The organism is Capnocytophaga sp. CM59 (assembly GCF_000293175.1).
Classification (GTDB): Bacteria; Bacteroidota; Bacteroidia; order Flavobacteriales; family Flavobacteriaceae; genus Capnocytophaga; species Capnocytophaga granulosa.
In genome coordinates this window covers 1-57671 of sequence record NZ_ALNN01000028.1, presented here as the reverse complement: position 1 = coordinate 57671, position 57671 = coordinate 1, and the positions used below count along the sequence as shown (strand labels likewise).

Here is a 57671-nt window from a genome sequence, read left to right as displayed (position 1 = left end):
CCTCGCTGGGGGCGTGAGGACTTGATTCCTATGTGGGTGGCCGATATGGACTTTAGAACCCCGCCTTTCATTGTAGAGGTCATAAAGAAACGTATAGAATGTGAGATCTTTGGCTATACTGAAAAGCCCCATGCTTGGTATCAGTCCATTATAGATTGGCAACAAAGGCGTCACCAGTGGGCAATTACCAAAGAGATGATTTCTTTCGTCCCTGGGGTGGTGCCTGCCATCGTAATGGCTGTGGAGGCTTTCACCCAAGTAGGTGACCCTGTACTTATCCAACCACCTGTATATTACCCTTTTGCAGCTGCAATCCGTAATACAGGGCGCAAGGTAGTTACCAATCCCCTACTGCTCAAGGACGAACAATATCAGATTGATTTTGAGGATTTTGAAGAAAAAGCAAAGACCTGCAAACTCTTTATCCTCTGCAATCCTCACAACCCTGGAGGGCGCGTATGGACTAAGGACGAGTTAGAGCGATTGGCCTCTATTTGCCTCAAGCATAAAGTCTTGATGATTTCCGATGAGATTCATGCCGACCTGACTCTTCCCCCCTACCAACATACACCTTTGGCAACCCTTTCCAAGGAAGTAGCCGAAAGTTGTGTTACCTTCTCTTCGGCCAGCAAAACTTTCAATATGGCGGGATTGGCCAGCGCTTATGCTGTTATCCCAAATGCTGAAGTAAGAAAGAAATTCTTGGACAAAACAGTAGGCTACATGCTCACTGACGGGAATGTATTTGCTTTCCAAACCACAGTAGCTGCCTATGAGCAAGGCGAAGAATGGCTCAGCCAACTCTTGAGCTACATACAAGGAAATATCAACTACCTTACCCAATATATTGACCAGCACCTGCCTAAGGTAAAATATATAGTCCCTCAAGCCTCTTACTTGGTGTTCTTGGATTTCAGAGAGTTAGGGCTTTCTCAAAAAGAATTGGTCTCCCTCTGTACCAATCAGGCACACTTGGCCTTGGTAGATGGTAGTGTATTCGGCAAGGAAGGTACTGGCTTTATGCGTATCAACTTGGCCTCCCCTCGCTCTGTGATTGAAAAAGCAGCACAGCAGTTGTTAGCGGTTAGTGGTCAGTAGTTAGTGGTTAGTGGTCAGTAGTTAGTAGTTAGTGGTTAGTGATTAGTCACTTGTCATTAGTCATTAACCTCTTGTCTAACCACTTCCTATAGGCTTGGCGGTTCTTGTTGTGTTCTTGTAGGGTGCGGGCAAACTTGTGGTAGCCAATACGTGCCGTATCGGCTACAAAAAAAAGATACTCATGCTCCTTGGGGGATAGTACCGCCTCTATAGAAGAAATATCAGGCATAGCAATAGGTGCAGGCGGCAAGCCCTGAATCTGATAAGTGTTGTAGGGCGAGGCTATCTGTGTGTCCTTGATATACACCCGCTTGATGATGGTATCATAGTTGCCTGTAGTCTCCTTGATCGCATAAACCACGGTAGGGTCGGCCTGTAGGGGCATTCGCTCCTTTAGCCGATTGAGATACACCCCTGCTATGGTAGGCCTTTCATCAGTCATATAGGTTTCTTTCTGAACGATAGAGGCCAATATCATCACCTGCTCAGGGGTTAGCCCTTGAGCAGTTGCTTTTTCACGTCTTTTTTCATTCCAAAAGGCTTTGTATTCCTTCTGCATTCGCTCAGCAAACGCCTTGGCCGAGGTATCCCAATAGAACTCATAGGTATTGGGTATAAAGTGTCCCAATATATTAAGAGAGTCTGTCCCACTTTCGGCAAGGAAAGAAGGATTGAGGAAAGCATTCATTAGGGAAGTGCTATCGGCCTCAATCTCCTTAGAGATACGTTGTGCTAAGAGAGGTAGGCGGTCTTGGTTATTGAAAGAAACTTTCACAGGCTGGCTCAGATTCCTAAGCATACGTACCAGCTGTAGGTTATTCATTCCCTTGCGAATCACATAGCGACCTGCACGTACATGCTCGGTGTATTTCATAGCGCGAGCTACACAATAAAAGGTCGTCGGGTTGGAAAGTCCTGTATAGAGTTTCTCGGAGATATAGGAATAATCACTCCCTGAGGGGATATAGAATACCCTTTGCTGCTCCTGAAAGGAAGTATTGGGGTAAAATAATATGTAATAACCCACTCCTGCAATGGCCAATATGCCTATAAGGAAAGTAATGGCTATTATTTTAAAGATTTTTTTTATCATTTCTTATCAGTTGTTATCTTATATGTCGGGTAATTGTAAATTGTGTGGTAGGAGCAAGCAAGGCAAAAGATTGTGCATTAGGTGCATAGACCATTTTGTTATTAAATATTCCTGTAAGGGCAAACGACCAATCCTCACGATTGTAATTCAGGGTAAGCCTACCGATACTCGCAGGATAAGCCCTTAGGTTATGCCAGGCTAAAACTTCCGAATTGTTACCAAAATTCACCCCTGCTGATACCATACCCGCGAGCAACCAGCGGGGAGAGACCACCCACGAATAGGCATAGCCTATATTAGCTCCCATTTGGTAGTTATCAAAAGCCTTAGGAAGGCTCTGCTGCTGAGAAGCATCTGGCACAATCTTATGCTAATAGAATCCACTACCTAAGAGTAGACTCCCAGCCGACTTGATCTGCCTTTCACTCTGCTCGAAGGCAGCACGTAAGGAAAATCGTTTGTTACACAACACATAAGTCCCATCAAGCCCCCACCTTTTTACAGTAAGGTTTGGGAAAAGGGTATATACTTTCTTTCCATCTTGTTTCCTCTGGGTAAAAAAGCCTCGGTAATCTTGGTAATAGCCGTCTAAGAGTAGCTTCTTGCCGTATTTGTGCATTTGGAAATCAGTAATGGAGGAAGACAAATCTGTATCCGTTTTTAAAGGGAATACACTGAAAGATACCAATAGATTCATACCTATAATCTTACGCAAGCCCACCCCTACTCCTATGTTCTGAGGATAAGTGGGATTATAGATTTTTTTGTCATGTAAGATCGTAAGCATCTTATTAGGAATAAAAGCCTTTACCCACCACTTATGAGGATATTCTTGTACGTATAGCGTATCCTTATCTTGTGCTATTGCAAAAGTTATATTTAATATTACAAAAAAGAATGTGGTTATCTGTATTATTGTATACCTCATTCTATTTTTAAGTAACCATCTGTCCATTTATTGTAAAAATAGGATTAGAGTAAAACGCTTTTAGTGTTCTATGAGAGTACTGTTCTTAGTGTCAAATATATAATTAGGAATCATTACATAAGGATCAAAGTTGTCCTCTGTAATAAAAAATTCTTCTATATGATTGAGATAACGATCCCCAAAACTACTAAAATTAGCATCAAGAGAGATTGTTTTAAGTACTTTTCCGTTAATCATATAATCCATTACAATCTTTTTATCCTTTACTTTGTAGTAATATTCTATACTTTCGTCCCATCTGTTTTTTAGCTTGATACTTCCCTGTTGCAATATTTTATTTTTTATACTTCCTTTATTTATTTCTTTACCATTTTCATACTGTTTGAAATCTATAACAGTATTTTCATCATCTGAATTGGCATTTTCAGTTCTTGTAATGGTATATATATAAGATTTTTCGCCTTTTTCATTATATATTTCGGCTTTCATTTGACCATCTTTTTGTTTTTCCTTATAATACCTAAGTATATTATTCTCGTCTATCTGTTTAAGAGCTACAAATTCTCCAGCTTTGTAGAGTACATAACTATCATTTTCCTCCAAATCATTGTAGAGATAGCCACTATAGCAAGCCCCCTCTTTGAAAAGCAATTCTCCCTTGGTTGTTTTATCCTTATTATAATAAGTAATCTTATCTATGTCATGATGGATACTATAGTCGGTTTGCTGTTTGATATTTCCATTTTTGTAGTAAACAATACTTTGTTCTATATGCCCCAACTTATACACAATTTTCTCTTCCAATAGTCCCTCTTCGTCCAAGCTATAGGCTGTACCTTGGTAAGGTTCGCCATATTTGTAAGTAAGTTCGCTCATTTTTTTTCCTTTTGCATCATAGAAAGTAATTGTTGTATTCTTTTTGTCCTCTTTTCTACGTGAAAATAGCTTTCCTGAGCGATAATATACCTTATCCTCCACAATATTTCCTACTGCATCCCATTGGGTAATTGCTTTTACTTGTGCAGGTGTATGATAGTACTCTACTTCTATGCCTGCTTGAGCTTCATTTCCTTTTATATAACGAGAGCCTATGAGTTTTCCCCTTTCATCATAGTATTTTAGTAATACATTGTCCTCTCCCTCATAGAAACTCTCTATTCTTGCCTTTTTTAAATCCTCTTCAAACTGTATTCTTTTCTTTACCTTCGCATTTTCCTGATAATACACTACATTAAATTCTTTTTTCCCCTTCACATAAGCATTATCAGCATAATTATAGGTCTCTATATAAGTATCCTCTCCTGTTTTGTTATAGAATGTATTTATACGTCCCTTGGGATCATACACTTTGTAAGAGAGATTTCCATTTTCCTCCTCTCCTTGTATTTCTATCTTACCATCTTCAAAATAAAAAGAAAACTTGCCTATAAGCTCCTCTATACTTCTAAAGTCCTTTTTAGTAGCATAAGCGTCCATTTGGAGTTTTCCGTCCAAGAAAAAATCCTTTACATGATAGCGTCCGTCCTTTTCAGAGATGACCCGATAAAGTTTGGCCTTGTCCTTAGTTGTAGTATTGCCCTCACTATCTATATACATCTTTTCCTGTGTCCAAGAACAAAGCGGTAAAAGATATAAAAATAAAAGCCATAGCTTCTTCATTTGGTTACAATTATCCTATTGAAAGGGCAAATGTACAAAAAAGTTTTGAGTGCTGTGTTTGGAAAACTGAGTTTTTTTGTCCCTAAAAATAAATCCTTTACTCCCCTTGCAAAATAGCCTATTATTCCTTAATTTTGCTGCTGTTTGTAAAAGAACTTAAAGCAATGGGACAACATGCCAACTCTTTTGAAGATTTTATCAATGTCATCTTCAACCATAAAAAAGTAGAAATCTCCCCTGAAACCGAAAAAATCGTAAGTGATAGCTATCACTTCCTAAAGGAATTCTCCAAGAATAAGGTTATATATGGAGTAAATACAGGCTTTGGCCCCATGGCACAGTACCGAATAGAGGATAAAGACCAATTGGCCTTACAATATAACATCATCCGTAGCCATTCTTCAGGCATGGGTGCTTATTTCTCTCCCGAAATCGTAAAATCGGCCATTCTATGTAGGCTTCATACGCTTTCATTAGGAAAATCAGGCGTACACCCTTCCCTCATTCACCTAATGAAAGAGCTTATCAATAGGGACATCACCCCCTTAATCTTCCAGCATGGGAGCGTAGGTGCCAGTGGAGACTTGGTACAGTTAGCCCATTTGGCCTTAGTGCTAATCGGTGAAGGAGAAGTCTTCTACAAAGGGAAAAGACGCCCTACCCAAGAGGTTTTTGCCGAAGAAGGACTCTCACCCTTGAAGATTCACCTGCGTGAGGGAATCGCTCTGATGAATGGTACCTCGGTAATGACTGGTATTGCAGCGGTTAATATCCATTATGCACAGCTGCTACTGGACTGGTCTGTGAAGCTCTCTGTGGCCATCAACGAATTAGTACAGACCTATGACGACCATTTTTCCCAAGAGCTTAATGCTGCTAAAAAGCACCGTGGGCAACAGCTTATCGCCCAGAGAATGCGTAACTACTTAGTGGACAGTCAGCTAACCAAAAAGCGCAGTGAACACCTATATAAGGGCGAACATAAGGAAACTGTCTTCAAGGAAAAGGTACAAGAATACTATTCTCTCAGATGTCTTCCCCAAATCCTAGGGCCTATATATGACACTATTGATTATGCAAAGGAAGTAGTAACCCATGAGTTCAACTCGGCAAGTGATAATCCTATTACCGACCTCAAATCCCAACAAGTATATCATGGAGGAAATTTCCACGGGGATTATATCTCCCTAGAGATGGACAAACTCAAGATAGCTATTACCCGACTGTGTATGCTCTGTGAGCGACAGCTGAACTATCTGCTTAACCCAAAAATCAATGAAATCCTACCCGCCTTTGTCAATGCTGGAAAATTAGGATTCAACTTCGGTATGCAGGGAATACAATTCACCGCTACCTCTACCACTGCTGAAAACCAAACACTTTCTTTCCCTATGTACGTGCATAGTATCCCCAATAACAATGATAATCAAGATATTGTAAGCATGGGTACCAATGCCGCAACTATTACTCACAAGGTCATAGAAAACACCTTTGAAGTGATGACCATAGAAGCCATCACAATAGCACAAGCTATTGATATTCTGGGATATAAAGACAAACTCTCTACCACTACCAAGCTATGGTATGAGCAGCTACGCTCTCTTATCCCCTTCTTCAGGGAGGACATCACGCCCTACCCCTATTTGGAAAAGGTAAAAACATTCCTAAAGTCTCATTCTTAAAAAAGATATTTTTCTCAACTGACATGAAGCATCTCCTTTTAGCCCTTCTTTCAGGCATCTTATTAGCCATCGCTTGGCCTACTTATGGTATTTCCTTGTTTGTTTTTGTCGCTTGGGTACCCTTACTGTTAGTAGAATACCAGTTACGCAGCAGGGGAAAAGCGTCCAAGGGAAAGGTGTTCCTCCTCTCGTATCTTAGCTTTCTTCTGTGGAATACTCTCACCACTTGGTGGATATGGAACTCCACAGTGGTGGGGGCGCTCTTTGCCCTTTTGGTCAATAGCCTGCTGATGAGTCTGGTTTTCCTTATTTATCACTTGGTAGCAAAGCGAAATACGGCAAAAGTAAGTAGTATCTTCCTCATTACCATATGGATAGCCTTTGAGAAATTCCATCACCATTGGGATTTTTCTTGGCCTTGGCTCTCTTTAGGAAATGTCTTTTCTGAAAATATCACTTGGATACAATGGTACGAATATACGGGAATTTTCGGCGGAAGCCTTTGGGTGCTACTGGTCAATATACTACTATTTCACACGTTACGCCTCCTCTTAGAGACAAAGGATAAAAGATTGTTTTACAAGCGTATAGCCAAAATAAGTCTGCTAGTATTACTGCCTATAGCGCTCTCTTGGGGCATATATATTAGCTATAAGGAAAGAGGCACCCCTATAGAGGTGGTTGCTCTGCAACCCAATATAGACCCCTATGAGGAGAAATACAGCCTTTCCAATGAGGAAACTATAGCACTATTGCTTACCCTTGCCAAGGAAGGCGTTACTGAAAACACCCACTTTGTGCTCACTCCTGAGACGGTCATCTCGCAAGGCGTCTACCGATTAGAGGATATATCACAAAGCAAGGAGTTACCCCCCTTACATACATTCTTAGAAGCACATCCACAGCTCAATTGGATAATGGGAGCTGCTATCTACGAGGTAGTTACAGACAAAAGTAAGATAGCCCCACAAACCAACTATAACCCTGTACAGAACTATTGGTTCAATGACTATAATAGTGCCTTTCTGCTCAACTCCTTTGGGATTATGGGCTTTCACCACAAGTCAAAATTAGTTGTTGGGGTAGAGAATATGCCCCTGCAATCTCTCTTAAAACCTATCTTAGGAGATATCATGATAGACCTAGGGGGAACAGTTGCGGTAAAGACTACCCAAAAGACCCCCAGTGTGCTAAGCTCCTTAGCCGAGCAGAAGGTAGCTCCTGTGATTTGTTACGAATCTATCTATGGAGAATATGTAGGCAAATATGTAAAGCAAGGCGCTCAATTCTTAGGCGTCCTAACCAATGATGCTTGGTGGGGGGATACCCAAGGATACAAACAACTGCTAAGCTATACGCGCCTAAGAGCCATAGAGACCCGCAAGAGTATAGCCCGAAGTGCTAATACAGGTATTTCCGCCTTTATCTCCCAACGTGGGGAAATCATCAGCTCCTTGGATTATGGAAAAAAAGGTGCGCTAAGGGGTACTGTTTTGGCCAATAATGAGCTGACCACTTATGTACGTTATGGAGATTACATAGCACGCCTTAGTATCTTTGTCAGTGTAGGGATTTTGCTGATTTCCTTTCTAAAGAAGCGCAGTGAAGTATAGTTATAGGTATCTTACCCTACCACTACCTTTGGTTTGCACATCTATCTTTTTAGGATTTCCTTTGACAGTAATATCCCCTGAGCCTCGGATATCTGCTGAAAGCTGTTCGGTAACAAAGAGATCCACATCGCCAGAGCCTCTAATAGAAGCGGTTGCTTGCTTGGCCTGAAGTGCATCACCATCAAAGTCGCCACTGCCTGCTATGTCTACACTAAGATCTTGGGTGGTTCCTTTGATTTTGATATCACCACTACCTTTAACAGAAAAAGATAGAGACTCAGCCTGTAAAGAGAGCAGCATATCACCACTGCCCAAAACCTTGCAAGAGAGGTTCTTAACCTGCAATTGTTCATGAGAACTGATATCACCTGAACCATGTACAGCAATTTCTATTAGCGAGTCATCTACAGGAATACAAATCTCCAACTTTTTTGTAAATTGGTACGCGAAATCGGGCGACATTTTCACTGTAAGCACTCCGCTAGACACCTCTGTTATCACATAAGGCGCCATATTCTGAGAGGCCTTAATAGTAATATTCCCTACTTGGCCATGTGTAAGTACTAGATCTGCCCCACATTCCAGCCTGATTTGAGTGTAAGCGGGGAGTTTTCTTTCCTCTGAAATAACTAGGCTATCTCCCTTAACCACTGGCAGAGAGCGACCACAGCCTGCTAGTAGTAACAAGCAGGCACATAGAAAAGCGATTTTTTTCATCATTAGATTTTTGATTTTTGGGTTGTTATTTTCTTCTTAGTTTTTGGTTTTCTTCTTGTAAGACCCTTATCCGCTCCAAAAGGCGATGGATAATCTGGATACTAGGGACATTGATCTCAAGGTCATAGTGCCAATTGACAAAGCGCTCAAGTGCTGGTAGCTGGTCATAATGTACATAGGTTACCCTATCAATAACCTCTGTCTTTATCAATCCATTATCCACTAAGGCATTGAAGAAAGACGATTTGATCTTATAGAGCCTAATGACTTTAGTCTTTGATATTTTAAGCGGTTGTTCCATTTGCTTGTAATTTACGCATTTGTTCGAGAAGTTCTTTTTGCTTATCAGTCAACCCCTTAGGGAGTTCTACATTGTAAGTGACGAACAAGTCACCGAAGGTACCTCCTTTGTATACAGGGAAGCCCTTACCCTTGAGCCTTACGGTAGTGCCTGGTTGGGTTTCGGGTTTTACCTTTAGCTTCACTTTTCCCGAAAGGGTAGAGACTTGCACCTCTCCTCCGAGAATGGCTGTATACATATCAATAGTAACTTTCGTTTTCAGATCGTTGCCTATTCGCTCAAAGGTAGGGTCTGGCAATATCTGGAAGGTGATATACAAATCACCATTAGGCCCCCCATTGACTCCTTCACCTCCATAGCCTTTGAGTTTTATCTGCTGGTTATTTTGAATACCCGCAGGCAGGGTAATACGAATGGTCTTTCCATTAACTGTAAGGGTTCTGGGCTGGGTAGTTGCGGCATCTCTGAGGGAAAGGGTCAGTTCCGTCTGTAGGTCTTGCCCCTTGAACTTTCCGTAAGCCGAGCCATAATTTCCTCTTCCAAAACCAGCCTCTTGGCCAAATATCTCCTTGAAGAAGTCTGAAAAATCACTAGCATTGGTATAAGTAGCGCTTTCAAAACCATTACCGAAAGGGTTTCTGCCCTGTCTTTGAGCATTTTCAAAAGCTTCACTCTGTTGCCAATCCTTACCGTACTTATCGTATTTAGCCCTATTCTTGGAATTACCTAAGACCTCATACGCCTCATTGATCTGCTTGAATCGCTCTTCGGCTGTCTTATCATTAGGATTCATATCAGGGTGGTAGAGGCGGGCAAGTTGCCTATAAGCCTTCTTAATATCTTTAGAAGAAGCGGATTTATCTACGCCTAAAACCTTATAATAATCAATATATGCCATCGGGTTGTAGTGTATTAAACATTCTTTTTACAATGATACAAATGTAATGCAAATTAATGAATTAACCTAAATCAACGTAAAAAAATTAAAAAAGTCTTTTATATGATACATTTACAAAAAAAACAAATTGAAACACATAGTCTTTCTAAAATAAAAAACTAAGAAAAACCGTTTTCACTCTATTCTCCTAACTTGAAACGAATAGAGAGAAAACCTATCTGCGTTTGGGGAGCTTTCTCATCGGCATTGAAGCGATAGGTCATAGCCGATTTTCTAGCAGCATCGAGCAGGCAAGGAGCCTTGTTAGTTGTACCTTTTTCTCCTGCTTTGGCACGAACGACCTTACCTGAGCGATCCACTTCAATCTGGACAACGACCATGCCTGATTCGTTACAATCTTGGTAGACTTTCTCCCCACTTATGTACTTACGACCATTAAGTCCCCAGCCCTTACCGCTGCCTTGCCCTGAACCCTCGCTACTATCTCCGTAAAAACTGCTAGCATAGGGATTCCCTTTGGGATCACCCTTGTAGCCTGGTGTGTTATCATCGCCCTGAGAGCCATTACCAGTACCTGACTGAGGCTGCTTGGTAGAAGCATTTAAAACACTTGAAAGCGCATCGGTGGTAGAAGCAGCTAGCTTCTGCGGTTTCTTAGGGTTAGGCTTGGTCTCCTTAGGTATTTCCTTCTTTTTTTTCACCTCTTCCTTAGGTAGCACCACGGTTTCCTCCTCTGTATTGTCCTGAGCAAGTACAGGCTCCTGAGTGGGGGTTTCCTGTGTTTTTGTAGCCTCTTCTACAGGCTGTTCTGCTGCTACGGCCGTCTGGGTAGGCTTAGGAGGATTAATTTCCCCCATCCCCATCTTATCTGTTCCAAAAGTGATGGAAATTCCCTCCTGCTCTTCAGGGATAATAATAGCATTGGTAAGTTTCGCTACAAGTAACACTAAGACAATTAAAATCATAATTACCAGCGTAATAGCGAAAGACTTCTGCTTATGCACTGTGTTTAATATCATAAAATATTACTTAGGTCGTACGGCTAAGATAAGTTTGTACTGATTCTGATTGGCTATATCCATAATAGATACTGCATTTTCTATAGGCACACTCTCCTCGACTCTTAGGATAATGGTAGGGTTTTCCACTCCAGAGAGGGCTGCCTTGAGCTCTGTCTCCATCTGAGAGGGTTCCACTTGTTTGTTATTGACAAAATATTGCAAATCCTTATTGATACTTACCGATACATTTTGAAAGCTTGAGGATTTGCCATGTGCTTTAGGCAGTAGCATATCCAATACCTTAGGATTGTTAGAGGCGGTAAGCATAAAGAAAATAAGCAATAGAAAGACAATGTCCGTCATAGAGGACATGCTAAATTCGGGAGTTACTTTATTGCTTGACTTGATACTCATTATTACTAAATTGGTTCGTTCAACATGTCCAAGAAATCAACCGTAGTGGCTTCCAGCTTTTGAGTAACATTGTTAATACGCATTACCAAGTGGTTATAAGCCAAATAAGCTATAATTCCCACAATAAGCCCTGCTACGGTGGTGGTCATCGCTGTATAGATCCCGCCCGCCAAGATACTCATATCGGCCTGTCCCCCACTGGTAGCCATAGCATGGAAGGACATGACCATCCCTACTACTGTACCCAAAAAACCTATCATAGGCCCGACCCCAGCAAGGGTGGCTAGCAAAGAAACATTCTTCTCCAACTTATATACCTCCAAAGAACCTGTGTTCTCTATAGCCTTGTGAATATCATCAATAGGCTTTCCAATACGAGAGATTCCCTTGCTCACAAGACGTGCCACTGGACTATTGTACTGAAGGCAAAGATTCTTGGCGGCTTCTATACGCCCAGAGGAGATGTTGTCACGAATAGCATTCATAAAATTAGCATCTATTCGCTTGGCCGAGCTAATGGCAAAAGTTCTTTCAAAATAGATATAAAGAGCAGTGGCCAACATCAGAAATAAAATCCCTATGATAATCGTATTGGCCAATCCCCCATTGAAAATCAGATCCATAATAGAGAGACTTTTCTCTTGTAGCTCTGAGGTTGTCTGCGCTGTAGTTCCTGTATTTGCTTGTAAAAATAACATATTTCTTTTAAATTGGTTTTAGGGACAAAAGTACATCTTTTCTTTATAAGAAAATTGCTTTTTAATATTTTTATCACTTTACCTTTTCAAAATATAATACCCTTAACAAATTTACCCCCTTGAAAAAACCTCAAAATATAGCCTCTAATTTCTTGATTTAATTTTTAACATATATTTATATTTGCATCTGCTTGCTATTTCAAAAAATATGCGTAACTTTGCACACGGAATAAGGAAGTAAGTTTCTCATTAGAAACAGCCTTACAAAAGAGACCTAGAGAAAGAGAATTACAAAAAGAGTAATTCGCTTATTAAAGATAATCTTATAATTGTTTAGTTTTTTCACGAAAGTCCGAGCTACGAAAGTACTCGGATTTTTTCTTTATTCTATTTCTCTAATTTGTAAAGTACCATTTTTATCTTACCTCCTGCAAGACTATTTAGCGTATATTTTTTAGAATCTTCTGTATAAAATAGACCTATTCCTCCAAGAGCTGTATTAGGACAAAGAAACTCTTGTTGTGCCTCATTTTTTTCTATCTTCCAACTATTCTCTCCAAAAGAAGTAGTTTCTTTCAGCAAAGCAAACTGTACTTCATTAGGTAAATCTGCCGTTCTAAAACAAATATTTACTCTTCTGAAAGGTAAACTAAAAGAAGAATAACCAGCTCCTATGGTATAAGAAACATCGACTAAGGTTGTTGCAATAGTTTTACCTTCATATTGAAATTCCACAATATAAGCAAGAATATTTTCCAACTTATATTTCTTAATCTCATTGTAGTTAAACTCTCCAAATCCTTGGCTTGTTTTCGTTGCTAATACATTTACTTCTTCATCAGTTAGCTTTGTTTGTTTTAGCTGCCCATAACTAAAGGCACTAAAGAATAATACCAAAAAAAATAGGATCTTTCTCATTTGCTTTTAGAATTTTAGTTTTGTTCTATATGTAACTCTTTAATAGGCAAATATACCACTTCTATCGAGAAACACCAAACAAAAATAGGAGTTTAACAAATATAAAAATCCATTGCAAATCCTTAGTACTAAACGACTTATATTTTTATAAATAAAAATGTTAGATATAATTTTGTATATATCAAAAAAAGTTGTACTTTTGCACCCGAAAACACAAACGGCGAGGTAGCTCAGGTGGTTAGAGCGTTGGATTCATAACCCAAAGGTCACGGGTTCAAATCCCGTCTTCGCTACAAAGTAACAGACCCCGATAAGCGAAAACTTATCGGGGATTTTTTTATTCCCAATCCACTGTACAAAGTGAGTATATCGGTAGGTACCTATAAGAAAGAATCTTCTTGCCACACTTAGTAGCAAGAAGATTGAAAAATATGAATATATCAGAGACAAGTGTCAGTAGCCTAATATCTTAAGCATTTCTTCTGCTTTTTGCTGCTCCATGAAAAGGCGAGAGGTAATCTCCCCGTCCTTATTCTTATCAATAAGAATAATCTTAGGCTGGGGAATTAAGCAGTGCTGCAACCCTCCTACACCTCCTATTGAGTCCTGATAAGCACCAGTATTAAAGAATCCAATATACAAGGGTTTATTCTTGTTATACTTAGGTAGATAAATAGCATTCATATTCTGTTCGCTATTGTAATAATCATCTCCATCACAAGTAAGCCCTCCTAAGAGTACACGCTCATACTCATCATTCCAACGATTGATAGGCAAGAGCACAAAGCGCTTATTAATCGCCCAAGTATCGGGAAGGGTCGTGATGAAGGAAGAATTGATCATATTCCATTTTTCACGATCATTCTGCTGTTTTTGGTACATAATCTCATAGATAGCTCCTCCTGCCTCGCCTACAGTAAAACTTCCAAATTCAGTAAATATATTAGGCACAGGCACCTTTTCCTGTTCGCAAGCTATTTTTATCTGGCGAATGATTTCATCTACCATATAAGCGTAATCATACTCAAAAGCGAGGGAAGTCTTTATCGGGAAACCTCCCCCTATGTTGAGACTATCAAGCTCAGGGGCTACTTTCTTAAGCTGAATATACACCTTTAGACACTTAAGAAGCTCATTCCAATAGTAAGCATTATCTTTTATCCCCGTATTAATAAAGAAGTGCAACATCTTGAGTGTCACCTTTTTATTATCCTTTATCTCTCTATTATAGAAAGGAACGATATTCTTGTAACCAATTCCCAATCTACTGGTATAGAATTCTGAACGAGGATCTTCCTCTGAGGCTATACGTATTCCTATATTATAGTTCCCCTTTATCTTTTGATCAAAAAGATTAATCTCTTCATAATTATCAATAATAGGCATACACCTATCATATCCTCTATTGACCAAATCGGCTATTCCATCTATATAACCATCACGCTTAAATCCATTGCAGAGGATATAATTCTCTTTGGTAATCAGCCCTTCATTAATCAGATTATTGATGATATTAATATCAAAAGCCGAAGAGGTTTCCATATGGATATCATTCTTGAGAGCTTCGACCATCACATGCTTAAAATGGGAACTCTTGGTGCAATAGCAATAATTATAAGCACCTTTGTATTTGTGCTTTTTGATGGCTTTCTCAAACCATTTTTTAGCTTTTTGGATATTCTCTGAAATCTTAGGTAGATACATGAATTTCAGTGGCGCCCCATAACGGCGTACCAATTCCATGAGGTCTATATCATGGAAACGAAGTTCATCTCCCTCAAGGGTAAATTCGTCCTGAGGGAAATAGTAAGTTTGGTCTATTAAGTCAATATATTTATTTTTCATTTTATTTTCGTATTTATCTTAGTTGTTGAAATGAAGTAGTAAGGAAATAAATAGAAAATAAAACTCAAATTCTCAAAGGAACATACTTCTTCTCCGTCTTCTGTAATATCATTTTAGTAGATAAAGTAGAGAAAAAAGAAAGCACCTTAGCTTTTAGTATAAGCAAAGGGATGATCAGTACATCATACACTGAGGGAGGCTCAATAGGTTTATTCATTGATTATCAAACAATTATACACTCAATTAACAAACTTAAATTTTGTTCAATACAATGGGGCAAATATACTACTTTTCTGAGAATATGAAAAAATTTTTTTACAAAAAAAGCCACCCCATGGGGTGGCTTTAAAAATATTTTTTTAATTATTTTTTTCGAAAGTTAGTTATTTTATTTCGAAAGTTACACGACGTGCAAGTTGACGAGCGTTAGCAGAGTTTGCATTAACGGTCTTATCTTCACCTCTTCCTTCGAAAGAAAGTTGAGAAGCGTTGATACCTCTATCAACCAAGAGTTTCTTGATTACTTCAGCACGTCTGTTAGACAATTTTTGGTTGTAGTCTGCACTGCCTTTTTCGTCAGCATAACCAATTGCTTTCACGCTAGCACCTGAATTTTGTTTCAAGTAGTTAGCTACGAAATCAACAGCCCACAAAGAAGATTTCTGAGGTTCTGAAGAGTTGAAATCAAAGTATACATTGATGTAACCTTTTTCGATAAGCTCACGAGCAGATTCTCCAGTGTAGTTAGTTGGAGCAGATGAACCAGAAGATTGGTTAGCTAAGCTACCATATTTTTCATTGATGTAGTTTTCAACTTCATCAGGTACACGGTTACCGTTGGTGTCAACCATCTTATCTTCTTTGTTGTCAAGTCTCTTAGCAAGTTCAGCTACGCTGTTTTCAGCTTTAGCTACACGCTCAGCAAGTTGGCCATCAGCAGCTGCTTGGCTGTACCAGTCTGCATGAACGAGGTTCTTTCCTAAGGCTACTTGCAAACCAACAGTACCTGTAAAGTTTAATGTCTGGAAACCACGTCTGTTTGTTGCAGAAAGACCATCAAATGTTCTGTTTTGTCTTGCATAGAAGTATACAGATCCATCTACTAGCAAAGATACGCGGTTGCTAAGACGTATTTGTGGAGTAAGACCTGCAGTAACAAAACCTATATTGTCAGCCTTAGGAATATAGTCTCCCTTAAGTTGTCCTATACCCACACCTGCATGTGCTAGCAAGCCAAGATCACGAGTCCAGTCTTCAAATGAAAGTACGCGGCCTAAGTTAGCCACTCCTTGTAAGTTAACATTCCAAATATTGGAATTAAATTCAGGAGATTTTTTTCCTTCTACGAACTTGTCATAGCCACCTCCTAATCTCAAACCAAATTTGTTATTGAACATATAACGAACGCCTCCATTAAGTGTCCAAAAACTTGGTGTCTTTGTCGAATATCCTGATGTAAATCCTACAGTTGGTTTGTTAACACCAAAATTTACATCTACCGACCATTTGTTGTATTCTTGAGCATTTGCACCCAAGGCTACAAGAGCTGTCAAAGCTAGAATTTGCTTTCTCATAAATGTGATTTTTAATTCTAATTAAATTTCATTAACGTGGGAGCAAAGGTAAAACATTTTTTGATTTCCACAAAGAAAAAATGAACCTTTTTACTAATTCATTTGTTATTTATGATTTTATTAATTATTTTCTAATAAATTTCACTTATTTGTAGATCTTCATAACGAAGTATATACACGGCTCGGTTTTCATACCCTCCTCCTTTGGACGGATTCTTTATGTACTGAAACTTATTCTCTTGGTAAGAGGTTTCTCCTATATTGGCCTCTTTTAAGAAATTCCCACTGAGACTGGTTCTTAGTACTGCATCCATGGTAAGATCAAACCCTCGAAAGGCATACTTACTAGGGGATATTTTATAAGTTTTGAAATATTTGCTTATAAAGGTATTCGTCTCCCCTGCATACCTATTGGCCGCAGGATAGGTGAATTTCAAAGCGGAAAGTTGGCTATTGGAAATACTATTATGGTCATAGGCATCCCCCTTATCCAAGGTTGCCATGATGATGTTGTAGTTCTTATTCTTGGCCGACATGCCTGCCGTATTGTATAGAATACGGATCACATCGGAAAGGAAAACGACATCATCGGAGGAGACAAACACGATATTGGTAGCTCCCTTGACCAAGGCACTTTGTATACCTTGTATATTATCTACACTCTTGGCTTGCAGGAAGGATGATTGCAATTTCTCATTCATGTCCTTACTCTTGGCATCTGAAAGTAATATGATATTGGCATCAGGGTATTTCTGATATATGAAACTAATCATGCTGTTCTGTTGTACTTCTATAGTGGGTACTGTTTGGAACACATTGGGGCGCAACTCTATATTCTTATTGGAGAGCGGTGCCAATATAGCGGTATTATCGTCGGTGATTACCTCTGAAAGGGCATTGAAAGCCGAAGGGGCAAAAGGCCCTATGATCACTTGTGAGTTCTTCAGTGCTTCACTGGAGGAAATCGCCTTCACGCCTTGTACACTTCCGTTGCTATCATATACATTGACAGTAAGAGAAAAACCCATTTTCTGCAAAGAATCCAAAGCTATCAAAGCTCCTGAATAAAAGTCGGCAGCCACAGCAGTCATCCTTTCTTTTTGTAGTTTTCCCTTGATATCAGCTATGTTACCTGCTTGGATACTATTAACTCTAAAGGGCAATACGAAGGACACTCTTTTGGTATTGGCTGGCTGCATACCTGCTTTTACTTTGGGATTAGCATCGGTATTGTTGGCCATACCTATTTGTGAAAGTCCTGCAGTGGCTACATAATCTAAGAAATTACTCTTAGGAATCCAGATTTGTGCTTCGAGCTTGATCCCATCCTTAAGTTCTGGGTTGAGTTTCTCTAATTCTTTTTGAGAAAGGCCGAACTTGCGTTCCAAGCTCATGAAGCCCTCTCCTTTCTCTACTTGGTAGAGAACCAAGGCCTTATCGGTAGTTACCTGTGGCACTCCCGTTACCCCTGCTGGCACCCATATCTCCATACCTTCTTTTAGCGGATTGGGCAGATTAGGGTTGAGCTTCTCCAAAGCCTCCTGAGTGATTCCATAGTTCTGGGCAATGCGCCATATCCCCTCCCCTGGTTTTACCACATACTTAGTAAGACCTTCTTTGCCCTTGGTAATCTCCTTGGCAACTTCTTTATAGACTGGTATGGTCAACTCCTGTCCTTTGCGTAATTCTTTCTTATATAGCACTATATTATAGCGTCGCAAATCGTCCTGAGTAACGCCATACTTCTGTGCCAGTCCGTAGAGGGTTTCTTTGTCTTTCACCTCATGAGTCTGAAATCCTGAGGGTTGCTTTTTATTAAAATAGCTCACTTCTTCCCCTGGCAAAAGCAGAATCATTCCCTTTTGTAGTCCTTTTTCTGCTAAGGCAGGATTTAGTGACTTTATATCATTGGGCGAAAGGCGATAGACTTTCGCTATATTCTCCAAGGTATCTCCTTCTTTGACCGTATAGCTAATGTGCTGCTTGGTCTGTGCCAAAAGAGGTATACCTATAAGAATTGATAACAATAGTAATATTTTTCTCATCTTATTGCTTTTTACAAATAACCTAATTTTTCTCTGACTCTTCTGAGTGTCTGCTCAGCTACCTTTGTAGCTTTTTCTGCGCCTTGCTTTAGGATCTCATCTACCTTAGAGAGGTGCTCCATATAGTAGGCGAATTTTTGACGTGGCTCAGCAAATTTTTCTAAGATAAGCTCATAGAGTGCTGTTTTGGCATGTCCGAATCCATAATTCCCTGCTCTATAATTCTCAGCCATCTGTGCAACTTGCGCTTGAGAAGCCAAAAGCCTATAAAGACTAAAGACGTTACAATGTTCTGGATCTTTAGGTGCCTCCAAGGGGGTACTATCAGTCTGTATAGACATGATTTGCTTTTTGAGTTCCTTCTCTGGCAGGAAGATATTGATATAGTTGCGGCGGGATTTGCTCATTTTCTCTCCATCGGTACCTGGAATAATCATGATATCTTCTCGGATGCTCTCCTTCGGTAGGACAAAAGTCTCACCCATTTGGTAATTAAATCGAGAGGCTACATCGCGGGTAAACTCCAAGTGCTGTAATTGATCTTTGCCTACAGGTACGACCTCTGCATCATAGAGCAGTATATCGGCAGCCATAAGCATAGGATAGGTGAACAGCCCTGTATTGACATCCTCCAAGCGATCGGCCTTGTCCTTGAACGAATGGGCTAAGGTCAGGCGCTGGTAGGGAAAGAAACAAGACAAGTACCAAGCCAGCTCAGTGGTATGGGGCACATCGCTCTGTCTGTAGAAGGTTACACGCTCATAGTCTAAGCCAAAGGCAAGCCAAGTGGCAGCCACTTCATAGGTGTTTTGTCTTAGCTGCTTTCCGTCCTTTATCTGAGTGAGTGAATGCAAGTCGGCTATAAACAAAAAAGACTCATTACGAGTGTCTTGTGCCATTTGCAAGGCGGGTAATATTGCCCCTAATAAATTCCCTAAGTGTGGGGTGCCTGTGCTTTGAATACCAGTAAGTACACGTGCCATAGATCTATTTCCTAAAAGAATAACATTTTTTTAATGGTGCAAAAATACAACTTTTAATTCACATAGAAGCGTTTTTACATAAAAATAACGTATCTTTGCCCCTCTATTTAGGAGGGTGTTTTATTATGCTCTCCCTATTGCTTTAACTATGCAAAACAACGTCAATATACAGAACAAACGCGCGCGTTTCGAATACGAAATCTTAGACAAATATATAGCGGGTATCGTCCTAAGAGGTACCGAGATTAAGTCCATACGCTTGGGAAAGGCTTCCATTGCGGAGAGCTTCTGCGAATTCAACGAAAAAAGCGAACTCTTTGTCATCAATATGACCATAGAGGAATACGCTTGGGGTACTTATTATAACCATAAGCCTAAAAGTGAGCGCAAACTACTACTGAAGAAGAAGGAACTCCGCAAACTACACAAGGAAGTGAAGAATACAGGGCTTACTATAGTCCCCTTACGCGTCTTTTTAAGTGAAAAGGGATTTGCTAAGATGGAAATTGCTTTGGTTCGTGGTAAAAAACTACACGACAAACGCGAAACGATCAAGGACAGGGATAACAAGCGCCAAATGGATCGCATCAAGAAGGCTTACCAATAGTATATCACCTTGAGTATCTTCCGCTTCAAACAGTTTTCAGTATCGCAGGAGCACTCCCCTATGAAAGTGGGTACCGATAGTGTGCTCTTAGGAGCTTGGACACCTGCCAAGACGCCCTCTCGTATATTGGATATAGGAGCAGGTAATGGGGTCTTATCCCTGATGATGGCGCAGCGATTCCCTGAGGCTCAGATATGGGCAATAGAGTGCCATAAGCAGGCCGCTCAAGAGTGCCAAGAGAATGTTTCGCTCTCTCCTTGGCCGCATATCAGGGTCGTTACAGCGGATATACGCCACTGGGAAGCTCCTGAAAAGTACGACCTTATCATCAGTAATCCGCCTTTTTTCTCTGAAAAAACGCTCTCTCCCAATAGCGAGCGTGCTCGTGCTCGCTCCAGTGAACACCTGCCTTTCTCTGACCTACTTTATTGTGTGGCAAGGCTGCTCTCCCCCACTGGAGTGTTTTCTGTGGTTATTCCTTATAAGGAAGCAACTGCTTTTATACAAATCGCCGCGCCTATGGGACTATATCCCATGCGTATACTACAGGTACAAGGTACCCCTGAGGCGCCTCTGAAGCGTAGTTTACTGCTTTTCTCTTTCCAAAAAACAGCCAATCCTCTTATAGAAACCCTTGTTATAGAAAAAGAGCGACACCAATATACACAAGAGTATCAAGAACTTACCAAAAATTTTTACTTAAAGTTCTAAACAGATTGTTAAACCATATCTTCTATTCAAAAACAATTCGTAATTTTGTGCTCGTCTCAAGGGGTGCTGTAAAAAGCTGAGATTATACCCATAGAACTTAGGCTGGTAATGCAGTCAAAGGAAAGAAAAATAAACTATCTGATTACTATATAATTTAAGTGGCTTATTTTTGCACCTGGGTAGCAAAAATAAGCCTTTTTTTAATCTGACAAATGATGCCCCTTCGTTTGTAAAAATATTCTTTACAATGAAAAAAGAATGGTTGTGTGGGGCGTTACTTCTCTCTCTTCACACATGGGCTCAAGAAGTCCCCACTGAGGTGGAAACTGACAAGCAACCTATTGCCTTGGATGAGGTGGTTGTACAAGCTGTACGTGCTAAAAAGTCAACTCCTGTGGCCTTCTCCAACGTTTCCAAAAAGGAAATCCAACAAAAAAATGCAGGCCAACAGCTGCCTTTGCTCTTAGACCATCTGCCCAATGTGGTCTCTGTCTCTGAAGACGGAAGTGGCTACGGGGCTACTGCCTTGTTCATCCGTGGTAATGATGCTTATCGTACCAATGTAACCATCAATGGAATTCCTTACAATGATGCGGAATCTCAAGGGGTTTTCTTCTACAACTTATCGGACTTTGCCGCCTCTGCCGAAAATATCCAACTTCAGCGGGGGGTGGGTACCTCTACCAATGGGGCGGGAGCTTTCGGAGCGAGCCTCAATGTGCTTACCGATGCCGTTTCCCAAAAGCCTTATGCCGAGATTGCTAACTATTTGGGTTCCTATACCACTCATAAGCATTCGGTAAAGCTATCCACTGGCAAACTCAATGATCGTTTTGAGGTTATGGGGCGTTTCTCCAAGATTAATTCTGATGGGTATATAGATCGTGCTACCTCTGACCTCAAGTCATATTTCCTACAAGGGGCTTATGCCGACGAACATACCTTAATCAAGGGACTCATCTTCGGCGGCAAGGAAAAAACTTATCTTACCTACAAGGGGATTTCCGCCGAGCAATTGGAAAAGGATAGGCGCTACAACCCTGCGGGAAAATATTCGGACAATGGGCAAACACGCTTCTACGACAATGAGACCGATAACTACCAGCAAGACCATGCCCAACTCCACTGGAGCGAAAAATGGAATCCTTATTGGCACAGCACACTTTCCTTTCACTATACCAAAGGGCGCGGCTACTGGGAACAAATGGACAATTGGGGTGATGCCAGAGGAAATTTTGTGATTCGTTATCAGTTGGACAACGATTTCTATGGAAGTGTGTTCTCTGTCAATTATCGCAAGGATGCCATTGACTTTATCGTAGGAGGGTCTGCCAATGTATATGAGGGTAATCACTATAACGAAACCCTTTGGGCGCAAAATGCAGGCACAGCTTATAAGGAAAGTACTACCCCTGTCTATGGTAACAAAAAAGAGGCGGCTGCCTTTGCTAAACTCACTTGGCAGGTAGCGCCTAAGCTAAGCCTCTTTGCCGACATGCAGTATAGGTATGTGCAATTTAAGTCTTATCTTAAAAAAGTGGATATCAACGAAGGACTCCCTATGCTAAATCCTAAGGCGGGAATCAGTTACCTCTTAGCCCCTGACCATACCCTCTATCTTTCTTTTGCTCATGCTACCAAAGAGCCTAACCGAAATGATTATAAGGAGTATGCTGAGAACAAGAAGAAAGGTGCCGAACTGCCTAAAGCGGAGAAAGTCAATGACTTCGAATTGGGCTGGCGATATAGTACAGATAAGGTAAAACTCAATGCCAATTTGTATTATATGCAGTACAAAGACCAACTGGTACTCACTGGAGATATTAATAAAACAGGCTATTCTCTTCGTCGCAATAGTGGAGAAAGCTATCGTGCTGGTATAGAGGTTGATGCAAATGTACTCCTTAGCCCTCAATGGCAATGGGCACCCAATGTCTCTTATAGTCAAAACAAGAATATTGAGTACAAAACCAAAGACCCTAACCAGCCAAATCAGTTTGTGAACTTGGGTACAACCCATATATCCTTCTCTCCGGACTGGGTAGTAGGCAATACCATTACTTTCATTCCTTTTGAGAACTTCCAGATGAGCCTCATCTCCAAATATATAGGCGAACGCTACCTTACCAATGAGAATGAGGACAACGCCAAGCTGGACGACTTCCTCGTGCATTCGCTCCATCTCTCTTATGAGCTTTTGCCTGAGAAGATCTGTAAGTCTGTGCTCTTCTCAGTGACAGCTAATAACATTCTCAATAAGAAGTATGTAGCCCATGGGCGATATAGTGGAGGCAAACCGCTTTACTTTCCTGCTGCTGAAATCAATGCCATGGCAGGGGTAACCCTCTCTTTCTAGGCTGTTCATAGCTTCTCATAAATGAATTTTAAAACACAAATCTTCTAACTATCTAAAACGCAACAAATTGCGTCTCTACATTAGCACTAGCTTAATTAGCATAGTCATCCGTAGAGACGCAATTTATTGTGTCTTAACAAATTAGGGACTCTATTCTTTACCCCCTAATCCATATTTATACAGTACTTCTTTTGTGGAGATTATTCTTTGTGAGAGATTTCTCCTCGCTCTATCTGCGATTGAAATTCTTCCATAGCAGGCTTTATGGTACTCTCCGGCAGGTCATCTATACGAATGTACATAAGGCCGTCTATGGCATTGTTAAACAAGGGATCTACATTGAAGGCAATGACCTTGGCATTTTGCTTGATGTACTTCTTAATCAGCACAGGCAAACGCAAGTTCCCTGGTTCCAACTCATCTATGATTTTGTCAAACTTGTTCAGGTCGGACTGGGTTTCGTCAAGGATAAAGTCCTTATCGGCATCTTTGAGCCTTACCTTGTATTCTTTCTTTGGCTTTACATACTGAGCAATGTAGGGGTCATAGAAGTTGGACTTCATGAACTCTATCATCAATGATTTGGAGAAATCCGAAAACTGATTGGAGATACTCACCCCCCCGAGCAGGTACTTATGTTCTGGGAAGTGTAAGGTGGTCAGCGCAATCCCTTTCCATAATAGGAATAAGGGCATAGGCTTCTGCTGGTACTCACTCACGACAAAGGCGCGCCCCATTTCTATCGTTTGTCGCAGCATGGTATTAAGTTCTGGGTCAAACCTAAAAAGGCTGTGGGTATAGAACCCATTGACACCATATAGGTCAAAGAAATCACTCCCCAAGCCCATACGATAGGCTCCTATGATGCGCTTGGTATCACTTTCCCAAAGGAAAAGATGGCGATAATAGGCATCATATTCGTCTAAGTCTATTGAGAGATTGGTGCCCTCGCCTACCTCGCGGAAGGTAAGTTCTCTAAGTCTCCCAATCTCTTGGAGTATATGGGGAATATCTTCAGCCTTGGCTAAAAAGATTTCATATTCCCTATGTTGTAATAAGCGAGTGCCATGCTGAGTGCGCAAGGTAGCTATTTCTCTCTCCAATACCTCTGGCTCCTGTGCTGGGACTATCTCCTGTGGGTCTTTGTTATCTCTGACCCTTATCATGGAAGCAAAGCTCTTAAATAGTTTCTTCTGATCGTAAGTATTTGATAATAAGTAGGTCTTCTTTCTCAAGAAGTTTGAGAACTCATAGAGATCTTCCATCTCTTCCTGTGTCTTGGGGGATATAGGTCGTCCTATACGTATGCCTATAGTCTTGTTCTTTTGGGAGAGCAACTCCGAAGGGAGCTTAGCGGTACGCAGCGTATCACTCTGCTTGGCCAATTGGTAGAACAGCGGACTGTTCTTGGCATGAAAGTAGATCGGCACTATAGGAACATTGGCTTTTTTGATGAGCTTCATGGCCGACTTGTCCCAGGTCTTATCCACATATATATTCCCACTAGGTTGAGTGGAGACTTCCCCCGCTGGGAATATCCCCAAAGGGAACCCTTCCTTAAGATGTGCCAACGCTTGCTTGAAGCCCATGAGGCTGGAAGAAACCTCTTTGTGATTCTCAAAGGGATTTACTTGAATGATGTAAGGGGCTAATGGTGCTATACGTGTCAATAGAAAATTAGCCATTATCTTATAGTCTGGGCGCTGTTCCAAAAGGATTTTAAGCAATAATATCCCATCCAAGCCGCCTAAGGGGTGGTTGGAAATAGTGATAAAAGGGCCTTCCTTGGGGATCTTTCGCAAGTCCTCTTCCCCTACCTCATAATGCACCTTGAACTCCTTGAGTAAAGCATCTAAGAATGCCACTCCTTCTAAGTGCTTGTTCCTATCATATATCCTATTGAGAGGAGCCAAACGCAACAGATGCAATAGCCCCCAGCCTGCAAAGGTGCCCACAAATCCAAATCGGTCTAACTTAGCTGCTTTTGCTAATTCCTTTGCCGTAATCAGTCCCATAAGTTATTGTAAATCATTATTTTAATTACTCAAACCCCATCTCTGAGGCCTGATGATTTCATCTATTTTTTCAAAATGCAAATATAAGAATTTTTTTGGAAAAAACATGCTTATTCTTTATCTTTCTCCTGATAAGAAAAAAACTTTGCCAAAGAGACTCTGGCAAAGTTTGTCAATAAACTATGATGACAGTTCTTACAAATAGGCTTTCACCTTATCGGCTACCTCTTGAAATTCTTCAGGGGTAAGCGCTACTTTTTCTTGGAAGGTCATCTCGCTCATCTGGCTGATTGGGATCAGGTGTATATGAGCATGATGTACCTCTAGCCCTACCACAGCCATACCTACACGCTCGCAGGGGATGGCCTTCTCTAGGGCGATGGCTATCTTGCGGGCAAACTCCAATAGTTCATGGTAACGCTCCTTGGGTAGGTCAAAGAGCTTATCCACTTCCTGTTTAGGAATACAAAGGGTATGCCCTATAGCATTGGGATTTATGTCCAAAAAGGCAAAACAGTGCTCGTCCTCTGCTATCTTATAGCAAGGGATTTCACCTTGGATAATTTTGGTAAAGATGGATGCCATATCTTAGTTTTTATCGGGTTATTTCTATAATTTCCATCTGTAGAGTGCCATTAGGTACCTTTATTTCGGCTATATCTCCTACGGATTTGCCTAGCAGGCCTCGTCCTATAGGGGAACTTACCGAGATCTTACCACTCTTAAGGTCAGCCTCACTCTCGGCCACTAGTGTATAGGTCATCACGGCATTGTTGGCCTTGTTCTTGAGCTTTACAGTGGAGAGGATTAGCACCTTGGAGGTATCCAATTGGGACTCATCTATCACACGGGCACTGGCTACCAGCTCTTCCAATTTTGCTATCTTCAGTTCCAAGAGACCTTGTGCTTCCTTGGCTGCATCATATTCTGCATTCTCTGAAAGGTCTCCCTTATCTCTGGCTTCAGCAATCGCTTGGGACGCACGAGGACGCTCTACATCGCGGAGTTGATCCAGTTCTGCCTTCAGTGCACGTAACCCTTCTTCGGTGTAATAAGCTACTTTCATGTTCTTTTTATGCTTTTTAGGTTGATTGATTAATAAAAAAATAACACCCCAGCAAAGTTCAATTAAGCTCACACTAATTTTCTCTCAACTGGAATGACGTGACTATTGATAATCAGCCGTATAACACTAAGCTATACAAACTGCTTACATAGGGGCAAAGATACAAACTTAATTCTATATCACAAGCAAAATCCCAAAAAAATTTTGTTTCGCTATTTCCCTTCTGATTAACTTTTATTCTTATTCTTTAACTTATGTCCCCGTGAATATCTTTTTTTAGAAACTACCCCTTTGAGTGTATATCGTTTTTATTTTTTTACTACTTTTGCACATTATTTTATTAATGACCAATATATTTCATATGAAAAGAAATATCTTATGTGTCCTTCTCTTCTTCTTTACGCTACTCTGCTCCGCTCAGGAATTTGATGTAGGGGTCAAGGGAGGGCTTAGCTATGTGAATCTCAGGGGTACCACTTCCGATGTCTCTACCTTCAAGGGCAAATGGGGTGTCTATGTAGGAGCCTACGGGGAACTCTTCTTAGGACGTATCTTCTCTCTACAGCTCGAAGTACTCTTTTCCCGACAGGGCGCCCGCTGGGAACGAGAAGGACTCCTGCCCAATGGTGAACTATATAAGGCGTCTCTGAATACTGATTATGTGAATGTACCTATACTGAGTGGAATCAAGCTCCATGAGAAGTTCTCCCTACAGGTAGGGGCACAGTTCGGTTTTCTAGCTGTAAAACCTGAAATAGGCTCAGAGGAACCTATTTTCTACAATGGAGCAAACTTCCTTGACAAGGGAATCTACCGTACTTTTGACTTTGCTGTCATTGTGGGCTGTAAGGTGCACATCACAGAGGACTTGGCCGCTGAACTACGCTATGTCAATTCCTTAACCAACTTATTTGACAAAGAGCACCCTGCCCTGAATACTACTGAGTTCGGCAATACCAATGTCTTCAGACACTCCTACCTCTCCATAGGAGTAGAATACCGATTAAAACAACTAACAATATTCTAATGTATCAAGGAGACAATTGTCTCATTAGCCAATTGACTCGTTGACGAATTAAACTATTTTAGCATGAAAAAACACTTACTTTTTTTACTAACTGTTTTATCTTTAACCACTTATGTCTCTTGTAGTGATGATGTAGATGACCGAATTCCCAAACGACGCCCTACCCCTCCTACCCCTTCCACTGAAAAGGAAATTCGCATTACACCCCTAACCGACTCTGCCGCTGACCCCCAAGGGGGGCGACAAAGAGGAGAAGACGCCAGCGACCTTCTCAGCAGCTATTCCTTTAACCAACAAGTACTAATTACCTTCTCAGAGGGCAATGTACAGGTAGAAGGTGCGGCCGATATCACCATAAGTAAGCAACAAGCACACCTGAGTATAATCTCCGCTGCTGAGCACATAGAGTATGTACTTTCTGGGACTGCCCACAATGGGAGCTTTAGCCTCTCCAGCACTCACCCCTACAAACTCACCTTACAAAACCTCTCACTGACCAATGATAATACGGTAATCAAACTTACTAGTAATAGCAAGGCTTTCCTGAATATTCCTTCAGGAACGACAAATACCCTTACCAATACCATCACCCCCAACGAGGGTGACGATGCTACTGTGCTCTATAACTTAGGCGCAGTTGTTCTCACCGGAGAAGGCAGTCTTTCCCTAAAGGGAGAAAAGAGTTCTGGCATCGTTTGCCAAAGTAGCTTGCGTACAGCACTTGTTGCCCAAGGTAAGCTCTCTATTGAAGCTAGAAAGGATGGTATCCGCAGCAAAACGGCCTACATAGGTGATGGAGGTACTATAATGGTAGATACCCAAGACAATGATGGACTGGGCAATGCTATTGTAGTTACCAACGGTCATGTGATTATCAATGACGGAGACTATACGCTCAAGGCTAAGAACAATGCGCTCATGGCTTCCCTCACCCAAAGAGAGACTGACCCTTTTATCACGATCAACGGGGGGACACTCTCCATTAGCGCTTGGGCAAAAGGAATCGTCTCTGCCAGCATAGTTACTTTGTCCAATGCCTACATCAACCTGAACTCTATAGAGACAGGCGTACAAGGTAGCAAGGGTATCTATATCAACAAAGGTCGCTACCTCTTGGAATCTACCTCTGGCAATACCTTAGAGAGTGAGCAATCATTTACCCTAACCGCAGGCCGTACCTTCCTTAGAAGTAGAGGCTCACAAACCCCTATCAATGTGCCTGCAACAGGTACCTTTGAAATCACTGGAGGAACACTCATTGCCACAGGAGGAAAACCCCTACAGAAGGCCCCTCTCAAGGAAGGCTCCCAGCCCTCCTTTGTTTTCTTTAAGAACTTTACTGCTCAAACGCTCCTACACCTGAGAGAGGGCGAACGTGAAGTCTTTACCTATCGTACTCCTATATCCATTGCTTACCTACTCTTTACCAGTGAAAAGCTCCAGGCCAACAAGAAATACCATTTCTACAAAGGAGGTATCATAAGAGAAGGGCAAGAGGAAAACAACCTCTACCACAATGGCTGGTATTCCAAACCTGATTCTTTGGTTACTTATTTCACAGCTAATAAAACGGTTAATCCTTAAAATCACATACCGTCAATTGTTATTAACGCTTTATCAAACCGAGTGTGTGTTAAATAAATAATAAATCTGAAGAAATTTTTATTTTTGGAACAATATTAGCTGTCACTAAGTGTTCAAACACTTCTTATGAAAAAATGTATCTTTGCGATTCTTATCTGTAGTCTCTTGTGGAGCTGCAAACAACAGAAAAAACAGTACTTGCCCGATTCGGTAGGGAGTATCAACTCCCTTACCATCGTCATGGATCCCCAGCTCTGGAATGGTATTGTAGGGGATAGCCTACGCAACTATTTTGCCTCTCCTGTGGAGGAGATTGCAGGGGCGAGAGAACCTATCTTTGATATCCAGCAAATCCCCGAAGATGTCTTTCAGGGCATGACCCGTGCAGGGAGAAATATCTTAGTGGTCTCCACTGATCACAAAAATCGTTTCCATATCAAGGATTCACTCTATGCCAAAGGCCAAAAAGTAGCCTTTCTCACAGGACAAACTACCGATGACCTCATCAGTGAAATACAACAATATGCACCCGTAATTATCCTCTCCTTCAAGGAGAATGAGATGCGTGAGGTAGAAAATCGTTTTAAGCAAACACTCAACAAAACCAAAGCTATAGAAGAGCGCTTAGGTATACAATTGACCTTCCCTTCTCTCTATCATATCGTAAAACAAGAAGGAGATTTCTTTTGGTTAGAAAGAAAAGTAAAAAATGGTACCGCCGATATTCTTATTTATGAGATGCCCAAAGGAAAAATTTGTTCCTCCGATAAGGATTGTACAAGTGCTATTATCCAGATGAGAGACTCCATTGGTAAGCGCTATATCCCTGGTCCTGAGGAGGGTATGTATATGATTACCAGCCCTGCCTTTGCCCCTACTTATAAGAGAATTCAAATAGGCCACTACCCAGCTATAGAAAGCAAAGGCTTATGGGAAGTGAAGGACTTCTTACTCGGCGGCCCTTTTAGCAACTACATTATAGAAGATCCCAAGCGAGACCGCTGCATTGTGATAGAGGGCTTTATCGCCGCCCCTGGCACCTCCAAGCGTGACCTCCTTTTTGAATTAGAGACTATTATCAAGTCTGTAAAGTTTTTAAACTAAGGCGTTGTAGAAGCAACTTGTAAAAGTTTCCCATTAAAATACGGATATTGGTGCAGTGCAAAATCCTTAATGTACTGCGCCATTTCTTTTGCCGTAACAGGAGCTTTATAATCAGCAAAGGCCTCCGAGAGCATCTCCGTCTGTACAGCTCCCAAAGCCAAACAATTGAAGTGCCATTGGGTTTCTTTGTATTCTTCAGCTAATAATTCTGTCAGGGCTATAAGGGCAGCCTTAGAAGAAGTGTAGGCGGAAAGTCCAGCAAACTTCATAGCGCCCTGTACCCCGCCCATACTGCTAATGGTAACTATATGTGCCTGGGCTTGGAGCAAAGGAAGCAAACACTGTATAAGCCTAAAGACGCCCAAGACATTCACCTCATACACCGCTTGTAGGTTTTTGGCAGAAATGGCCGCAAAAGGGGCATTGATGAGCTTGCCTGCATTGCTCACCACTATATCAAGACGTATGTTTTCCCTCTGCAAATAGGCTACCAGTTGTTGTAGGTCTGCCTCTTGGGTAATATCAAAGGGGATATAGGTAGTCCTCCCCTCTTTATACATTTTAGGATAGCTGCGAGAGAGGGCAAGCACGTTATGGCCTTCTGCTTCAAAGGCTTTGACAAGGGCTGCCCCTATCCCTCTGCTGGTTCCTGTAATCAAAACGGTCTTCATAGCTTTATTCTCTAACAGCTGTAACGTCAGCTTCTTTTACTTTGCGAATTACAGGATAGTTGGTAGTGGTGTATTGCTTATATTCCGCCCCCTTGAGGATACAATCCATGATACGGTGCATATATTCATCTATAGAAGGGTTGGTAGTGTTGAACAGAAATGCAAAAACTACTTCCTCCTTTGGATAGACATAGAACCATGCATATCCGCCTATACCATTACCTATATGGCCGTAGTAGGTACGTCCTTGCCAATCGGGTGCCGACTGCCAACCTATACCATAGCCTGTATAATCTCCATTATTAAGCCTTTGAGAGGTAAGCATCTGCTCTTGGTATTCGGGCTTTAGAAAGGCCTTACCTAGTACCGCCTGCCCTATCAGATTCACATCATAGGCTGTGGAGAGAAACCCTCCCCCTCCGAGCTTGAAGAAGTTATTGACCTCGCTGGTTCTTTTGAATTGCTTCTTCTTATCTGTCATATAGGGAATAGTCTGGTTGGGAGAAAGCCCTCCCATATCCGGAAAGGTATGATACATACCCAAGGGTTCCAATACATTGTGGGTTACATACCACTCAAAGGGCTCCTTTTTAGCCTCTTGCATAGCCAAAGAAATCAAGTTAAAATCATAACTATTGTAGAAATACTTCGTACCTGGCTCAAAGAGCAAGGGATCTTGGTCAAATACACTGATGCCTTCCTTGATACTCATAAAGCGGTTGAGCAATACCTCTTTGCCCTTGTAGGCACGTATGCCTGCCAAGTGGCCGGCCAACTGCTTCACGGTGAAGTCATAGGCTTTCTTAGGGAAATAAGGCACATAGTCATAGAGTGAGCAATCCCAGTCTATCCAGCCTTGCTCCTGCATCTTGGTAAGAGAAAGCCCTGTGAGTGTCTTGGAGACACTGGCAATCCTATAGAGGGTCTCTCTGGTATTGACAGGTGTTTTTTGCTCTATATCGGCATAGCCATAACCACGCTCCCATATAGGAAAACCACGCTTGGTCACACAGACAGCGATACTAGGGCTATAGTGCTCCTGAAGTAAGTAGTTGATCACCAATTCGGATTGCTGTATAGCTTTCTCTAGTGAGGTGATTTTGGATACATCTTCTGCAAAAATCTGTTTTTTGGTAATAGGTTGGGCAAATAGTTGCTGAAAAAATGTAAAAATAGACATCATTAAGGCGATTTTTATTTTCATAGCGCTTTTTTCCTCAAAAAAACGCTCCAAAGAGAACTCTTTAAAGCGTTAAATTAAAATCTAAATATTTAAAATTATGTTTACTTCACCAAATCGTTAAGTACTGATACTGCTTCCTCTACATACACGTCCTTTTGAAGGCTTTCATGCCAACGATCACGACGAATTTTTACATCTTCATTGGTTTTGGCTTTCTCTTCTTCGGCAGGGAGAGAGGCAAATTGTAAAGCTGATTTGTACTCAGTTAGCTCCTTAAACTTCTTAATCATGGCCTCACTCTCATCTACTTGTTTCTTATAGGCGTTGTATTCGAGCGAATAGGTATTTTCATCTTTTTGCTTTTGTACCCAGCGGGCATTCTCGTCTATGAGCTTGAATAGCGGGCTAACCTCTATACGCTTTTTGCTATTAGCTATAGCGGTAGCAAAGTTTTGGTTTTGCTTCCATGGCGTGAAAGCTACCTTGTGTATCTCGTCCCATGGCAGTGGGTTTTCTAGTTCTCGTTCCCCTACCTTGATATATTGATAACGGTCAGGAATCACTATATCACTATTTACCCCCTTAAGCTGGGTAGAACCACCATTGATACGGTAGAACTTCTGTCGGGTGAGCTTCACCGCTCCCATATCACCCAAAAGGTTATTGCGCACCTCACGGTTTAGGTCTATAAGCTCCTGTACAGTTCCTTTGCCAAAAGACTGCTTGCTACCAAGGATAATTGCTCGACCATAGTCCTGCATAGCAGCGGCTAAAATCTCAGAGGCTGAAGCCGATAGTTCATTGATAAGTATAATAAGAGGCTTGTCCCATTGTACAATCCCATCACTATCTTCCAATACTTGCATACTGTTGTTGGCACTGCGCACCTGTACGATAGGCCCTTCCTTGATAAAGAGACCACCTATCTCTACTACTTTGGAGAGTGACCCCCCACCGTTGTTACGCAAATCCAAGATGATACCTTCTGCATTGGCCTTCTTGAGCTTTTCTATCTCCAAGGCCATATCGGAAGCCGAGTTGCGCTCACGAGAGTTATTGAAATTGATATAGAACGAAGGCAAGTTAATCACTCCATAAGTATGTTGGCCGTCCTTAACAAGAGCTGATTTAGCAAAGGTTTCTTCTATCTCTACTACATCGCGCTTGATAGGTACCACCTGTATGCTACCATCCATACGCTTTACAGTAAGGCGTACCTCTGTTCCTTTCTTTCCCTTGATGAGCTTTACAGCATCCTCCAATCGCATCCCGATGACATCCACAGGATCATCACTTCCTTGTCCTACCTTAAGGATCAAATCACCTACTTCCAAGAGCTTGCCTTTCCATACAGGCCCTCCCATGATAATATCGGAGATACGTATCCCATCGGATTTCTTTTGAAGTACAGCACCGATCCCCTCGAATTTGCCTGAGATATCGCGGTCAAAACGTTCCTTTATGTCTGGGGCCATATAGCTCGAATGTGGGTCGGTAGCCTCCATATAGCTATTGAGGTAGATACCAAACCAATCGTCCTGAGTAAGGTCTTTATAAGAAAGAAACATCTCCTCAAAGGACTTCTGGGTTGCCTCCAATGCTTCCTTTTTAAGGGTTTCACTATCCTTGACTACATATTTGGCATCCTTTTCTTTTTTATCCTGCTCTTCTTTCTCTTTGATAAGTATATTGGAGAGTATAGAATACTTAATCAGTTTGCGCCAACGTTCTCTAAGGGCTTTTTTATCCTTGGTATAGGGAATTTTCTCATAGTCTAAGTCTATCGTCTCATCCTTGGAAAACTCATAAGGCTGTTTAAGAAGTTCTTCAGCGAGCTTATTGGCCTCCTCTATCCTTTCCTTCAGGCGGGTATAGGTAAGGGTAAAGAAAGAGATGTCCTTATTCTTAAGGTCATCGTCTAGTTTTGTTTCACTTTTCTTAAACTCATTGATATCCGATTGAACAAAATAGCGCTTCTGTGGGTCTAAGTACTGCAAATACGCCTTATAGACACGCTTAGAATAAGCATCGTCCAAGGTTCTTTGGCTAAAGTGTCCTCTTGAGATGAGGTATTCAATCACATCCATTAGGTAACGTTCTCTATCTCCCTCACCTGTAAGTTCCACTTTTTTACCTGTAAAACTACAAGAAGCAAAGGAGATGAGTCCTAAGAAGAAAAGAATAAAAATATTTTTTTTCATTGGTTGATTTAATAATCGGCAAAGGTACTACTTTATTGTGAGAATAAAATGTTTTTTATATTCTTTAACGATTCAATCTTCAGTCTTCAGTGGTTAGTGGTTAGTGGTTAGAAATTAGTAATGCGAATCAATAGTTAAAAATATCTGTATAATCTAATTCGTTAAGACGCAATAAATTGCGTCTCTACGGATAACTACGCTCATCAGGAGTTGTCTTAGCCAGCGTTAGGGTAGAGACGCAATTTATTGCGTCTTAGAAAGTTAGCAAATAATATTTTAACTATTGATTCGAATTAGTAGTTAGAGAACTGACAACTGACTGCTGACTGCTGACTACCGAATCTTACAAACGGGTATCGGCTGCATTTTATGTTGGTTAGCCTTATTCAGTCGCTTAAAGATGGAGAGCACTTGTGCTTGGCGAGGGGTGAGACCTTCCTCCTTGTGGCCTTCCTCTACAAAGGTCATTGCCCATTCCAGTTCGGGATAAGAAGCCCCCAGCTGGTCTTCATCGGTACGATCGTCACCAAAAAGGCCGTCGGTAGGGGGCGCCTGACGTATCTCAGGGATAATCTCCAAGTAGTCGGCCAGCTCATACACCTCACTCTTCATAAGGTCAGCTATGGGGCTGACATCTACCCCACCATCACCATATTTGGTAAAGAAGCCTACTCCAAAATCCTCTATCTTGTTGCCCGTACCCACTACCATATAACCATATAAGCCCGCAAAGTAGTAGAGCGTGGTCATTCTAAGGCGAGAACGTGTATTGGCCAATGCCAAAGTGTTATCCGTCTGAGCTGGAGGGATTTGCCCTACAAAGGTATCAAACACAGGGGTGAGATCCACCTCTAAGCTGCTTACATTGGGATAGCGCTCTTTAAGAAAATCTATATGAGCGCGTCCTCGGCTCACTTGGTTCGGGGCTTGGTGTATAGGCATTTCCAAGCACAATACAGGCTTACCCGTTTGGGCACATAGAGTGGAGACCACAGCGGAGTCTATCCCCCCAGAGATTCCTATAACCATGCCCTTGATACCTGTTTGCTGGAGGTAGTCCTGTAGCCACTCCACTATATGCTGTGTTACAGCTTGTGTATTCATAACAATAGAATTAAAGCACAAAAATAAGAATTATTATCAAATCTTACAAGCAAATAATCTTATTTTCGAGTGATAACGACCGCTTGTGTAGGCGTTACCCCATTGATCTTATCCCCTATTCCATAGAAAGTATAAGCAAATGGCTGTGCTCCTACGCATTCTTTGATAAAAGACTGAAATTCTTTGTCCGTCCATTCAAAATGGTGATCCTCATGTCGTCTGCTTTCCTCCCCTTCTTCAAAGTAATAGGAGTTAAAACGGCTATCAGGCGTGGTGATGACAAGCTTATGGAAGTTCAGCGATAAGCACTTCTTAACCAAAGCAGCTGCTTGGGCAGGGGTATTGTGTTCTATAACCTCTGTGAGTATGATATTTACAGGCTCTTTGTACTGAAAATCGTCCCATGAGGTAAAGAAATAGAGGTTATCGGCTTCCATACGTTCCTTGAGAATGGTCACATGAGCTGCTACTTCTGGATCGGTATCTGTAGCAAAATAAGGGTATTGATAGTTGTAGTTCCTTCGCATAAAACGACGGTAGTACTTCAGCTCTCCACAACCGATGTCCAAGATAGGGTAATCCATACCCAGCTCATTGACAATAAAGTTCATACGGCTTCCGTGGGTATCGGCAAACTGGAAATCTATATCCATACCACGCTGCTTGAAATAGGCTTCAAATAGGGGCTTGATCTCGGCAAATTGGCGTTCGCTCTTTATCGCCCTTTTGATAAAGAGATAGAACACAAAATAAGGCACCTGTTCTATATTGGTTAGAATACGTGCATATTTCTGGGCAAAATGGTCATCTATATAGGTATATTCCCCATAGGTATTGGTAATATGAGTAGCCACCGCTACAAAACTCAAAAGGTTCATAGCCTCAAATACGTTCTTGCCTTCTATTGTTAGCGAAAGGTTGTTCCCTATTAGGGGTGTTGCATGTATATTCTTGAAATAACGCTCCAATAGAAAATGCCCTTGAGCATACCAATTAGAGTTGGCATATAGGTTCTTAACCTCTATCCTACAAGGGTAGGTGTCCACTTCACCGCGGGACTTACCTAACCACTTGATTTCCTGCTGCAAGTAGGTTTGCCGCTCTTGTAGGAGTTCTTTGAAAAACTCATTACAGATATGTAGCACCACCAAGGGGGTGCTATAGCTTTGAAAATCAATCTGGTTACTTTCCTCTGGCAAATAGCTATAGCGGGTATCTTGGAAAAGCACATCGTACTGATGAGCGGAAACGGCATTACCCACAAGCTGCCCATTGCGCAGAGCCTTGGCATAGATCCCAAAGTCGGTATGTGGGTTCTTATTGAGCAAGTCTAAAAGCTGGGGATTTTCAGAGTGTATTTGTAAAATCATAGGACAATTATTTCTGTTTTGCTTTGCAAAGGTACTTATTAATTGCGCAATGTTTTTGCGTGATGAAAAATTTTATCGTTTTTTTCACAATAGCGCTTGTGGGTACAAAAAATTGTTGTATCTTTGCCCCCGTAAACGAAAGGAGGTGTTATTACTATGCTTATTATACCAGTAAAAGAAGGAGAAAATATAGACAGAGCCCTTAAGCGCTACAAAAGAAAATTTGACCGCGTAGGGATTGTAAAGGAGCTTCGTGCACGTCAGCACTTCAGTAAGCCCTCTGTGCTTCGCCGTAATGTAATCCAAAGAGCGGAGTTCATCCAACGTCTAAGAGATGCAGAAGAAATATAATATTCTTCCTCTAAAAGAAAAGTCCCTGTTTTGCAGGGATTTTTTCGTATAATTTGAACTGATATGAAAAATATTTTATACTTATTGTTAGTGCTCTTCCTTGCAGGCTGCGAGAACGACGACATCTGTGCCGATGAGGTGCTCACCCCACGCCTTATCATTCGGGTGCATGACAAGACTACCCCACGCCGTACCAAAACCGTCAATAATCTTCTGGTCATGGGCAAAGACCGCCACCAAATCATTCAGCCCATCGCCACTACTGATTCCCTTGTATTGCCCCTGAAACTAACCTCTGGTGAGACTTCCTTCCTCTTGGCCAAGGACGCGGTCATTGATAGCACGGGCGTCTTAGTCAGTGGAAGCGTAAGCGAACTGAAGATCACAGCTACTCCCTCTCAAGAGTTCCTCAGTAAGGGGTGTGGCTATAGGGTTACCTATAATGACCTCTCCGCTACTTTCTCCTCCGTAGATGGCTATACCTCTTGGGTGGAGCGTGTACATGTACTTTTTAGAAAATTAGACAATGAAAAGAAAGCCAGTATTCATATTTTTTATTAGCCTGCTGCTCTCTATCTGTGGCTTTGCGCAAGAGCAAAAGCCTCAAGAGAAAGCCGCCCCAACTCCTACTCAAGCCAGCCAAAAACACTACCAGCACTATGGCTTGCGTATAGGGGCTGATATCTCCAAACTCGTACGTACCTTTACCGATAAGAACTATGAAGGACTGGAACTAGTGGGTGACTACCGCTTGAATGATCGCTATTATATAGCTGGAGAAATAGGCAAGGAATACAAGAATAGCACCACCAACTACTTTGATTTTGCTACCCGTGGCGAATATATCAAATTGGGATTTGATTATAATTCCTATACCAACTGGTATGGAATGGAGAATATGATCTACTTCGGGGCACGCTATGGCTTTTCTTCTTTTAGTCAAGAGGTATCCCGCTATAACCTGCATACCCTATACAATATCTATTGGAATGAATCGCTCAGTGGCAGCCAAAGCGACCTGCTGACTACCTACCACGGACGTACTGCCCACTGGTTAGAGGGTATTTTAGGAATCAAAGTAGAACTCTTCAAACACTTCTATGCAGGGGCTTCTGTGCGCTTTAGCCTACTGCTCTACAACAAGAAAAGCGACCAATTCCCCAACTTCTGGATTCCAGGGATACAACGTGTATGGGAAGGTAGCTCCTTTGGTATCAACTACAACTACACCCTAACCTATATGATTCCACTCTTTAAAAAGTGACTAACGACTAGTGACTAGTGACAAATAGTTCATTAGTCACTTGTCACTTGTTACTTGTTACTTGTCACTTGTCACTTGTCATTGATCTATTTCCTTCATGGAAAAGCAAGTCCAATATGCTAAGATTGGGGATAAAACCATGTTTATCTGAGAATATCTGATAATAAGGCGCTTGATTTACCTCATAGGACGCTTTGGCATTGGTCAAATAGCGATAGTCTGTCACCCCTTCGTAAGTAGGCTGATAAGTGGTAGTTTGCTCCCAACTCACCTCTATATGGAGGCAATCCAGTACCGCCTCTATAGTACGGAGGTTTAAGTCCAAAAGGAATGTGTGCTTTTGGGTAAATATAGGGAGGATCTTATCTTCATAGTACTCAAAGTAAGGAGAGGTGCGATAAGCCGTCTGTAGGGTCTTCCAGTGGAGTTTCTGCCAAGCCACTTGGTTATCCACCCGCACGTCCTTATAGAGCTGACGACCTGTCTCGCCACCTGTATGTAGGATAGGCACCGTGAGTATCTGCTTGCCATTAGCCCCATAGATATAGGTGCGATTGCGGTAGGTCTGCTTCTGGTAGTTGTCCGATACCTCCAAGAGGCAAGGCTCCTTTACCAAAAGCGAAAAAGAGGCAATCGTCGGGAAATAAGTAGGGTGTAATAATGCCTTCATTATGATTTCTTTACCTTTGCTTTTCCTTTATATTTCTTCTTATAGACCTCGTAACCAATATAGCCAAGTACTCCTAAGCCCAATACCCAATAGAAGTAAGAAACAGGCTCTCCTTCCCCATTGACGGTAGTAAAGAGACGGCTCCAGCGAATCTTGTCAAGCCCTGATGCATTGCTATCCCAGCTCATCCATACCAATACAGGTTTGCCCACCACATGGTCAAAAGGCACAAAGCCCCAGTAGCGGCTGTCCTCGGAGTTATGGCGGTTATCCCCCATCATCCAATAGTAATCTTGACGGAAAGTATAGGAAGTGGCTTTTTGTCCATTGATAAGGATATCATTACCTTGTGTTTGTAGCGTATTCCCTTCGTATTCAGCTATGATACGTTGGTATAGAGGAAGGTTTTCTTGGGTAAGCTGTACAGTTTTGCCTTCCGCTGGGATTTCCACTGGACCAAAATTATCCTCACTCCATGCAAAACGCTCGTTATGTGGGAAAATAGCCTTGTTATACTGCTTCAGTGCTACTATTTTGGTTACTTTCTCTATATGTGGGAGTTGTCCTATCTTCTGAGCTACCTCCTCCGTTGCTGATTGTACCACAAATTGGTTATCCGCACTAAACCCAGAGGCATCGGTAATGGCAAAGTTCTGGAATAAGAAGACGGGCAATAGCTGTTCAGGGGTGTATTGGCTACCATAAAGGCTTACCAAATAGCTCCTAAACTCAGCATCGGTATCTACTGTATAGGAGGTTTGCAACTTAGCTCTTACGGGATAAACCTCCTTCTTGCCATTGATATAGACATCTCCATCGCGTATCTCAAAGGTATCACCTGCCACAGCCACGGCTCTTTTCACATAGTGGGATTTCTTATCCACTGGCTTATAAGCATGGATTCCTGAAGGATCACGGAAGAAACGTACTGTATCGGTAGGCCAGTTGAAGACCACTATATCATTGCGCTTGATCTTCTGCAAGGCGGGCAAGCGCAAATAAGGCAACTGAAGCTTAGAGCAGTAAGACTTCACCCCTGCCAAAGGAATGGTATCATGCACCATAGGAGCTGCCATAGGCGTCATAGGCAAGCGTGCCCCATAGTGGAACTTGCTTACAAAAAGGAAATCCCCTACCAAAAGGGTCTTTTCGAGCGAAGAGGTCGGTATGGTATAAGGTTGAATAAAATACGCATGTATGGTAGAGGCCGCCACCACTGCATAGATGATTCCACTAAGCCAAGAGGGCACATTGTCAGCTATGACCGCCTCACTCTTACCTATATATTGGGTTTTAGGCTGATACATCACATAGGCTATGAAAAGTCCTAAAGTAACTACTGCCAGAAGGGTATAGCGTTTTTGGCGATAGCCAAATACATGTAGCCATTCATAGGCCAAGACAATGGCCATAATATTGCCTATCACTGGTAGGTAAACCAAGAAAATCCACCACCAAGGACGCTCAATAATCTTCAGTAGAATCAGCATATTCCATACAGGAACAAAGGCTTGCCACCCTTTGTAGCCTGCCTTCTGATAACCCTTCCATAAAAAAAGTCCTTGCAGGAGTTGAACTCCTAAAAACACTATAAGATAAGTCAACATACAATATTTGTTTTTAGCGCACAAAGATAGTATTATTTATGCTCTTACGCAAAAAAACTACTTAGAAATTTTCCAAGTAGTTTTTTGCTTAAATTAAATTGCTATGAGTTATTAAGCGGTTTTCTCTCTCAATTTCTTCTCTAAAGCAATAGCTTTAGGGAATAACACATTGTTTTCCAAGTGGATATGACGATGTAAGTCATTCTCAAACTCTTCTAGCATAGCCAAAGTAACTCTGTAGGTGTTGCATGCATCGGCAGGAGGGGTATAGCCGTCGGTAAGGGCAGCAATCTTAGCAAAGCGGTCTCCCTCTATGGTGTGGTCATGCTTCATCATCTCAATAGGGTTCTCCACGGTACCGAAGTGAGTGGGTTCAAGTGGTTCGCCTGTTTGTGAAGCCTTTACGAGCTTTTCTATAAAGGGGAACAATACGCGTTCTTCTTTTTGGAAATGCTCTGCTAAGTCATGAGCGCTTTCGTTAAAGAGTTGGTTTACTTCAAAGAGTTCAGGGTGTCTGTCACCATGTACCTTGCATAGCTTATCCAAAAACTGGATCAAAGTAGGGGTTTTCTCCCTTACATATTCGTGATGTATTTTCACAATATAGTTAGCCAATAAGTCCAAAGGCCAGCTACTTACATCTACCGCATCACCTTTGCCTGAAGGAAGGGAAGAAAGCTCTTCAATAAGTTCTTTCTTAGTTACATCCTTCTTTTCGCAGGCTTCATCTATAGTTCTACCTCCGCGGCAGCAGAAGTCTATTCCGTGTTTTTTAAAGATAGCAGCAGTACGAAAGTCATCTGCTACAATCTCTCCAATTGTTTTATTAGTAAAATCCATTATTTAATTTTTTTCTGAGTGCAAAGATATAAATTATTTTCGAACAATCATGCTAAAAAATATTTAAAAGTCTTTTTTTAACTTTTCTCACACTTTTATAAAATATAATCAGCTAAAAAACAATAATATATAAATAGTATACTATTACAAATTAACTAATAATAACACATTTATCTCCTCTTTGAAATAAAATAAACACGAACAAGAGCAGAAGTCAGTGGACAGGGGGGAGAAAGTAAAAAGTAAAAAATAAAAAGTAAAAGGTCTGAGTAGTACTCTTACCTTTTACTTTTTACTTTATCAAGTACCATTATTAGTCACTTGTCACTATTGACTTGTCATTTGTCACTTATTAAAGACTTTGTCAATAGCCTCTTGGTGACGAGCTTTATGGCGCTTAGGACTACCTGGGGCTGGAGCGGAGTAGGCATTCATAGCCGCCAATCTCCATGGCACTAAGTCAAAGTTCATAAGCATATAGCCATAAGCACCCATGTTCTTAGGATCTTCTTGTGCCCATACATAGTCAGTTACTTTAGGATAACGAGCTATTACTTCTTTGAGTTGTTCTACAGGAAGCGGGAAGAGCTGCTCGATACGTACTAGAGCTACATCTTTTCTATCTAATTTCTCACGTTCTGCAAGCAAATCGTAATAGAAACGTCCTGAACAGAATACAAGGGTAGTTACCTCTTCTGGATTTACATGAGTGTCATCCAAAACTTCTTGGAAATGACCACTAACCAATTCATCCACAGAAGAAATCACCAAGGGGTGACGAAGCAAGCTCTTAGGAGAAAGGGCAATCAGTGGCTTTCTAAAAGGTGCCTTGAGCTGGCGACGTAGCAAGTGGTATATGTTGGCTGGTGTAGTACAGTTGGTTACATACATATTCTGGGTAGCACATAGCTGTAAGTAGCGTTCCAAGCGAGCAGAGGAGTGCTCGGCTCCTTGTCCTTCATATCCGTGAGGCAAGAGCATCACCAATCCACTCTGGTTCTTCCACTTATCTTCGCCACAACAGATATATTGATCCATCATGATCTGCCCTCCATTGGCAAAATCACCAAATTGTGCTTCCCAAATGGTCAAGGTATTAGGTGCTGTAAGAGAATAGCCGTACTCAAATCCCAATACACCATATTCGGAAAGTAAGGAGTTATATACATGGAGCTTGCCTCCTCCCTGTGCAGTAATATAAGTAAGTGGTAGGATTTCCTCTTCGGTCTCTTCTGCCTTTACTACCGCATGACGATGAGAGAAAGTACCACGACCTACATCTTCCCCAGAGAGGCGTACATTATACCCCTCGGAAAGGAGAGTAGCAAAAGCCAAGTGCTCGGCCAATCCCCAATCTACTTTCTGTTGTTCAAAATAGATGCTTTGGCGATCCTTGATAATCTTAGAAATCTTATTGATAAACTTCTTATCCTCTGGTAGTGCAGTAATTAGCGCTGCTAATTCGTCCAATTTGTTTTTATCAAAAGAGGTATCTACCCTTTGAAGCATCTCTTGAGCAGAGGCAATATGGTCAAAGCCTTGCCACTCGTTCTGCATAATTGGCTGAATAATAGTCAGTTCCTTCTTACGTGATGCTTCCAATTCTCCGTCCAAGTAGTTGCGGTATTGTTCTTCGTAGGCCTCTATTTCCTTGGCAGTAACAACCCCTTCTTGGACGAGCTTCTCGGTATAGATAACTGTAGGGTTGTGGTGACTTCCTATAAGTTTGTACAATACAGGTTGGGTAAAGCGTGGTTCGTCCCCCTCATTATGACCATATTTGCGGTAACCTACCAAATCCAAGAATACATCATGACCGAAAGCCATACGATATTCTAAGGCTAAAAGTACTGCATGTACCACTGCCTCAGTATCATCGGAATTAACATGTATAATAGGTGCTTGGAAGCCTTTGGCTATATCAGTACAATAAGTAGTAGAACGAGAGTCAAAAGGATTGGTAGTAAAACCTATTTGGTTGTTAATCACTATATGAATAGTTCCTGCTGTCCTATAACCACGTAGGCGCTCCATTTGCATCACCTCATATACAATACCTTGTCCTGCCACGGCTGCATCCCCATGCATTACAATAGGCAATACTTGAGATGGATTTTGGGCATAGTGGTTATCCTGCTTAGCGCGAGTAATTCCTTGTAAAACAGCACTCACGGTTTCCAAGTGAGAAGGGTTAGGCGCCAAGTTAAGCAATACTTCCTGCCCTTTGGCTGTTTTGCGCAAGGTAGTAAGTCCCAAGTGATACTTCACATCTCCGTCAAACTCAGGATTAGGGTAATCCTTACCGTCAAACTCGGAGAAAACATCCTGAAGGTTCTTACCCAAGATATTCACCAGTACATTAAGACGACCACGGTGTGCCATACCTATTACGACCTCCTTGACGCCTTTGCGGTCTGCCGCTGTTTCTATCAGGGCATCCAAAGCAGGGATTAAGGCCTCATTCCCCTCCAAGGAGAAACGTTTTTGGCCTACATATTTATTATGGAAAAAGTTCTCTAAAGCAGTAGATTCTGCTAATTTCTGTAAGATACGTACTTTTTCTTCCTTAGAGAAAGTAGCCGTATAGTCGCCCGTATATATTTTTTCTTGGAACCATTTTTTAGCCTCTGCATTGTCTAGATGCTCAAACTCTATACCTACATTCTTGGTAAAGGTATCCTCTAATTTTTTAAGAATAACAGAAAGTGGAGAAGCTGGTAAGTACAACTCCTTGGCTGCCTCAAAGACTGTAGAAAGGTCTGACTGAGAAAGACCAAATTTCTCTAAAGGGAAAGCCACCTGAGCATTGCGTACCCTAAGGGGATCTATCTGAGCCAAGAGGTGTCCTTGTTGTTGGTAGGCCTTAATAAGGTTCAACACTCTCAATTCTTTCTCTACCTTATCCGATACAGGCACAGAAACCACTTGGGGGGTAGCCACCTGAGGAGCTGGCTCAGAAGAGAGGGTTACTTCCTCAAAGAAATCCTCCCCATAGCTCTCACGAGCAAAATCAAATCCTTGGAAAAACGCACGCCAACTGGCCTCTACCGAGTCGGGATTCTCCAAATACTGGTCATACAAATCTGCAAAAAACTGAGTGTTTGCAGCATTAAGAAAAGAATATTTATCCATAAAGAATATCAATTTTATGATGAAAATTTCTATCGTTGATATTATGGACAAAGATACAAAAAAATAATGAGAAAACCAGTATTTTTCATTAGTTTTTTTTCTCTGGCAAGTAGCGAGTGACGAGTGACTAACGACTAGTGATTAGTGATTAGTGATTAGTAGTTAGTGGTTAGTGGTTAGCATATGCTGGCGCGAGCTTGCAGCTCGTGTCATCCGAAGATTGTATAGTCCGATTTGTTAAAACGCAATAAATTTCATCTCTATGGAAGACTACGCTCATCCTTCACTTTTCACTTTTCACTTTTCACTTTTAACTCTTCACTTTTCACTCTTCACTTTTCACTTTTCACTTTTCACTTTTCACTCTTCACTTTTCACTCTTCACTTTTCACTCTTCACTCTTCACTTTTCACTTTTCACTCTTCACTTTTCACTTTTCACTTTTCACTTTTCACTTCCTTTGCGTGCTTGAATCGATTATGTGTCCATAGGTAATACTCTGGAGCACGGCGTATCTGGGCTTCAAGTAGTTGGGTAAAAGTATCGGTGATTTCATGAGCTATAGTATCGGCAGGGGCTTCGGTGATAGGAACGAAAGTTGCTACATAATACCCTCTGCGCTTTTTCTGTATATCACAGAATACCACGGGGATATTGAACTGCTTGGCAATACGCTCAGCTCCTGTAAATACAGGTACTTCCACTCCCATAAAGGTACGCCAATAAGCCTTGGTTGGCGAGGGTGACTGGTCACTAGCTAGACCATAAGCACAGCGTACTCCCTCATGCTGTAAGCGGCGAATTTCCTCTATAGCTTTGTAGCGGGAGATAAGATAGCTGTGGAACTTCTCCCTAAGCCTACGTACAAAACGATCAAAATACTTATTGGTAATAGGTGTATAGAGCGCATAGGAAGTATGAGGAATCTGAGCGGCCAAGGAAAGCAGCCATTCATAGCTGTTGTAGTGTCCACACATGATGATGACACTCTGTCCCTTATGGTAATAGTCCTCCAACAGCTCCTTGTTGGTATAGGTCATACGCTCTTGCATTTGCGCCTGAGAGAGTCCCATGGTTCTTACCATTTCCAAGAAAATATCACAGAAATGATGATAGAAAGCCGCCTCTATCTGCTTGATTTCAGCAAGAGGTTTTTCAGGGAAGGCCAAGCAAAGGTTACGCCTTACCACCTTTTTGCGATAGCCTATCAGTCTATAAATAAGAAAGCATATCCCATCCGATAGCCCATAGAGCAACCTATCGGGTAGGTGTGCTATAAGCCATAGGAAGGGATAAGCTACATAAAATACAAGGCCTTGCATGGGCTATATTTCTCGGTTGACATCCCACTGTTCGAGGTACTTGGCTACTCGCTGTACAAACATGCCTCCGAGTGCTCCATTGACCACTCTATGGTCAAAACTGTGGGAGAGCATAAGCTTATAACGAATCGCAATCACATCACCTTCGGGTGTTTCTACCACCGCAGGCACCTTCTGTATGGCACCGATGGCCAAGATACCCACTTGAGGTTGGTTGAGAATAGGCGTACCAAAGAGATTGCCAAAAGCCCCTATATTGGTTACTGTGTAAGTACCCTCTTTTACCTCATCAGGTTTAAGCTTATTCTCACGAGCACGCTTGGCCAAGTCATTCACATTCTTGGCTAGGCCTACCAAACTAAGTTGATCTGCGTTCTTAATCACAGGGACAATAAGGTCTCCGTTAGGCAAAGCGGTAGCCATACCTATATTGATTTGTTTCTTCTTGAAGATACGTTCACCGTCGGTAGAGATGTTCATCAGAGGGAAATCACGCAAGGCTTTAGCCACTGCCTCAATAAAGATAGGGGTAAAGGTGAGTTTCTCTCCTTCACGAGATTCGAAAGCCTTTTTGTGCTTATTACGCCAGTTCCAAATACGGGTAACATCTACCTCTATGAAGCTGGTAGCATGGGCAGATACGCGCTTGCTCTCTATCATATAGTTAGCGATGAGCTTGCCCATACGGGTCATCTCAATCACCTCTACATTCTTATCCACTGGCGAAGGAGTATAGGTAGTGCTTGCCACCACTGGTTTTTCCTCTGGCTTGTCCTGAGGCACTTCCAAGGTGATGGGTGTAGGTTCTATAGTAATAGGTTGCGGTTGTTTTTCAGGTGTTTCTTCAGTCACTGGTTTTTCAGCCACAGGAGTTTCTTTAGGGTGTGTTGCCTCAAAGTTTTTGATAAAGTCAGAGATATCAGGATATTTCACTTCCTGTACTTCTGTCTTTTCTTGCTGTGCTGCTGGCGCAGGGGCTTCTTCTTGCGCTACTACTGGCGCAGGAACTTCTTCTTGCGCTACTACTGGCGCAGGAACTTCTTCTTGCGCTACTACTGGCGCAGGAACTTCTTCTTGTGCTACTACTGGCGCAGGCGCTTCTTCTTGTGCTACTACTGGCGCAGGTGCTTCTTGCTGTGCTACTACTGGCGTAGGGGCTTCTTCTTGCGCTACTACTGGTGCAGGAGTTGGCTCTTGGGAGTCTTTTTTAGCTGCTTCTTTCTGTTGCATAAGGAGTTCTATGGCAGAAAGTCCATCAGCAGGCTGTGATTCAACCGCTACTGGAGCTGGCTGAGATTCAACCACTGGAGCAGACTGTGACTCGGCTACTGGAGCAGGCTGAGATTCAGCTACAGCAGCCACTGAGAAAGGAGATCCTCCGAGTTTGTTATCTATAAGTGCTACATCGGTAATCTGAGTAGTTAGCTCGGTTGTCGTAGGCAAGGCCAAAGAGGTTGCTTCTGTTGTAGCAACGGTTGGCTCAGATACAGGTGTAGGTGCAGATGCTGTTGGTGTAGGTGTAGAGGCAACTACTGACACAGGAGTAGTAGCCGTTTTATTTCTTCTTTCCAAATAGCGCAATAGGTCATGCTTAGTTACGCGGCCATCTATGCCTGAGCCTTCAATAGCAGCCAACTCGTCCATAGAGATATTTTCCTCCTTGGCAATGGTCTTTACCAGCGGAGAATAGAATGGTTCGTTTGTTTCCTCTTGGGAAGTTTCAGGCAGTACCACTGGCGTTTGTGGTACATAAGGCACCTGAGCGGCAACGGTTTCCTCCTCTTGAGGGAGCACTGGTTCCTTTTCTGTAGGGGGTGCTAGTACCTCTTCTGTAGGGGTTGCTGGCACCTCTTGGATAGGAGGTACAATGGGTGCTGCCACCTCTTCTGTAGGGAGTGCTGGTACCTCTTGGATAGGAGGTACAGCAGGTGCTGCCACTGTAGGTTGTGGGGGGAGTTCCAACTCTATAGGTTGTGAAGGTATCTCTTCTATAGGGAGGATAGGTTGTGGTGTTTCACTGAGGAGTTCTACTTGGATTTCGTCCTCCTGCTCTGTCTCTATAATAGCCATGACTTGGCCTACCTTCACCACTGATTTTACTGGGGTCAAGATTTCCTTAATTACTCCCGATACTTCACTGGGAATCTCGGAATCCACCTTATCAGTAGCTACCTCTACCAAGATATCATCTACTTTAATGGTATCTCCTACGTTTTTGAGCCAAGAAGAGACTATTGCCTCCTCTACACTTTCTCCCATTTGAGGTAATTTCAGTTCGTATCTTGCCATTTTTTTAATTGTTATTGGTTATTGATTAGTTGTTAGTGATTAGTGATTAGTAGCTAGTGATTAGTGATTAGTGATTAGTAACTAGCTGCTGACTTCTGACTTCTGACTACTAACAACTGACTACTGTCTTCTGACCTCTGACTACTAACAACTGACTATTGTACTTGAAACGGTATGCGATGGAGGATACTTCTTCCGAGGGTTACCTCATCGGTATATTCCAGTTCGTCTCCTACGGAGATCCCCCGCGCAATGGTAGAGGTAGTAACGTCCAATCCTTCTAATTGCCTATATATATAAAAGTTGGTCGTATCCCCTTCCATGGTATTGCTTAGCGCAAAGATAATTTCCTTGACGCCTCCTTCCTTTACTTTCTTAACTAAGGAAGCTATATTTAGCTGGTTCGGCCCTACTCCGTCTATAGGGGAAATCTTTCCCCCTAGGACATGATAGAGGCCATTATATTGTCCTGTATGTTCTATGGCCATCACATCGCGTACATCTTCCACTACACAGAGCAGCGAGGCATCACGATGAATATTGGCACAGATGTCACAAATCTCGGTATCGGATATGTTATGACAATTTTTGCAATAAGTAACCTCATTACGCAGCTTAAGTAAAGCGCTCGCCAAGTGCTCCGTCTGAGCATTGGGTTGCTTGAGCAAATGGAGTGCCAAGCGCAAGGCTGTTCGCTTACCTATGCCTGGAAGCAGTGCGATCTCATAGACCACATTTTCCAATAATTTGGAAGAAAAATCCATATAGTTTTACTCTTTTAAGAACGTAATTGAGCGCCCGTTTGCTTCTTGAAAGCCTCTACCAGAGCCGCCATTGTTTTATCTATCTGCTTGTCAGTAAGGGTCTTATTGTTGTCTTGTAATATAAAACTCATCGCATAGCTCTTCTTGCCCTTAGGCAACTTATCCCCTTGATATACGTCAAAGAGGGCTACCTTTTTGAGCAACTCTTTTTCTGTCTGCAAGGCAATGCTATGGAGTGTCTCAAAAGACACTTCACTATCCAAGAGCAAAGCTAAGTCGCGGCGTACCTCTGGATACTTAGGAATCTCTCGGTATTTCACCTCTTTGGAGAGGTTGGCCAAGAGGTGATCCCACAGAATATCGGCATAGAACACCTGTTGTTTTATATCAAAATGCTGTAATATGTTGTTTTTCACTACTCCTAAGGACGCCACAGGTGTTTGACCGATCCATAAGGTGATTCCTTCCTGATAGATAGCTTCCTGGGAAGGTGTTTCTTTGAGGTCAGTGATCCCTAAGCGGTCAAATATTGCCTTGACATAGCCCTTTAGGTAGTAGAAATTGGTCTTTTCTTGCGGTGCATTCCATGTCTCTGGGTATATATTCCCTGATAGGAAAAGACTTAGATGCTTAGGTTCGGTATAGCTCTCCCCTATCTTGTGGTAAGTCTTGCCAAACTCAAACAAAGACAAGTCCGTACGCTTGCGGTTGTTGTTGTAAGCGATGGTTTCCAGTCCTGAAAAGAGCATACTCTGTCGCATCACGGCCAAGTCTTGGCTCAGTGGATTGAGTATTTGCACTGTCTGAGCTGCACTGATATCAGCTGATAGCTCCTGGTAAGCTACCAAAGTAAGGCTGTTGTTCATCATCTCATAGAAACCTTGTCCCACCAGCTGGTTAGCAATCACATTCTGTACATTGAAGTCCTCATATCGGCTAGCGTGTGCCATGGAGGCACTCACCTTGGAGGAGAACTCTATATTGTTATAGCCATACACACGGAGGATTTCCTCTATCACGTCCACATCACGCTCTACATCCACCCTGTAGGAAGGTACGGTAAGCCCCATACCTATCTCAGTAAGGCTATTGATTTGAATATCCAAGGAGTGTAATATACTCTTAATCACATCGCGTGGAATCACCTGACCGATGAGGCTATCTATCTTCTCGTAGGTGAGGAATACCTGAAAATCCTCTTGTTTTTTAGGATACCAATCCACCACATCGGAAGAGATTTCACCTCCTGCTATCTTCTTGATCATGATAGCAGCCCTTAGCAACGCATACTTACAATCATCTATATTGATACCACGTTCAAAACGGAAAGACGCATCAGTAGAGATACCATGTCGCTTAGCTGTCTTACGTATGGCTACAGGATTGAAATAAGCACTCTCTAAGAAGATATGAGTGGTGTCCTGTCCCACCCCTGAGTTAGTGCCTCCCAATACCCCTGCCAAGCATAGGGGTTTGTCTGCATCGCAGATAACTAAGTCCTCTGCCGAGAGGCTGCGATCTACGCCGTCCAAGGTTTGGAATTTCTCTCCTTCAGCGGCATTGCGTACAATAATCTTCTTGCCAGCGATACGCAAGGCATCAAAGGCATGTAGCGGCTGTCCCAAGTCATGGAGTACATAGTTGGTAATATCCACTACATTGTTCTTAGGGGTAATGCCTATAGCTCTGAGTCTTTGCTGTAGCCAATCAGGCGAAGGCGCTACCTTGACATTGGAGATGCTCACCCCACAATAGCGAGGCGCTAACTCCTTGTTATCCACCAGTACATCTATCTTAAGCAAGCGGTTATCCACGAAGAAATCCGTTACCGAAGGGGTAATAATCTCCTTGTTGATTCCCTGTTGCAACAATCCTGCTCTAAGGTCTCGAGCTACCCCTAAGTGGCTCATGGCATCAGCACGGTTGGGGGTAAGGCCTATTTCAAAGACCGTATCGGATACCACACTGAATACCTCACTACAAGGTTTCCCTACAGGCAAAGCGCTGTCCAAGACCATGATTCCCTCGTGAGAGTTGCCCAAGCCAAGTTCGTCTTCGGCACAAATCATCCCATGACTCTCCTCTCCGCGGATTTTGCCTTTCTTAATCTTAAAGGGTTCGCCCTCTTTGTCATAAAGGGTTGTCCCGATGGTTGCCACGGCCACTTTCTGACCTTTGGCTACATTGGGCGCCCCGCATACGATAGGCAGGACGACTCCCTCTCCTACTTGAACCTTGGTAAGGCTGAGTTTGTCCGCATTGGGGTGCTTGGTACATTCGAGTACCTCGCCTACAACGACCCCTTTTAGACCTCCTTTTACACTCTCGTAAGCGGAGATACCTTCCACCTCTAGGCCTAAATCTGTAAGGAGTTCGCCTACTTTTTCTGCCGGTAAGTCTATCCTGAGAAAGTCTTTAATCCAATTATATGAGATTTTCATAAGATGATTGCTGTGTTTTGAAGTTGCAAAATTACTATATTTTATTGTAATGAGAAAATTTTTTTTGAAGAAGTTACCTTTGAGATAGGTAATAGGTTAGCGCACTGGCTTAACCACTCAAAAAAGGACACCTTTTTTCTTGGCTGGGCATGAGGTTATTTCATTTCTTGCCCTGCAAAGATACGATTTTCAAAGAATAAAGTCAATAGAAAATGAGGGGAAAATCTAACAAAAAATCACTACCTTTGCCCTTGTGGAACGCAAGATTATTCATATTGATATGGATGCTTTCTTTGCCTCGGTAGAGCAGCATGACGACCCTTGGCTCAAGGGGAAGGCGATTGCCGTGGGGGGCGAAGGAGCACGCGGAGTGGTCGCTGCCGCTAGCTATGAGGCGCGCCGTTATGGGGTGCGTAGTGCTATGGCGGGGACTACAGCGCGACAGTTGTGTCCGCAGCTTATCTTTGTCAAACCGCGCTTTGAGCGGTATCGGGAGATTTCTATGCAGATTCGCACTATTTTCTACGAATATACCGACCTAGTGGAACCGCTTTCCTTGGACGAGGCTTACCTGGATGTCACCACCAACAAGATGGATATGCCCTCGGCTACCCTTATCGCCCAGCAAATACGTGCTAAAATATTTGAGCAAACGGGACTTACCGCCTCGGCAGGTATCTCCATCAATAAGTTCATTGCTAAGATCGCCAGCGATTACAACAAGCCTAATGGCCAGAAGACGGTACCTCCGGAGGAGGTGCTGGACTTCTTAGCCCAATTGGACATCAAAAAGTTCTATGGTATAGGCAAGGTAACCGCCCAAAAGATGTACCAAAAAGGAATCTTTACAGGTGCTGACCTGCGTGCCAAGACTCTTGAGGAGTTACAGGAATATTTTGGTAACAATGGCGAATACTTCTACCAAATAGCCCGCGGCATACACCTAAGCCCTGTACAGCCTTTCCGCTTGGTCAAGTCCATCGGAGTGGAACATACTTTTGAGACAAATATCTCCAGTGAGATCTTTATGGAGGAACCTCTTAAGAAACTATGTGAGGAGGTCGCCCAGCGATTGGCTAAGAAGCAACTACTGGCCAAGACCGTTACACTCAAGCTCAAGTACAGTGATTTCAAGCAACAAACCCGCAGCCGTACCCTCATTGACTTTGTGGGGGATAGTGCCACTATCTATCAGGTGATCAGCGAGCTGCTCTATCAGGAGCGATTACGGGAATCAGTACGGCTCTTAGGGGTGTCACTCAGCCACTTCAACTACCCTTCTGAAGAAGGACAACCCCAGTGGGTACAGCTACAATTTGAGTTTCCTCCTTGGGAGGAATACCCTAAGCGATAATTTATTTTTGAGGTGTCTATTTAGCTACATACTAATTGACTTTGGGAAACGGGAGAACATTCTACAATTCTTTCCATTAATTTGTTAAAGATAGTGTTCTTATTTTGTGAGCGATTAATCCTAAAACTGTATTCCGCTAAATATCGGTCTATGTTAAATTCTGATACCCAAGAATATATACCTCAAATCCTCTCCTTCACCGATACCAACAGCAACGACACCACCAAAGAACAGGTAGAAGCCAATTATCGCCAGATAAAGTTAGATGTCATTGAAATCATTGAACGCGAAAAAGAACGCATCACCAACGACCCTGAGCTAAGGCATTTGGTAGAGAAGGAGGAAAATTAAGAATGAAGTCTTCCAATATTTAGAGAACTACATTGAATACCTTAGTAGATCTATTATTAATTACTTAAGTAAGCTTTATGTGGTTTTTCCGATTTTGTCTTTTATTTAAATTTTGTTAGTTTTTTCATCTGCTTTCTCTAATTCTCTTTTAATATTCTCAGGAAACCAAGGTAATATAGGATTTTTTATAAATTTTTCAAATATTACATCAGGAACTAAAAGCTCCTTAGAAATCCTGTTTTCTTCTAAGAAATTCATAAAATCATTCCTATCTTCAAAAAGCAATATATGCTTCATTTTTGTATCATACACAAAATATAACACAGGTATAATCTTATCAAAATATTCCATTTCGCGAACAACCCCATATATGTAAATATCTGATATATTAAAACTATCTATAGGACTAAGATAATTTGTACCAAGTTCTATGCTATCCTTAGTTTTATAAAATATGTCACTTTCAGGATAGAAAATCCATTGACCTTCTGCCATATGTTTATGCAAAAGGAGGGGTTCTAACAATGGAATTACCTGCCCATTGCCGTCTACCGTTTCCCAATAAAATGGAGGAATCCCCATTTTCTGATATTGGTTTTCAGGGAATAACGCTTCTAATATTTTATTCTTTGTATTTGTATTACAAGATGATAGGACAACAACAATAATAAATAAAAATTTCTTCATTAAAATAATTCTAAAAGAGGTACCATTCTATTATATTCATCAATTTCCATAAGTTTTCGATTATCAGAATCTTGCTTTTCTTTAATTCTTTTCATAATCTCTATTAATTTGGGGTTATATATTACTCTACTCCATTTTCCATTTATCTTCAAGAGATCATTTCCTCCTACAAGATCATGGTATAAAAAACCTGTAATCATACATATGGTATTATAAGCATCACTTCTATTTTTAGGAGAGGCTCTTAAGTCAAATATATCACTAAATGAATAATTTACTATTATATTTCCATCTTTTTTTACTGATACTTGAACTTTTAAAGTTATACTTCTTAAAGCTGTTTAAACTTTTTCCTATAATAAAGTAAAAGTTCCCGAAAATTAGTAATTTTGTGTTTGAAAAAAAAAGAACACCAAAATTCAGCAACTTTGGGCAAAGATACAATAAATAATTGAATTATTCCCTTTTTAAGTGTAGGAAAAAGAGAATTTAAAAGTAATTTTGATTTGGCTTCAATATTTTTATTGATTCTCAAGAGGTTAAAAACAGGGGTACAATGGAGAGAACTTCCAATTGAGAGCTATTTTGAAAAAGGAGAATCTACAGGCTATCAAGCAAGAAAAAAATCCGTAACCACAAATAGCATTTTTTTGTGTGATAATAAAGGGCAAATGATAGCAAATGGTTGGCTTGACGGATATAAAGGTTTGATAATGAGATATGAGTATCTTGATGTAACTTGGATTGGAATGCTTTTATTAGGGTTTATCTCCAAGTTCCTCAAAAAAGTTTAAACACGTTTGTTGTGTATTTCTAAAAAATGTTGATTTTATAAGATAAAATTCTAAAATAGAGGGTTGGGATTTTTACTGCATAATCTGGGATTAATAATCTTTTAGAAACGCTTTTATATCTTTCTCTTTTATTAATGGTATAAATACTTTAAGACGTCCTTCTAATTTTTTCTTGTTGTCCTTAGTCGTAAAAATAGGTTCTTTTTCATCTATATCACTATAATTAAAATATTTGACATCTATTAGACCTTCCTTTTTATCAGAGTCATTTTTTGATAGCAATATATATTCTTTTCCAACATATATGTAGAGTTTTTGATATTTACCTTTATAGTAGTATTTCACTAAGTTAATTTTATTTTTCACTACAAGGTTACCCTCTTCAAAGAAAGCTTTGTAATACTCGTCTTTATTTACAATAACTTTATACTTTCCTCTTAAAGGTTCTTTTGTACGTTTATCGATTCTTATATAATCGTACAGACTTGAAATACATTTGGCAGGAATAGCTTTTTCAACAATCTCTATATCTTTATTGTCTATTTTATTTATAAATAACTGACTATATAGATTCTGAGATATAAAAAAAGTAAATACTATTAAACCGAGTGTTTTTGTTGTCTTATTCATTATCAATTGGTTTTAAATCAGAGTCTTTTATCATTGAAGTTGTTTAAACTTTTTCTTATAATAAAATAAAAGTTCCTAAAAATTAGTAATTTTGTGTTTGAGAAAAAACACCAAAATTCAGGAACTTTGGGCAAAGATACAATAAATAATTGGATTATTCCCTTTTTAAGTGTAGAAAAAAGAGGCTCATACTATTACAATCACAATTATCAATACAACCCCACACTTTGGAAAAGTTTTATTTATGTGGGCGTTTGCAGCACATACCCAGCTATCGCTGGCTTTCCTACATAACATATTCTAAAAGTAATTGATTGTCAGGTTTATAGACTTTGGCAAAGGTGTGAGCCACACGGGCAATTAAGGACTTTGCGAGAGTGTAGCGACTCACCTGAAACCTATTCCCTGAAACCTGAAACCTGACACCTAATTATAAATACCACTCACTATGGCAAAGGTTTGGGTGTGTGCTCGTAAAATAGAGGTGAGTTGTGGGGAATACCCTCCTCCCATTGAGCATTGTACGGGCAGGTGATACCGATGACACGTTTCAAAAACAAGGCGATCACGTTCACCGCAACCTTCTACGGTAAGCGATAACTCACCTAACTTATCGGTTGCCAGCACATCTACCCCTGCTTGATAAAACACAAAATCGGGTTGATGGGCTTCTATGAGCTGTGGCAAAATGTTGCGCAATATATCTAAAATTGTACAAAGCCAATGGGTAGCGCTTCTTTATGTGAAAGTGTTAAGTGTAAGAAATTGTGTAAGTAAAGTTGCGTATGCACCAAAGCCGCTGTAGCTTGTGTAGCTTTTTCGGGCACTGGATGATTGTATAATGGGTGATAGGCGATGTACATTAGGTTAGGGGTAAAATAATTTGTGTGTTTTGTAGTATTCGGGGATGTATTCACAGCCTTCTATGCAATTGCCTAAGGAATCTAACAGAAAGCAGGTCTCGATAGTGGTTTCTTTGGTAGGGAAAATACGCATTGCATCATCGCCTAATAGATTGATGACGTAAAAATCAATAGGGATAACGGTTTTTCTGTTGAAGTCGATAATGCCCTCTTTACCGTCTTTTACTACACGGATATATTTCAGGTCGGAATCTTCCACTTCATCATAGATAAAAGGGATGATAACTTTGTTATTTTTATCGATATAGCCCCATTTGCCATTTTTCTTTGCGGCACAATAGTCGTCCGTAAAAAAATCATCTAATTCATCATACGCAAAGGGAATTATTACTGTCCCTTCGGTGTTGATATAGCCCCATTTGCCGCCTTTCTTTACTAAACACAAAGTTGGAGAAAGCCATTTTCCTTGATGAAAAGCTTCGGCTTCATCATAGATAAAGGGAAGTTCTTCTTCTGCATCTCTGTTGATAAAATCTCTGTTGATAAATCCCCACTTATCACCTTTTTTCACGGCTGCCATTGAGCCTGAGAATGTTTTGGCGCCATCGTAGATAAAAGGGATAACCACAGCTCCGTTTTCGTCTAAATAGCCGTATTTACCGTCTTTTTTAGCCCAAAGCCAATCCAAATTAAGGGATACACCACTTTCTATATCTTCATATTCAACGGGAATAAGCACTTTGCCATTGTGGTCTACCAAGCCAAATTTATGGTTCTTTCTTACTTTTACAACGCTATTTTCGCAGAGGGGCTCTACCCAATCATAATTAGCTTTCCAACTTTCAGAAGGTATTGGTGGTACATCATTGATTTTCTTATCAGTTGTGGGGGACTGACATCCGAGAAAATTTAGAGATAAAAATAAGGAAAACAAGACTATATGTTTCATTTACCAAAAGAATTAATTGCGAGCCTAAGTGTAAATCCTTCGAAAACGGGATTTTCTCTAAAAGCAACAGCATAACCTATTTTAGCATCAACAAAATTGAAAACCGAAAGTCCTATATGAGGTTCTATAGCGTGGGTGTTGATAGCGAAACCTCCACCTAAAAGGAGCACACAAAATTCAGGAACTTTGGGCAAAGATACAATAAATAAATGGATTATTTCCTTTTTAAGTGTAGGAAAAAGAGGATTTAAAAGTAATTTTGATTTAGCTTCAATATTTTTATTGATTCCCCCCGCTGGCGCAAGCTTGCAGCTTGTGCCAATTCACAATTCAAAATTCAAAATTTCCTTTGCCGCCAGCACTCTCACCCATCCATCCCATTACTCCCATTGCTCCCATAATCGCCCGTGTGGCTCACACCCCCGCTGGCGCAAGCTTGCAGCTTGTGCCCAATTCAAAATTCATAATTCAAAATTCAAATTCCCCTCGCACTATTTAGAGCACATTATAGGTTTTAAAAACGCTTTTCTCTATGGCGGGTAAAAGGAAATAGTAGGGCAGTTCTTTTGTATTGTATTGATTGTTAATCTGTTGGGATTTTAACAACACATTTGATACATTACCCACCTCAAAAAACATATTTTGAGGCGTCTATTTAGCTACATACTAATTGACTTTGGGAAACGGGAGAACGTTCTACAATTCTTTTCATTAATTTGTTAAAGATAGTATCTTTATTTTGTGAGCGATTAATTCTAAAACTGTATTCCGCTAAATATCGGTCTATGTTAAATTCTGATACCCAAGAATATATATCTCATAGCTTCAACCTTGTTTTCCTTCCTCTTTTCCTCCTATGGTAAATTCATCAACCTAAACGCTATCATTCATTTTGTG

General features: G+C 41.4%; 50 protein-coding genes, 1 tRNA gene, 3 pseudogenes and 1 riboswitch (1 of these 55 running past the window's edge). Of the genes and pseudogenes, 17 read left to right on the top strand and 37 right to left on the bottom strand.

Translation table 11 applies throughout. The features are described from left to right. Positions 1-1098 carry the 3' portion of a MalY/PatB family protein gene (locus tag HMPREF1154_RS07565; protein ID WP_009641947.1) on the top strand. 69 nt of this gene lie to the left of the window's left edge, so only the last 1098 of its 1167 coding nucleotides appear in the window; its start codon lies beyond the left edge, outside the window; it ends in the stop codon at positions 1096-1098. A gap of 46 nt (positions 1099-1144) precedes the next feature. On the opposite strand, the gene mltG is transcribed toward HMPREF1154_RS07565, so the two are convergent. From mltG to HMPREF1154_RS07550, 3 genes and pseudogenes are all read right to left on the bottom strand, one after another. Beyond that, a complete protein-coding gene (gene mltG, locus HMPREF1154_RS07560; RefSeq protein WP_009642013.1) occupies positions 1145-2191 on the bottom strand; it encodes an endolytic transglycosylase MltG in 1047 nt (348 codons plus the stop codon). 13 nt (positions 2192-2204) lie between these two features. After that, positions 2205-3119 (bottom strand): annotated as a pseudogene (locus HMPREF1154_RS13735) (DUF4421 family protein). Positions 3120-3179: 60 nt separating this feature from the next. Beyond that, entirely contained in the window at positions 3180-4778 is a 1599-nt protein-coding gene (locus HMPREF1154_RS07550) for a hypothetical protein (RefSeq protein WP_009642008.1), read from the bottom strand. 164 nt (positions 4779-4942) lie between these two features. Here HMPREF1154_RS07550 and hutH point away from each other — a divergent pair, with 164 nt between their 5' ends. Then, positions 4943-6460, top strand: coding sequence for an HAL/PAL/TAL family ammonia-lyase (gene hutH, locus HMPREF1154_RS07545; protein WP_009641976.1), 1518 nt, complete (start codon positions 4943-4945; stop codon positions 6458-6460). 23 nt (positions 6461-6483) lie between these two features. Next, entirely contained in the window at positions 6484-8073 is a 1590-nt protein-coding gene (gene lnt / locus HMPREF1154_RS07540) for an apolipoprotein N-acyltransferase (protein WP_009641973.1), read from the top strand. On the opposite strand, the gene HMPREF1154_RS07535 is transcribed toward lnt, so the two are convergent. From HMPREF1154_RS07535 to HMPREF1154_RS07505, 7 genes are all read right to left on the bottom strand, one after another. Beyond that, positions 8074-8793: a head GIN domain-containing protein gene (locus tag HMPREF1154_RS07535; protein WP_009641970.1), complete on the bottom strand. Its 720-nt coding sequence runs from the start codon at positions 8791-8793 to the stop codon at positions 8074-8076. Positions 8794-8815: 22 nt separating this feature from the next. Next, positions 8816-9091, bottom strand: coding sequence for a chaperone modulator CbpM (locus HMPREF1154_RS07530; RefSeq protein WP_009641964.1), 276 nt, complete (start codon positions 9089-9091; stop codon positions 8816-8818). Next, complete coding sequence (locus HMPREF1154_RS07525) at positions 9075-9989, bottom strand: DnaJ C-terminal domain-containing protein (RefSeq protein ID WP_009641965.1); 915 nt, start codon at positions 9987-9989, stop codon at positions 9075-9077. Before HMPREF1154_RS07525 ends, HMPREF1154_RS07530 begins: the two co-directional genes overlap by 17 nt. Before the next feature lie 179 nt (positions 9990-10168). Continuing rightward, positions 10169-11008, bottom strand: a complete 840-nt coding sequence (locus HMPREF1154_RS07520) for a hypothetical protein (protein ID WP_009641982.1) — start codon at positions 11006-11008, stop codon at positions 10169-10171. 6 nt (positions 11009-11014) lie between these two features. After that, entirely contained in the window at positions 11015-11404 is a 390-nt protein-coding gene (locus tag HMPREF1154_RS07515; RefSeq protein ID WP_034567116.1) for an ExbD/TolR family protein, read from the bottom strand. Between the two features lie 5 nt (positions 11405-11409). Continuing rightward, positions 11410-12102, bottom strand: coding sequence for a MotA/TolQ/ExbB proton channel family protein (locus tag HMPREF1154_RS07510; protein ID WP_034567114.1), 693 nt, complete (start codon positions 12100-12102; stop codon positions 11410-11412). A 387-nt stretch (positions 12103-12489) separates the two neighbouring features. Beyond that, positions 12490-13020 (bottom strand): hypothetical protein, encoded by a 531-nt coding sequence (locus HMPREF1154_RS07505; protein ID WP_016419233.1) that lies wholly within the window; start codon positions 13018-13020, stop codon positions 12490-12492. Positions 13021-13239: 219 nt separating this feature from the next. Between HMPREF1154_RS07505 and HMPREF1154_RS07500 the strand changes: the two genes are divergently transcribed. Next, positions 13240-13313: transfer RNA gene (locus HMPREF1154_RS07500), tRNA-Met, on the top strand. Positions 13314-13473: 160 nt separating this feature from the next. Here HMPREF1154_RS07500 and HMPREF1154_RS07495 read toward each other — a convergent pair. The 4 genes from HMPREF1154_RS07495 to trpS all read right to left on the bottom strand — a co-directional run bounded on the left by HMPREF1154_RS07495 (position 13474) and on the right by trpS (position 19467). Beyond that, positions 13474-14865 carry a decarboxylase gene (locus tag HMPREF1154_RS07495; RefSeq protein ID WP_009641962.1) on the bottom strand — a complete coding sequence of 464 codons (1392 nt, stop codon included), beginning with the start codon at positions 14863-14865 and terminating at the stop codon, positions 13474-13476. Between the two features lie 383 nt (positions 14866-15248). Beyond that, entirely contained in the window at positions 15249-16439 is a 1191-nt protein-coding gene (locus tag HMPREF1154_RS07490) for an OmpA family protein (RefSeq protein ID WP_009641988.1), read from the bottom strand. A gap of 131 nt (positions 16440-16570) precedes the next feature. After that, entirely contained in the window at positions 16571-18484 is a 1914-nt protein-coding gene (locus HMPREF1154_RS07485) for a LysM peptidoglycan-binding domain-containing protein (protein ID WP_009641994.1), read from the bottom strand. A gap of 11 nt (positions 18485-18495) precedes the next feature. Next, positions 18496-19467, bottom strand: coding sequence for a tryptophan--tRNA ligase (trpS, locus tag HMPREF1154_RS07480; RefSeq protein ID WP_009641987.1), 972 nt, complete (start codon positions 19465-19467; stop codon positions 18496-18498). Between the two features lie 148 nt (positions 19468-19615). On the opposite strand from trpS, the gene smpB reads away from it, so the two are divergent. The 3 genes from smpB (at position 19616) to HMPREF1154_RS07465 (ending at position 23141) form a co-directional block, all read left to right on the top strand. Beyond that, entirely contained in the window at positions 19616-20074 is a 459-nt protein-coding gene (smpB, locus tag HMPREF1154_RS07475) for an SsrA-binding protein SmpB (RefSeq protein WP_009641955.1), read from the top strand. A gap of 60 nt (positions 20075-20134) precedes the next feature. After that, positions 20135-20785: a tRNA1(Val) (adenine(37)-N6)-methyltransferase gene (locus HMPREF1154_RS07470; protein WP_050999710.1), complete on the top strand. Its 651-nt coding sequence runs from the start codon at positions 20135-20137 to the stop codon at positions 20783-20785. Between the two features lie 49 nt (positions 20786-20834). Then, positions 20835-20925, top strand: a riboswitch (TPP riboswitch). Between the two features lie 107 nt (positions 20926-21032). Next, the gene (locus HMPREF1154_RS07465) at positions 21033-23141 is read left to right on the top strand and encodes a TonB-dependent receptor (protein WP_009641984.1); all 2109 of its coding nucleotides are present in this window, start codon (positions 21033-21035) and stop codon (positions 23139-23141) included. Between the two features lie 200 nt (positions 23142-23341). Here HMPREF1154_RS07465 and HMPREF1154_RS07460 read toward each other — a convergent pair whose 3' ends face one another. The 3 genes from HMPREF1154_RS07460 to greA form a co-directional block, all read right to left on the bottom strand. Next, positions 23342-25156 (bottom strand): GNAT family N-acyltransferase, encoded by a 1815-nt coding sequence (locus HMPREF1154_RS07460; RefSeq protein ID WP_009641967.1) that lies wholly within the window; start codon positions 25154-25156, stop codon positions 23342-23344. 195 nt (positions 25157-25351) lie between these two features. Next, positions 25352-25741 carry an HIT family protein gene (locus HMPREF1154_RS07455; protein ID WP_009641990.1) on the bottom strand — a complete coding sequence of 130 codons (390 nt, stop codon included), beginning with the start codon at positions 25739-25741 and terminating at the stop codon, positions 25352-25354. A gap of 10 nt (positions 25742-25751) precedes the next feature. Further along, positions 25752-26222 carry a transcription elongation factor GreA gene (gene greA, locus HMPREF1154_RS07450; protein ID WP_009641959.1) on the bottom strand — a complete coding sequence of 157 codons (471 nt, stop codon included), beginning with the start codon at positions 26220-26222 and terminating at the stop codon, positions 25752-25754. A 361-nt stretch (positions 26223-26583) separates the two neighbouring features. Between greA and HMPREF1154_RS07445 the strand changes: the two genes are divergently transcribed. The 3 genes from HMPREF1154_RS07445 (at position 26584) to HMPREF1154_RS07435 (ending at position 29937) form a co-directional block, all read left to right on the top strand. After that, positions 26584-27249, top strand: coding sequence for a porin family protein (locus HMPREF1154_RS07445; RefSeq protein WP_009641948.1), 666 nt, complete (start codon positions 26584-26586; stop codon positions 27247-27249). A 63-nt stretch (positions 27250-27312) separates the two neighbouring features. Continuing rightward, a complete protein-coding gene (locus HMPREF1154_RS07440; protein ID WP_009641954.1) occupies positions 27313-28833 on the top strand; it encodes a carbohydrate-binding domain-containing protein in 1521 nt (506 codons plus the stop codon). A 126-nt stretch (positions 28834-28959) separates the two neighbouring features. Continuing rightward, positions 28960-29937, top strand: a complete 978-nt coding sequence (locus tag HMPREF1154_RS07435) for a DUF4837 family protein (RefSeq protein ID WP_009641999.1) — start codon at positions 28960-28962, stop codon at positions 29935-29937. Here HMPREF1154_RS07435 and HMPREF1154_RS07430 read toward each other — a convergent pair. The 5 genes from HMPREF1154_RS07430 to HMPREF1154_RS07410 all read right to left on the bottom strand — a co-directional run bounded on the left by HMPREF1154_RS07430 (position 29934) and on the right by HMPREF1154_RS07410 (position 36466). Further along, positions 29934-30608, bottom strand: coding sequence for an SDR family NAD(P)-dependent oxidoreductase (locus HMPREF1154_RS07430; protein ID WP_009642012.1), 675 nt, complete (start codon positions 30606-30608; stop codon positions 29934-29936). The two genes, HMPREF1154_RS07435 and HMPREF1154_RS07430, sit on opposite strands and share 4 nt — an antisense overlap. Before the next feature lie 4 nt (positions 30609-30612). Beyond that, a complete protein-coding gene (locus HMPREF1154_RS07425; RefSeq protein WP_157231257.1) occupies positions 30613-31791 on the bottom strand; it encodes a serine hydrolase domain-containing protein in 1179 nt (392 codons plus the stop codon). A 101-nt stretch (positions 31792-31892) separates the two neighbouring features. After that, a complete protein-coding gene (locus HMPREF1154_RS07420; RefSeq protein ID WP_009641971.1) occupies positions 31893-33992 on the bottom strand; it encodes a carboxy terminal-processing peptidase in 2100 nt (699 codons plus the stop codon). Between the two features lie 333 nt (positions 33993-34325). Next, positions 34326-35096 (bottom strand): NAD(+) synthase, encoded by a 771-nt coding sequence (gene nadE, locus HMPREF1154_RS07415; protein WP_009641951.1) that lies wholly within the window; start codon positions 35094-35096, stop codon positions 34326-34328. Positions 35097-35155: 59 nt separating this feature from the next. Continuing rightward, positions 35156-36466, bottom strand: coding sequence for a hypothetical protein (locus tag HMPREF1154_RS07410; RefSeq protein ID WP_009641963.1), 1311 nt, complete (start codon positions 36464-36466; stop codon positions 35156-35158). A 156-nt stretch (positions 36467-36622) separates the two neighbouring features. Here HMPREF1154_RS07410 and rpsU point away from each other — a divergent pair, with 156 nt between their 5' ends. The 3 genes from rpsU to HMPREF1154_RS07395 all read left to right on the top strand — a co-directional run bounded on the left by rpsU (position 36623) and on the right by HMPREF1154_RS07395 (position 38081). Next, complete coding sequence (gene rpsU / locus HMPREF1154_RS07405) at positions 36623-36817, top strand: 30S ribosomal protein S21 (RefSeq protein ID WP_009642001.1); 195 nt, start codon at positions 36623-36625, stop codon at positions 36815-36817. Between the two features lie 63 nt (positions 36818-36880). Beyond that, entirely contained in the window at positions 36881-37378 is a 498-nt protein-coding gene (locus HMPREF1154_RS07400; RefSeq protein WP_009642005.1) for a DUF6452 family protein, read from the top strand. Next, a complete protein-coding gene (locus tag HMPREF1154_RS07395) occupies positions 37344-38081 on the top strand; it encodes a DUF6048 family protein (protein ID WP_009641986.1) in 738 nt (245 codons plus the stop codon). Before HMPREF1154_RS07400 ends, HMPREF1154_RS07395 begins: the two co-directional genes overlap by 35 nt. Positions 38082-38145: 64 nt before the next feature. On the opposite strand, the gene HMPREF1154_RS07390 is transcribed toward HMPREF1154_RS07395, so the two are convergent. The 8 genes from HMPREF1154_RS07390 to pheT all read right to left on the bottom strand — a co-directional run bounded on the left by HMPREF1154_RS07390 (position 38146) and on the right by pheT (position 51146). Next, positions 38146-38751 (bottom strand): WbqC family protein, encoded by a 606-nt coding sequence (locus tag HMPREF1154_RS07390; protein ID WP_009641980.1) that lies wholly within the window; start codon positions 38749-38751, stop codon positions 38146-38148. Next, positions 38751-40358, bottom strand: coding sequence for a signal peptidase I (gene lepB, locus HMPREF1154_RS07385; RefSeq protein WP_009641983.1), 1608 nt, complete (start codon positions 40356-40358; stop codon positions 38751-38753). The genes HMPREF1154_RS07390 and lepB overlap by 1 nt, the downstream gene beginning before the upstream one ends. A 111-nt stretch (positions 40359-40469) precedes the next feature. Continuing rightward, positions 40470-41198 carry an iron-sulfur cluster repair di-iron protein gene (gene ric, locus HMPREF1154_RS07380; protein WP_009642006.1) on the bottom strand — a complete coding sequence of 243 codons (729 nt, stop codon included), beginning with the start codon at positions 41196-41198 and terminating at the stop codon, positions 40470-40472. Positions 41199-41543: 345 nt separating this feature from the next. Beyond that, positions 41544-44330: a 2-oxoglutarate dehydrogenase E1 component gene (locus HMPREF1154_RS07375; RefSeq protein ID WP_009641946.1), complete on the bottom strand. Its 2787-nt coding sequence runs from the start codon at positions 44328-44330 to the stop codon at positions 41544-41546. A 437-nt stretch (positions 44331-44767) separates the two neighbouring features. Continuing rightward, positions 44768-45652, bottom strand: coding sequence for a lysophospholipid acyltransferase family protein (locus tag HMPREF1154_RS07370; RefSeq protein WP_009641960.1), 885 nt, complete (start codon positions 45650-45652; stop codon positions 44768-44770). Between the two features lie 3 nt (positions 45653-45655). Beyond that, positions 45656-47941, bottom strand: coding sequence for a 2-oxo acid dehydrogenase subunit E2 (locus tag HMPREF1154_RS13880; protein WP_009641949.1), 2286 nt, complete (start codon positions 47939-47941; stop codon positions 45656-45658). A gap of 155 nt (positions 47942-48096) precedes the next feature. Next, positions 48097-48705, bottom strand: a complete 609-nt coding sequence (gene recR, locus HMPREF1154_RS07360; protein ID WP_009641974.1) for a recombination mediator RecR — start codon at positions 48703-48705, stop codon at positions 48097-48099. Between the two features lie 14 nt (positions 48706-48719). Beyond that, on the bottom strand, positions 48720-51146 hold the full coding sequence (gene pheT / locus HMPREF1154_RS07355) for a phenylalanine--tRNA ligase subunit beta (protein ID WP_009641952.1): 2427 nt from the start codon (positions 51144-51146) through the stop codon (positions 48720-48722). Between the two features lie 253 nt (positions 51147-51399). Between pheT and dinB the strand changes: the two genes are divergently transcribed. Further along, positions 51400-52500 (top strand): DNA polymerase IV, encoded by a 1101-nt coding sequence (gene dinB, locus HMPREF1154_RS07350; protein WP_009642010.1) that lies wholly within the window; start codon positions 51400-51402, stop codon positions 52498-52500. Between the two features lie 20 nt (positions 52501-52520). On the opposite strand, the pseudogene HMPREF1154_RS13525 reads toward dinB, so the two are convergent. Then, positions 52521-52682: pseudogene (locus tag HMPREF1154_RS13525) on the bottom strand (IS1595 family transposase); the annotation flags it as partial. Here HMPREF1154_RS13525 and HMPREF1154_RS07345 point away from each other — a divergent pair. Next, complete coding sequence (locus tag HMPREF1154_RS07345) at positions 52651-52851, top strand: hypothetical protein (protein WP_009642011.1); 201 nt, start codon at positions 52651-52653, stop codon at positions 52849-52851. The pseudogene HMPREF1154_RS13525 and the gene HMPREF1154_RS07345 overlap by 32 nt on opposite strands. Before the next feature lie 105 nt (positions 52852-52956). On the opposite strand, the gene HMPREF1154_RS07340 is transcribed toward HMPREF1154_RS07345, so the two are convergent. After that, complete coding sequence (locus HMPREF1154_RS07340; protein ID WP_009642004.1) at positions 52957-53538, bottom strand: hypothetical protein; 582 nt, start codon at positions 53536-53538, stop codon at positions 52957-52959. Then, positions 53538-53738, bottom strand: a complete 201-nt coding sequence (locus HMPREF1154_RS07335) for a hypothetical protein (protein WP_034567111.1) — start codon at positions 53736-53738, stop codon at positions 53538-53540. Before HMPREF1154_RS07335 ends, HMPREF1154_RS07340 begins: the two co-directional genes overlap by 1 nt. A 306-nt stretch (positions 53739-54044) precedes the next feature. On the opposite strand from HMPREF1154_RS07335, the gene HMPREF1154_RS13145 reads away from it, so the two are divergent. Continuing rightward, positions 54045-54332, top strand: coding sequence for a hypothetical protein (locus HMPREF1154_RS13145; protein WP_009641979.1), 288 nt, complete (start codon positions 54045-54047; stop codon positions 54330-54332). A gap of 90 nt (positions 54333-54422) precedes the next feature. On the opposite strand, the gene HMPREF1154_RS07320 is transcribed toward HMPREF1154_RS13145, so the two are convergent. The 3 genes from HMPREF1154_RS07320 to HMPREF1154_RS07310 form a co-directional block, all read right to left on the bottom strand. Further along, complete coding sequence (locus HMPREF1154_RS07320; RefSeq protein ID WP_009641981.1) at positions 54423-54962, bottom strand: hypothetical protein; 540 nt, start codon at positions 54960-54962, stop codon at positions 54423-54425. 426 nt (positions 54963-55388) lie between these two features. Next, the gene (locus tag HMPREF1154_RS13720) at positions 55389-55661 is read right to left on the bottom strand and encodes a histone deacetylase domain protein (protein ID WP_009642000.1); all 273 of its coding nucleotides are present in this window, start codon (positions 55659-55661) and stop codon (positions 55389-55391) included. Between the two features lie 168 nt (positions 55662-55829). After that, complete coding sequence (locus HMPREF1154_RS07310) at positions 55830-56774, bottom strand: WG repeat-containing protein (protein WP_009642007.1); 945 nt, start codon at positions 56772-56774, stop codon at positions 55830-55832. A gap of 186 nt (positions 56775-56960) precedes the next feature. On the opposite strand from HMPREF1154_RS07310, the gene HMPREF1154_RS13715 reads away from it, so the two are divergent. After that, a complete protein-coding gene (locus HMPREF1154_RS13715) occupies positions 56961-57317 on the top strand; it encodes a hypothetical protein (protein ID WP_083846545.1) in 357 nt (118 codons plus the stop codon). A 112-nt stretch (positions 57318-57429) separates the two neighbouring features. Here the strand turns inward: HMPREF1154_RS13715 and HMPREF1154_RS13125 are convergent. Next, positions 57430-57588, bottom strand: a pseudogene (locus HMPREF1154_RS13125) (IS1595 family transposase); the annotation flags it as partial. Between the last annotated feature and the right edge of the window lie 83 nt (positions 57589-57671).

Coding starts and splice junctions, on each gene's coding strand:
- HMPREF1154_RS07520 (WP_009641982.1), bottom strand. CDS start 11,008: ATGATATTAAACACAGTGCATAAGCAGAAGTCTTTCGCTATTACGCTG.
- HMPREF1154_RS07465 (WP_009641984.1), top strand. CDS start 21,033: ATGAAAAAAGAATGGTTGTGTGGGGCGTTACTTCTCTCTCTTCACACA.
- HMPREF1154_RS07370 (WP_009641960.1), bottom strand. CDS start 45,652: ATGCAAGGCCTTGTATTTTATGTAGCTTATCCCTTCCTATGGCTTATA.
- hutH (WP_009641976.1), top strand. CDS start 4,943: ATGGGACAACATGCCAACTCTTTTGAAGATTTTATCAATGTCATCTTC.
- HMPREF1154_RS07390 (WP_009641980.1), bottom strand. CDS start 38,751: ATGAAGGCATTATTACACCCTACTTATTTCCCGACGATTGCCTCTTTT.
- HMPREF1154_RS07395 (WP_009641986.1), top strand. CDS start 37,344: ATGAAAAGAAAGCCAGTATTCATATTTTTTATTAGCCTGCTGCTCTCT.
- HMPREF1154_RS07310 (WP_009642007.1), bottom strand. CDS start 56,774: ATGAAACATATAGTCTTGTTTTCCTTATTTTTATCTCTAAATTTTCTC.
- HMPREF1154_RS07440 (WP_009641954.1), top strand. CDS start 27,313: ATGAAAAAACACTTACTTTTTTTACTAACTGTTTTATCTTTAACCACT.
- recR (WP_009641974.1), bottom strand. CDS start 48,705: ATGGATTTTTCTTCCAAATTATTGGAAAATGTGGTCTATGAGATCGCA.
- greA (WP_009641959.1), bottom strand. CDS start 26,222: ATGAAAGTAGCTTATTACACCGAAGAAGGGTTACGTGCACTGAAGGCA.
- HMPREF1154_RS07425 (WP_157231257.1), bottom strand. CDS start 31,791: ATGATGTCTATTTTTACATTTTTTCAGCAACTATTTGCCCAACCTATT.
- smpB (WP_009641955.1), top strand. CDS start 19,616: ATGCAAAACAACGTCAATATACAGAACAAACGCGCGCGTTTCGAATAC.
- pheT (WP_009641952.1), bottom strand. CDS start 51,146: ATGAAAATCTCATATAATTGGATTAAAGACTTTCTCAGGATAGACTTA.
- HMPREF1154_RS07445 (WP_009641948.1), top strand. CDS start 26,584: ATGAAAAGAAATATCTTATGTGTCCTTCTCTTCTTCTTTACGCTACTC.
- lepB (WP_009641983.1), bottom strand. CDS start 40,358: ATGTTGACTTATCTTATAGTGTTTTTAGGAGTTCAACTCCTGCAAGGA.
- HMPREF1154_RS07340 (WP_009642004.1), bottom strand. CDS start 53,538: ATGAAGAAATTTTTATTTATTATTGTTGTTGTCCTATCATCTTGTAAT.
- HMPREF1154_RS07510 (WP_034567114.1), bottom strand. CDS start 12,102: ATGTTATTTTTACAAGCAAATACAGGAACTACAGCGCAGACAACCTCA.
- HMPREF1154_RS07505 (WP_016419233.1), bottom strand. CDS start 13,020: ATGAGAAAGATCCTATTTTTTTTGGTATTATTCTTTAGTGCCTTTAGT.
- mltG (WP_009642013.1), bottom strand. CDS start 2,191: ATGATAAAAAAAATCTTTAAAATAATAGCCATTACTTTCCTTATAGGC.
- lnt (WP_009641973.1), top strand. CDS start 6,484: ATGAAGCATCTCCTTTTAGCCCTTCTTTCAGGCATCTTATTAGCCATC.
- HMPREF1154_RS07515 (WP_034567116.1), bottom strand. CDS start 11,404: ATGAGTATCAAGTCAAGCAATAAAGTAACTCCCGAATTTAGCATGTCC.
- HMPREF1154_RS07530 (WP_009641964.1), bottom strand. CDS start 9,091: ATGGAACAACCGCTTAAAATATCAAAGACTAAAGTCATTAGGCTCTAT.
- HMPREF1154_RS07485 (WP_009641994.1), bottom strand. CDS start 18,484: ATGAGAAAAATATTACTATTGTTATCAATTCTTATAGGTATACCTCTT.
- HMPREF1154_RS07435 (WP_009641999.1), top strand. CDS start 28,960: ATGAAAAAATGTATCTTTGCGATTCTTATCTGTAGTCTCTTGTGGAGC.
- HMPREF1154_RS07495 (WP_009641962.1), bottom strand. CDS start 14,865: ATGAAAAATAAATATATTGACTTAATAGACCAAACTTACTATTTCCCT.
- HMPREF1154_RS07470 (WP_050999710.1), top strand. CDS start 20,135: ATGAAAGTGGGTACCGATAGTGTGCTCTTAGGAGCTTGGACACCTGCC.
- HMPREF1154_RS07460 (WP_009641967.1), bottom strand. CDS start 25,156: ATGGGACTGATTACGGCAAAGGAATTAGCAAAAGCAGCTAAGTTAGAC.
- HMPREF1154_RS07375 (WP_009641946.1), bottom strand. CDS start 44,330: ATGGATAAATATTCTTTTCTTAATGCTGCAAACACTCAGTTTTTTGCA.
- nadE (WP_009641951.1), bottom strand. CDS start 35,096: ATGAATACACAAGCTGTAACACAGCATATAGTGGAGTGGCTACAGGAC.
- HMPREF1154_RS07420 (WP_009641971.1), bottom strand. CDS start 33,992: ATGAAAAAAAATATTTTTATTCTTTTCTTCTTAGGACTCATCTCCTTT.
- trpS (WP_009641987.1), bottom strand. CDS start 19,467: ATGGCACGTGTACTTACTGGTATTCAAAGCACAGGCACCCCACACTTA.
- HMPREF1154_RS07410 (WP_009641963.1), bottom strand. CDS start 36,466: ATGATTTTACAAATACACTCTGAAAATCCCCAGCTTTTAGACTTGCTC.
- HMPREF1154_RS07430 (WP_009642012.1), bottom strand. CDS start 30,608: ATGAAGACCGTTTTGATTACAGGAACCAGCAGAGGGATAGGGGCAGCC.
- HMPREF1154_RS07525 (WP_009641965.1), bottom strand. CDS start 9,989: ATGGCATATATTGATTATTATAAGGTTTTAGGCGTAGATAAATCCGCT.
- HMPREF1154_RS07455 (WP_009641990.1), bottom strand. CDS start 25,741: ATGGCATCCATCTTTACCAAAATTATCCAAGGTGAAATCCCTTGCTAT.
- HMPREF1154_RS07490 (WP_009641988.1), bottom strand. CDS start 16,439: ATGAGAAAGCAAATTCTAGCTTTGACAGCTCTTGTAGCCTTGGGTGCA.
- HMPREF1154_RS07550 (WP_009642008.1), bottom strand. CDS start 4,778: ATGAAGAAGCTATGGCTTTTATTTTTATATCTTTTACCGCTTTGTTCT.
- HMPREF1154_RS07320 (WP_009641981.1), bottom strand. CDS start 54,962: ATGAATAAGACAACAAAAACACTCGGTTTAATAGTATTTACTTTTTTT.
- HMPREF1154_RS07345 (WP_009642011.1), top strand. CDS start 52,651: ATGTTAAATTCTGATACCCAAGAATATATACCTCAAATCCTCTCCTTC.
- rpsU (WP_009642001.1), top strand. CDS start 36,623: ATGCTTATTATACCAGTAAAAGAAGGAGAAAATATAGACAGAGCCCTT.
- HMPREF1154_RS07335 (WP_034567111.1), bottom strand. CDS start 53,738: ATGATTACAGGTTTTTTATACCATGATCTTGTAGGAGGAAATGATCTC.
- HMPREF1154_RS07535 (WP_009641970.1), bottom strand. CDS start 8,793: ATGATGAAAAAAATCGCTTTTCTATGTGCCTGCTTGTTACTACTAGCA.
- HMPREF1154_RS13880 (WP_009641949.1), bottom strand. CDS start 47,941: ATGGCAAGATACGAACTGAAATTACCTCAAATGGGAGAAAGTGTAGAG.
- ric (WP_009642006.1), bottom strand. CDS start 41,198: ATGGATTTTACTAATAAAACAATTGGAGAGATTGTAGCAGATGACTTT.
- HMPREF1154_RS07400 (WP_009642005.1), top strand. CDS start 36,881: ATGAAAAATATTTTATACTTATTGTTAGTGCTCTTCCTTGCAGGCTGC.